This is a genomic window from Streptomyces sp. NPDC102259 (assembly GCF_044766465.1).
In the GTDB taxonomy this organism is placed as follows: domain Bacteria; phylum Actinomycetota; class Actinomycetes; order Streptomycetales; family Streptomycetaceae; genus Streptomyces.
Genome location: NZ_JBIWMA010000029.1, coordinates 55,996 through 106,156, shown reverse-complemented (window position 1 = coordinate 106,156; position 50,161 = coordinate 55,996). Strand labels below are relative to the sequence as shown.

The window sequence follows — 50,161 nt, the reverse complement described above, 5'->3', positions numbered from 1 at the left end:
TCCCTGACCGACCGTGAACGCGAAATCCTCGTGGCCGTCGGCAAGGGCTGGACCAACGGGGAGATCGCCACCCGGTTCGTCCTGTCCGAGTCCACCGTCAAGACGCATGTCGGTCGTGTCCTGGCCAAGATCGGAGCCCGCGACCGCATCCAGGCCGTGATCTTCGCCTACGACCACGGCCTCGCCCGGCCCACCGCGGACTGAACCGACGAGCGGCGGCCCGGCAGCCGGTTCGACCTGCCGCGACACCGGCCGTGCGACAGCCCGCCGGTGCCGGGGACGCCCCGGCAGAGTTCCAGGCCGTATCCGTACCCCCGCGGGGTGGCGATGCGCGGCAGACTGCTGGGGTGGACCGAGGCATCCGCGGCCTGCGCGAGCCGGCGGCGCCGGACGGCCATAGTGACGTCGAGGGGCTTGGTCGAGCCCTGGTCGCGCCGAACCGGTTCTCGTCCCGGACCTCCGCCATCAGGGCTTCCGGGGAGACCGTCTCCCCCGTTCAGATGAGTTCGGGCTGCGGTTCCGGTTGCCGTTCTGGTGCGGTCCTCGATTCCCACAGTGCGGTGGTCCGGACGTAGCCGTAGACCACTGAGGTCATCGCCAGCACGAGAAGGGGTCCGGCCACCCACGGGTGCCTGGCCATCTCCAACGGCAAGAAGCGATAGGACAGCAAGAGCGCGACGAAGACCGTCGCACCGTAGGCGACCAGCCGGATCCCTGATCGATCCCAGCCGCGGTCGAACGAGCGCAGAGCTGCCTCGATCGTATACGTGAACACCACTCCGGCAATGAGATCCACTCCGTAGTGGTAGCCGAATCCCAGCGTTGCGGTGAGCGTGGCAATCAGCCAGAACACGCCCGCGAATCGCAGAATCCTTGGGCCCTTCCGGGAATGAATGAAGATCGCCGTAGCCCACGCCGTATGCAGGCTCGGCATGCAGTTGCGCGGGGTGATCTCGTCGAACGGCATGTGGTGCGGAACATTGATCGGCGACGGCGTGATCGGCCACAGGTCGGCCACCGCCCACTGCTCGCTGGGCGCCATCGTCGGGGACCACAGGCTGACCGACGCCCAGTGCTCGGCGCCGGTGCCGTAGGCGAAGACCGGCCCGACCACCGGGAAGATCATGTAGATGGCCGGACCGAGGAGGCCGATCACCAGAAAGGTGCGCACCAGATGGTGTCGCGGGAAGCGACGCTCGACCGCCACGCTGCGCAGTTGGTACAACGCGACGATGACCGCGGCCACCGCGAGCTGGCCGTAGACGACGTCGAGAAAGTTGAAGCCGATCGAGCCGGTGGCAGTGACGATGCGGCCGACCAGCCACGACGGTTCACCCAGCGCGTGATCGGCGGTCGCCACGTACTGGTCGAGCACCGAGGGGCGGGTCTTCGAGGTGATGACCAGCCAGATGTCGCCGGTCTTGCGGCCGGCCACCAGCAGCAGGCCCAGCCCGACGCCCTTCAGCAGCAGAACGCGCTCTCCGCCGGTACGGCGCGTGACGGCGATGACCGCACAGCCCAGCATGACCCACAACGCACCGTTGCCGAACGGGTGGCCGCCGGTCACCTTGGCGTCGACCGCCCACCGGACCAACGCGAAAGCGGCGTCGATACCGAGCGCGGTCCCCACCGCGATGAAACGTTGCCGCCAGGTGAGGACCACCATCATCAACGTCAAACTGGCGTACAACAGGAAACCCGATTTGGGCGGGAATATCAGCTCCCCCACCTGGTTGCTGATCGGCCCCGGCAGGCCACAGCGCCGCGCCGCGCCCTCCAGAGCGATGAGGAACACGAGGGCTACGACAGCCACCGCGGCCCACAGTATCGCCCGGGGATGACGCCCTACGGAGAGCGCGGTTCTGCCTTTTATTCGCGAAAGCGCCCGCAATGCTACATTTATCAATTGCCTGACCAATTTGCTCGATTTTGACTAACCACGTTACTTATCACGCCAGATGGCATGCTTTTCCGGCGAAGGACGAGTGATGGGGGGCGTTCATCGCGAGGTTCGAACATGTTAACGGAGTGGTGCGGGTGGGTTCCGCCGAAATGTGCATCGCCGAGCAGTGGTGAGACGCCGGTAGGGTGGCCCATCGTGGACGCGGGGGCAGGAAACGAGATGATTGCCGTCCCATCGGGACGGGTGACGCTGTCGGACCGGCGGACGCAGAGCAATTGGACGGTCGAGGTCGCGCCGTTTCAGATGTCGGCGTTCCCGGTCACTCAGTCTTGGTACGCGCTACTCACCGGCCGACGGCCGAGCAGCACCCGAGGCGAGCGGCTGCCGGTTGAGGGCGTTTCGTGGTGGGACGCGGTCCAGTTCTGTAACGCCTGGTCCCGGCGCGAGGGGCTGAAGCCGGCGTATGACCTGTGCGTCGACGACGCCACCGCCGAGTGGGACACCTCCGCGGACGGGTACCGGCTGCCGACCGAGGCCGAATGGGAGCACGCCTGTCGTGCGGGGACCACTGGCGCGCGGTACGGCCGGCTCGACGAGATCGCCTGGTACCAAGGCAACTCTGATGGGCGGATCCATGCCGTCGGGGGCAGGCAGCCCAACGCGTGGGGTCTGCACGACATGCTGGGCAACGTGTGGGACTGGTGCTGGGACGTCTACGACGCCGAGGTGTACGGCACCTATCGGGTGCTCCGCGGAGGTGGATGGGCCGACGAGCACTGGAGCTGCCGGGCGTCGGTGCGGCGGCGCAGCCACCCGACCTTCCGGATCGACGACGTGGGATTCCGCGTCGCGCGCTCCGAAACGGCCCGGCAAGCGGGTGCGACCGGCTCCGACGTCGGGTGACATGCCCTCGTTGAAGCGAATACGCCGCTCCGTCCGTCCGGCGAGGGCAAGACGTGTGCGACCCAGGGGATGACATCCCCTGGGTCCGCCGACTGGCGCCGCGCAGAAGAGGAAGATCGTCGAGCGCACCACCGACCTGTACGCGGAGATCCACGGGGAGCGGGGCCGCGCCAACACCGTCGTGCTGATCGACGAGGTCGCCGACGGCGGCTGGGGCTTCGGCGGCAACGTCCTGACCGCCGCCATGCTCAACGGCGACGCCTGACCTGCACCCTCTGTGTGGGGCCCGGCGCGGTGTAGGTCACGACCGGGCAACAGACACAGCTCGGGCAGGCTAGAACAGCCGGGCAGGGGCACACGGTTTCTGCGGCACCGGTTGGAGCCGCTTCCCTCGAAGAAATGAGAAACCCGTGTACATAGGCCTGGGTACCGTCGTCCTCATCATCGTCATCGTCGCCGTCGTCATGATGCTGCGCCGCGGCTGACTCACAACCGCCGCTCTGCACGGTCAGCGATGAACCCCAGCCCGCCCCGAATTCTCCTTCTCCGGGCGGCCTCAGCACTGCCTTGTCCTGCACCACCGGCTCTGCCCTTTCGCGACTTTCCTCCGGTGTGGTCCGAGGGACCGAAGCCCGCGTGGCCTCGGTCCCTCAGCCGTACGTAGGGCGCAATGCGCAATGACCTGTCGTCCGTCCGACCCAGGCGCGCCGGCGTCCGGCCCGACGGCCAGTGCGTCCTGACCGAACGCCTCCGTGACCTGATCACAAGTACCAGGCGCCGCTTGACCTTACCGCCGGCGGCAGGGTTGAACGATGACCGGCATGGACAGCAACACCGCACCCCAGACCCGCACGATCGTCGCCGTCACCGGGGCCGGCACCGGGATCGGCCGGGCCACCGCCCGCGCCTTCGCCGCAGAGGGCGCCCATGTCCTCGCCGTCGGCCGACGGGCCGAACCGCTGAACGAGACTGCCGCCGGGCACGACCGAATCACCCCGCTGGCCGCCGACATCACCGCCGACGGCCGGCCCGAGCTGATCGTACGGACCGCGTTGGAGATGCACGGCCGACTGGACGTGCTGGTCAACAATGCCGGCATCGTGCACAGCGGTGCCCTCGGCACGCTCACGCCGGAGACAATCGTGCCGCAGATCGCCACCAACCTGATCGGACCCATCCTGCTGGCCCAGGCCGCGCTGCCGTCCTTGGAGGCGTCCCGCGGAGTGATCGTCAACGTGAGTACCTCGGTGGGGCAGCGGGCCTGGCCGGGCAACTCTGTTTACGCGGCGACCAAGAACGCGCTGGAACTGCTGACCCGTAGCTGGGCGGTCGAACTGGCACCTCGCGGGGTCCGGGTGGCGGCGGTCGCGCCCGGTGCGATCGCCACCCCGATCGCCAAGCATCAGGGACTGACACCTGAACGGATGGCCGCGGTACGGGAGTGGCAGTTGGCACACACCCCGCTGGGCCGGATCGGCCGACCGGAGGAGGTTGCCTGGGCGATCACCCAACTTGCCTCACCAGCCGCATCGTTCATCACCGGGGTGGTGCTCCCGGTCGACGGCGGGGCGGTCGTGGCGTGATAGGAATTGCACGGCGTGACAGGAGTTGCACTCGGGAGGGTGGAACGGGTGCGGATCGGTGAACTGGCCAAGGCGACCGGGGCAACCGCCCGTGCCCTGCGGCACTACGAGCAGGCGGGGTTGATCTCCTCGGAGCGGGCCCCCAATCGCTATCGCGTCTATGACGAGCGGATGGTGGTACGGGTCCGCAACATCCGCTACGTCCTGACCGCCGGGCTCACTCTGGACGACGTGCGGGTCTTCCTGCCGTGTCTGGACGGAGACATGACCACGGCGCCGCCGTCCGACAAAGCCATCCGGGTCGCGGCGGAGCGACTGGCGGTCCTCACCGAACGCATCGCCGCCCAGACGGCGGTCCGGGACCGCCTCCAGGCCGCACTGCGCCAGGCAACCAGTGACCGGATCCGGCCAGTGGCCTGACCGCCCGCCTCACTGCGGAAGTTCGTAAGTTCCCAACCGAAAGTGATCACGGGCGTCCTGCAGTGTGAGGGGTACCGTACGCCCCTCATCCGATCAGCGAGGAGCACCGGGCTGTGAACGTCGACATCGACCCGCTTGTACGCGACACCGCCGCCCAGTTGGGGGGTGGTGCTCCCTACGCGCTGAAGGCTCTGGCGGGCCGGCTGGCCGATGACCCCGACATGGGCCGGCCTTCGGGGCTGCCCGGTGTCCTCACCGTGACGGTCGACGGCGACATGTTCGAGGACTGCCCCGACCTGTCCGTCGGCTACATCCGTGAGCCGGACCGGATCGAGATCCGTTTCCTGCGACCGGTCCTCTCCGCCCAACCCCCCACCGGCGCCGAAGATCAGGGCCAGGAGCAGGGCCGGGACCAGGACCGGTCTGCCGATCCTGCCATCGCCGCGGTCACCGTACGGGAGGTCGCCGATGCCTGGCATCGCATCATCCGCCGGCTCCAGGACCACGCTCCCGACTCCTACGCTGCGCTGCACACAGGTGCCGACCCCGCCGCCCTTGCCGCCATGGAAGACGAGTTCGGGATCCGGATACCCATCGAGCTGCGCGTCCTGTGGCTACTGACCGCGGGCGACGACGGGGGCGACGGCTGGGGCTGCCTTCCGGGCAACAGGGCCCTCATGCCCCTGGATGCCGTAGCCGCCACCTACCGGCTGAAGATGGACTCCCAGACCCACCAGGACACCCTCAACGCCGACCGCTCCGAGGAGGAGCGGATCACCACGTGGAAGGCGACCTGGATTCCCGTTGTCGCCGCAGGCCCGGCTGACGGCACTTCGGGCCTGTACCTGGACGCCGCGACCGGCTACCTGGGCCGCTGGTCCCGCTACCACGAGTACCCCGACGAAGAACTCGACACGCTGGTCACCTACTTGGAAGAGGCTGCCGACATGCTCGAAGCCCCGGCTCTGGCCACCCGGGACAAGCCCGGCCTGATCGGTGGGGCGCTGGTGTGGCTCAGCAGTATCGACCCCGCCCAGGAAGACCGGTGGCAGCCTCTGCCCGGCTGAGGAGGATCACGCAGAACCCGTCGTCGCCCAGCAGACGCCACTGGGGTCAGGTCTGCTGCTCCATGCTGATGGCCTGGCGGAGTTCCTCGCTCGCCGCTCCCGGTTCCTGCCGCTGGATCTCCAGCAGTGCGGCGGCGATGGCGTCGAGTTTGCGCTGGATGGCGTGCTCGGCTCGCCGTTCGGAATTCTTGAGCAGTGCCAGGAGCAGCAGCGAGACGGCGGACATCGCCTCGCCCACCATCAGCAGCCACGGCGTGGGCAGCTTCAGGGCGTGCGCGGTGATCGCGGCGGCGACCAGAACGAGGCACACGCCGAAGAAGGCGGGAGAGCTGGTGAAGTTCGAGGCGTGCTCGGCCAGGCGCGTGAACCGGCCCGGCCGGTCGCCGTCCCGGTGCGCGGGGTGCTGAGGTGCCATCAGGTCGCCGGCGGTCTTCACGAGGCCGGCCGGTCGGCTGGAGCCCCCAGCGCCCATCCGGAGACATCGTCCAGCCGTCCACGCCACAGCGGAGCGGTCGCGGTCCCGGGCACGGACAGGAACGTGACGTCGACGAGGTGGATGAACCCGTGCAGTCCGTCGCCCGTGCCCGGCTCCGACGCGGCCTCCTTGAGGGCGGACCGGACGGTGTGCGCCAGATGTGCCATGTGGTCGGCCGCGTCTTCCGCTCCGGTGGCCGTCGACACCTCCCGCTCCCACCGGTCGGCCCACGTGCGAGAGCCGACCAGGTTGCCCGCGACGAACCCACCGGGCGTGGTCAGGCAGATCTTGAGGGCCGCCTCGGGCTGCGCGTCGACCAGCCGCAGCAGGATCTCCAGATGCGCGTCGATCGGCGGGAGCGCGGCACCGCTTTCGCTCACCACAGGTCCTCTCTGGTACGTGCTCGGGCCCTGCGGGCGGGCTTTGCAGCCCCGGGCCACGGGTGTCGGTTCACTGGGTGGTGAGCATGCCCTTGCGCAGGCGCTTCAGGGTGCCGGAGAGCAGGCGGGACACGTGCATCTGCGAGCAGCCGAGCCGTTCGCCGATCTGCGCCTGCGTCAGCTCCTCGACGAACCGCCAGTGGAGGATGTGCCGTTCACGCTCGTCGAGCTGGGCGAGCAGTGGCGCCAGCGTGTGGAAGTCCTCCACCAGTTCCATGGCCTGGTCGTCGGATCCGATGAAGTCGGCCAGGGCTGTCTCGCCGTCGGGGCCGCCGCCGATGGTGGCGTCCAGGGAGGCGGAGTTGTAGCCGTTTGACGCGAGCCGGGCCTCGATGACCTCCTCCTCGGTCAGGTCCATCAGCTCCGCCAGCTCCTTGACCGTGGGAGTGCGGCCCATACGGCTCTGGAGCTCCTCGGTGGCCTTCGCCAGCTGCACGCGCGCCTCTTGCAGGCGGCGCGGCACATGTACGGACCAGGAGGTGTCCCGGAAGAAGCGCTTGATCTCGCCGACGATGTACGGGATGGCGAAGGAGGTGAACTCCACCTCCCGGGATATCTCGAACCGGTCGATGGCCTTGATCAGCCCGATGACGCCGACCTGGACGATGTCCTCCATGCCGTCCGCACCGCCCCGGTTGCGGAACCGGCCGGCCGCGAAGCGGACCAGGGACATGTTCATCTCGATCAGGGTGTTGCGCGCGTACTGGTACTCGGGCGTGCCTTCCTCGAGCACCGCCAGCTTCGCGAAGAACAGCTTCGACAGGGTGCGGGCGTCCTTGGGCGCCATCTTGCTCGGTTCGGGGACCGCAGGCAGTGCCTCTGTCGTCTGCTCCTCGGCCGCTTTCGCGATCGTCGTCGTCATCTGTGATCTCCCCACCCTGGCGGTGCACTGCGTTCGAGCTGCTGTGGCCGCGTCTACCCCGTCACCCGCAGACCATGCACATGCCCGGAGGAGGTGCCTGAGCGGGCGGACGAGCTCGCCGCCGGACTGCGGCCCGAGGGGGTGGGGATAGCCTGGAATCGGGGTGCATTCAGGAGCTTTGTGGGTCTTCACGTGGTGTCGAACCGAATCGTCGCATCGTCGTCCGACCGTCGGCGCACCGCTCCACACCACCTGCCCGCTCGCACCACCTCACCTGCTTCCGCCGGCTCTCCTGCCCGTACCCCCTCTCCTGCTCTCCTTCCAATCCCCCTGTTGTGTTGGGAGTGTGCGATGGGCCTGCTGCCGGTCGAGATCAAGGTCAACATCGAGGGTGACGTGGCGGCCGCGTTCTCGGCCCTCCGCAGGTCACATGCTGCGATGACGGCGCGTCGAATCTGGTTCGCCGAGGACCGGGAGGGCGTCGAACAGGGGCGGGTGATGCTCCTGGACGGCGGCGTGATCGTGCGCTTCAGAAGCGGTGGGGGGGCAGCCGGCCGACCTGACCGTCAAGTTGCGTCCCTGTACCCGACAGCGCCTGGTCGGCCGGTTCTCCGCGCCCTTCGAGGTGGAGCCGCTCACGTACAGGATCGAGGAGGACTGGTCGGGGAACCACCGTTCGCTGGCCGCCTCCCTGGTGCACGCTCACCCGCTGGGGGCGCTGACGGGCGCGGTGGCGCAGGGGGCCGACCCCACCGTGCCGATCGACGCGGTGCAGGACCAGTTCCTGCACGCCTGCGCCCCCGCCGTCCAGCTCGACGGACTGGTCGCGCTGGGGCCGATCGCCTCGACCAAGGCCGACGAGGTTCCGCTCGACGACCTCAGCGTGGACCTGGAGGTGTGGTCGGTCGCCGGTCTGGAGTTCCTGGAGGCGTCGATCCGGGTGAAGCCCAAGGACGAGGACGATGCCGAGGAGTTCGCCGCGCGGGCCGAGCGCAAGCAGCGAAAGCTGGCGGACGCGGTGCGGGAGCGCGGGGTGACGCTCTCCGAGCACCCGGAGAACAAGACCATGCGTGTCCTCACCGCTTTGGCGGGGGCCGAGCAGGGCTGAGGGCGGCGCGGGAGCCGGCCCGTGTGGTCGCGGCTCAGGTGACGGTGACGCGGCCAGAGCGCGCGGCCAGCGGGAGGGCCATGGACACGCGGTCCCGGCCCTCCCGCTGACGCCCGCAGGCACTGACGCCCGAGGTACTGCACGCCCGCAGGCACTGCGTTCCGCGTCATTCCGCGTCAGGTGACGGAGTCGACCGCCGCTGCCGCGTCCACCTTCCCCGCGCCCCAGTCGTCGCTGGGCACGCCGCCGGTGAAGGCATCCAAGCGGGCCGAGCTGGTCAGGAGCAGGACGAGGTTGTCCTGGGTCAGCGTGGGACTCGATTGCAGCATGAGGGCACACACTCCGGTGAGGTGCGGTGCTGCCATGCTCGTGCCGGACATGGGCTGGTACTGGCTCATTCCCGAGGCGCCGACGAGTGCCGAGGTGATGGCCTGGCCCGGGGCGGCGAGTGTCGGCGCGTGGCGGCCGTCGCGCGTGGGGCCCCGGCTGGAGAAGGTGGAGAGGTTTCCCTGCCCCGCGCCCTTGGTGATGTAGGAGGCGGCGGTGACGACCTTCCGACTGGTGCCGGGTACGGAGATGGTCGTCTCGTCATTTCGGTGTGCGCCGATGAACTGGGGCACGGTCTGGCCCCTCTCGATCCAGGCGTGCCAGCGGCCGCTGTCGGCCACGGTCTGGCCGATGAGCGTCAGGCTCCAGGTGCCGGGCCGGATCGCTGTCTGGTTTCCGGGGCTCAGCTGGACGTAGATCCGGTTGTCGCCGTTCTGGGAGTGGTGCACGACGGAGTCGACGAAGGCCTTGTTGCCCCCGGGGAGGTCCAGCGCGTCGATCGTGGTGCCGGGGGCGACTTCGGCGCTCGCCGTGCCCTGAGGGGTGGAGATCCGCAGGGTGAGACGGTCGGCGCCGGAATACCAGATGTCCAGCGTGTCCGGTGTGTCGTCGCCGACGGGCACCAGGAACTGCACGACGTCGCTGCCTCCCTCCGTGAGCCGGCCCGTCGCGTGTACGCCGGCGTTCGCCGCGTTGCCCGCGGACTTCACCAGTGCGCGCCCCGGGGCGTTGAGCAGGTTGTCGATTCCGCGTTCCAGCAGGCTGGAGCCGTCGTGCGGTCCCAGGTTGTCGCCCTGGCTGATGTTGACGACCGCGGGCCGCCCGAGGGTCTCGGCGACCTTGAAGACGTAACCGACGGCCTCGAGCGTGGCCATGGAATCGCCCATGGCTTCCGTCGTCACCCTGTTGGCCACGACGACCAGATCCGCCTCGGGCGCTATGCCGACGAAGGTGAAGGCCGGTTTGCCGTTGCCGGCCGACGACCCGTCACCGGCGGCGATGCCCGCCACGTGGGTGCCATGGCCCACGTCGTCGTCCATGTGACGCACGATGCTCAGCGGGTTCGGAGCGCCCAACGCGCCGTCGATCGCGGAACGTTCGTATTCCACTCCGTGGCCGAACGGCGCCGGTGAGGACTCCCCCGCTTCCGGAGTGAGGTTCTGGTCCCAGATGCGCAGGATGCGGGTCTTGCCGGTGGGGTCCCGGAAGCAGCCGTGGCGCCAGTCGATGCCGCTGTCGACCACCCCCACGATGACACCGGCCCCGCGCAGTCCGGGCGGTCCGGTGTGCACCTTGTCGGCCTTGGTCTCGGGGACGGCGGCGTCCAGTTCCGGCAGGGTCGGGCGGGATGCCTCGACGTAGCTGACGGCCTCCAACTCGTCGAGCTCCGTGAGGCGGTCGATCCCGATCTCGGCGCCCACCACGTCCCCGGCCCGGGTGAGCACCGTCAGCCCCATCTGCTGGGTCAGCTCTCCCAGGTCGTCGAGGCCGTGCCCCTCGGCCATGCGCATCAGTACGCGCACACGGGGTGTCCTCACCCCTTCGGTCGTGAGCGCGAAACGGCCGGTGGACTCGAGGCCCGCCAGCTCCGCCGGGCCTTCCTCGGCCCGGGACGTCAGGAATTTCAGCCGTGAGTCGAGCATGAGCGGTCTTCTCTCTGGCGAGAACGCCGGCCCTTCACCTCGGAGGACGGGCGATCACTGTTTCTGTGGCCAGGCGCCCGTCTCGGGGTGGAGGGGTTCGGACAGCTCCACGTAGGCGACAAAGTCGACTTCCGTCAAGCGCCCGAGGTCGCCGGGGGCGACCGTCGCGGTCAGGACATCGCCCGCGGCCAAGCCCACCCGCGCGCCGGCTTCGGCGATCTGCCGGCGCTGTTCCTCACCGGGTTCCCCCTTCACCCGGATGAGCACCTGAAAGGGAGTGGGGCCGAGTGCCTCGTCGGCATTCGCCAGCGCACGCCGTGCGGCCGAACCGAGCTTGTCAGCGCGCATCTTCCCCACCTGCTCCAGTGAGCGGCCCGCGTCCGTACGAACTCGGTGCGCCGACTTCGTTCGCGGGCCGGCGACCCTTCGTGCCGCATTGCCTCTCATACCACCGTAGGCATCACCGGCATCGCCCGCCATTCCGCCGCCGACCACCTCGGGTGGCCGCCCTCAAGCCCCGAAGCGTAGTGCGGAAGCCTGCCGCACGGCCATGTCCTCTGTATGGAACGGGCGTTGAGAGCCGGGATGTGCCCGCTGACGCTTCCCGTTTGCCACGGACTTCCATCGGACGCATCGTAGGAAGCGGGAAGGACCCGCTGCACGGCTCTTGTTCAGCCGCGTCCGCTGTCCCCTTTCACCCCTACGTGCCGCACGGCCATGTGCGGTGCGACGAGGGAAGGTTCTCACGATGCCTGAAGTGTGGATGCCCCAAGCCCTCCAGATGGATATCGGCGACCATGCGCCCTACGACCCCGGGTTCCCCGCAAGGGCGATCGCGCACATCACCGGGGACCTGGAAGCCACCGCCCAGGCGCCCCTCGATCTGGTCCCCTTCGCCAACCTCAAGGGCTTCTTCACCGGCAGCGGCAGGAGTAAGGCTCCGCACATCCTCTGGGATCCCTTCACCGGGGCGTTCGCCCAGTTCTTCCCTGCCACTTCCCGCAGTAGGGCCGTGTTCGACGCGGACGGTGGTTTCCGTCCGAACCGGTCGGGCAGGGTCGTCCTCCAGGTCGAGGCCCTGTTCTTCCCGCACTGTCGCGTCAACGGACAGGCGTACGTAAGGCTGGTGGAGACTCCCTGCAAGGGCTGGGACGTCCTCAACGCGTGGTTCAGCTCCTGGGGCATACCGAACACCTGGCCCATGGGCCGTCCGACCTCTCTCTCCCGCAACACGTGTCCGGACGAGAAGTGGAAGTCGGAGGGCGGGTGGTACGCCCATGCCCAGGTGCCGGAGAACAAGCATGTCGACCCTGGCACTTGGCCGAAGTTCCCGTCGCAGCCGTCCGAACCACCGCCGGTGGGAACCCAGTTCGAACCGTTCCCCGGCGCGTCGTTCTTCCAGGCGGGACGCAGGTCGCCCATCATCGCCGCAATGCACGGCCGGCTCGTCGCCGAAGACTGCGACCGCTACACGTCCAGCACCGGTATCGACGTGTGGGGGCCGGGCGATGTGCGGTCCTACACCGCCTGGCAGCTGAAGCTGGGCCTCGAGGGCAGCGCTGCCGACGGCATCCCCGGCCGGTTCAGCTGGGACAGGCTGGGTGTTCCCAGAGTCTGAGCTTCAGCGAGTCTGAGCTTCAGCGGGAACGAGCGGCCTGAGCCGCGGAGACCCTGCGTTTCCATGGATTGCCGAGTTTGCGTGCGATTCTCATCAGGCGCATGGTGGAAACAGGGGCGACGGTAACGGTCAGCGGCGCTCGGGTTCATTCCGTCGGCCTTCTGCGCGCGGCGGGCCGTGTGCCCTGACGCTTCTGGCCCTCCTCACGGGCCTGTTGATAGGCGCCTAAGATCGTCTCCGCGGCACCGGACAGCGCTCCCTTGGTCTTGCCGCGGGCGCCGGACTCGGTGATCTTCTCCGTGAGTTCCGTGATCCCGGCCGGTTTACGCGGACCCGCCTCAAGGTCGAGACGGTTGCACGCCTCGGCGAAGCGCAGGTAGGTGTCGACGCTGGCGACGACGATCCGTATGTCGATCTTGAGGATTTCGATGCCGACCAGGGAGACGCGCACGAAGGCGTCGATCACCAGCCCCCGGTCGAGGATGAGTTCGAGGACGTCGTAGAGGCCGCTGGAACCGCCCCCGCCGCCCTGCTGTGTCGCCACGGTCATGACGGCCAACCCCCTTGTCCTGCTGTCCCTCGCCGTGATGCGGCTTACCTGTGCAGGTAGCCGCACAACCCGCGGCCAAACGCGGGTACGAGGCTTCGTCGGGGCGGGCCCTGACGGCGACCGCTCACGTACCGACGGGGGCGACGGCGCCGGGCAGGCCGTGGGAGCAGTTCCCTCCCGCGGCCGCCCTGGGGATGCGCATCCGGCGCAGCAGATCGCGAGTGAGGCGGGTGTCGAGTGTGGTGCGCCAGGTGACGTCGGGGTGCGTGGAGCGCAGGTGCGACAGCGCCCTGGTGCCGAGCCCGCAGCCGCGGAACGGTTCGTCCAGGACGACCTCGGTGATCACGCCCTGGGCGCACTCGTCGCAGGCGCGATAGGTCACCCGTCCGACCACCTTGCGGATGTGCACCATCAGCAGACACTCCTGACCGGCCTCTTCCGGGCAGGAGGACGGCAGCAGCTCGACGTCTCGGTAGGCCAGCAGCCTGCGGTGCCAGCGGCCCCCTCGGCGTCCGATGCGCCGGTGCCTTCCCTCGGCCGGTCGCGGTGAGACGCCGTCCCGTAGTCCAGGTCGGCCGTGCGTGTCGCTCGTGGCATACGTCTGGTTTCCCTGCATTCCATCGCGTGTGCCCGGTCCCACGGGCCTCATGCCCTCACGCCGCGAAAGCGTCATGAGGGCCGACGGCTGCCCTGGGCTCAGGCGCGTGCCTCGAGCGCCTCGAGCCCCTCGTGCCAGCGGGTACGGCGCTCCTCGTCGCGCTGCTCCCACCAGGGGGTGCCACGCTCGCCCAGAGCGACCTTCGCCAGCCGGTGGGCGACGGCATATCGGGGAAGCCACGGGGCGCCGGCCCGGGGCCTACTTCACGGACCCCGCCATGACTCCCTGAACGAAGTGCCGCTGGAAGGCGAAGAACACGGCCACCGGGACGATCAGGGACAGGAACGCCCCCGGCGCGAGCACATCGATGTTGCTGCCGAACTGCCGTATCTGCGACTGGAGTTCCACGGTCAGCGGCTGTGACGAGCTGTCGGCGAACAGCAGGGCCACCAGCATGTCGTTCCACACCCACAGGAACTGGAAGATGGCCAGGCTCGCCAGGGCGGGCCGTCCCACGGGCAGCACGAGCCGGGTGAAGATGCGCCATTCGTCGCCCCCGTCCATACGGGCCGCCTCCAGCATCTCGCGCGGTATCTCGGCGAAGTAGTTCCGCAGCAGGAAGATCGCGAACGGCAGTCCGTACGAGACGTGGAAGAGGACGACGCCGGGAATCGTGCCGAACAGCCCCAGCTGGCCGAAGAGTTTGGCCACGGGCAGCAGGCCGATCTGCACCGGGACCACCAGGAGGGCGACCACGAGCAGGAAGAGGGCGTCACGGCCGGGGAAGTCCAGCCAGGCGAAGGCGTATCCCGCCAGCGCGGCGATCGTCACCACCAGGAACGTCGTCGGCACCGAGATCAGCACGGTGTTCCAGAACGCCTGTGTCATCCCGGCATTGCCCAGCAGCGAGGTGTAGTTGTCGAAGGACAGCTGCCCGGGGCTGGTGATCGCCGTCCACCAGCCGCCCTTGGCCGTGTCCTGCGCCGACCGCAGGGACGACACGAGCAGTCCGGCGAGCGGGGTGAGCCAGAGCAGTCCGATGACCACGAGGACGGCCTGCACCAGGCTGTTGCCGAGCCCGCGCCGAAGCGCACTGAGGTTCATCGCTGACTCCCTCGGAAACGACGGACGTTGAAGACCATGGCGGGGATCACCAGCAGCAGGAGCAGAACACCGAGGGCGCTGCCCAGGCCCTGGTCGTTGCCGCCGCCGAAGGACACCAGCCACATCTGGGTGGCCAGCACGGTGGCGTCCTCCTGCACCGGTCCCGGCGCGATGATGTAGACGAGGTCGAACACCTTCATCACATTGATGACGAGGGTCACGAAGACCACCGTCAGCACGGGCGCCAGCAGCGGCACGGTGATCCGGCGGAACACCTGCCACTCGCTGGCGCCGTCCATCCGCGCCGCCTCGAGCGAGTCGCGCGGCAGCGTGGACAGGCCCGCGCCGATGAGCACCATGGCGAACCCGGTCCAGATCCACAGGTAGGCGCCGATGATCGCCGGGGTGACCAGTGCCGGGCCGAGCCAGGAGACGCCGTCGTAGGGCTGGGCGAAGTTCGAGCCGGGGAGGGTGACGGTGTACGAACCCGCCTTCAGGCCGGGGAAGCGGAAGGAGCCGTCGGCCGCGGTGGTGGTGCTCGCGACGGTCTTCCCGTCGCGCGCCGCCTCGACCTTCATCTTCGGCAGCCCGCTCTCCTGGCGGTCCACCGCGCCCTGTTCCCCTCCCCCGCCGGGGGTGAAGTCCAGGTAGACGACTCCGCGCAGTTCGTCGGGGCCGGCCGTGCGGGCGGCCGCCGTGTAGGCCGGTTCCGCGCCCGCCGGCAGCTCCTTGGGCGCGACGCCGACCAGGCCGAGGGCGACCGTGTCGCCGGGTGACACGGTCGTGCCCGTGCGGTACGAGCCGCCGGCGCCCTGGGTCAGGCCCGCTCCGTCACGGGCGCGGGCGGTCGGGTAGGCGGCGGTGTCCTGGAAGGCGTCGTGGACGCCGACGGCCGCCGCGTTCAGGACGCCCTTGTCGGGGTCCTCGTCGTAGGCGAGCCGGAAGATGATGCCCGCGGCCAGGAAGGAGACGGCCATGGGCATGAAGAGCAGCAGCTTGAACGCCGTGGCCCAGCGGATCTTCTCGACGAGCACGGCGAGGACCAGGCCCAGGCCGGTCAGCAGGGTCGGCGCCACGACCACCCAGACGGCGGTGTTGCGTACGGCTTTGAGGGTGGCCGGGTCGCGGAACATCTCGGTGTAGTTGTCGCCGCCCACGAACCGCGTCCCGGAGGCGTCGAAGAAGCTGCGGCCGACCGAGAACAGCACGGGGTAGACGACGAGGGCGCCGAGCAGGAGCAGCGCGGGGAGGATGAAGAGCAGGGCGACGGTCCTGCCCCGCCGCCGGGCGCGCCGCTTGCGGGCGACGAGCGCGGCGGCGGGTGGTGCGGGCGTCTTCGTGAGCGTGGCGGTCATCGCCGGTCAGCCCTTGTAGGCCTTGGCCGCGGCGGTTTCCAGCTGGGCCGCGGTGGCCTTCGGGTCGGACGGGTCGCGCAGGAAGTCCTGGAGGATCTTCCACTCGCCGGCGCCCTTCGTCCCGCCGAACGCGGCCGGGGCCTGGTCCGACATGTCGAAGCGGACGGAGTCCCCTGCGGCGATGAGCGACTTGGCGGTGGTGCGGGTGACGTCGTCCCCGTAGGAGGCGAGGTCGAGCTTCTTGTTCGGGGAGAGGAAGCCGCCCGTCTCGGCCCATACGGCGGCGGCCTCCGGGGTGGCCAGGTACTCCAGGAGCGCCATGCCGGCCTTGGTGTTCTTGCCGTCCTTGAGGACGACGGCCGCGTCGCCGCCGCTGACCACGGGTGCCGCGCCGCCGCCGACGGGCGGGAACGCGAAGAAGTTCGCGTCCTCGCCGATCTTCCGGCCGAACTGGTCCTTGGCGACGCCTGCGACGAAGTCGCCCTCGTAGACCATGCCCGCCTCGGGCTCGGGCCCGAAGACCTTCTCGACGGAGCCCGGGAAGTCGGTGTTGAGGGCGCCCTTCTGGCCGCCCGCGAGGAGCTGCTTGTCCTGGAAGAGCTTGCCGAGCGTGGTGAGGGCGTCGACCACGCTCTGGTCGGTCCACTTCAGTTCGTGGGCGGCGAGGGCGTCGTACTTCTCGGGGCCGGCCTGGGAGAGGTAGACGTTCTCGAACCAGTCGGTGAGCGTCCAGCCGTCCTGGCCCGCGACGGAGAAGGCGGCGAGGCCCGAGTCGGACACGGTCCGCCCGGCCTTCAGCATCTCGTCGTAGGTCTTCGGCGGCTGGACGCCGGCCTGGTCGAGGGCGGCGGGGCTGTACCAGACGGTCGACTTGTGGGCGGCCTTGAAATAGAGGCCGTAGAGGGTGCCCTTGACGCTGCCGTAGTCCTTCCAGACGGGCGCGTAGTTGGCGGCGACGGACTTCTGGGTGGTGGACGACAGCGGCTTGAGCCAGCCGTTGCCGGCGAACTGCTGGAGCACGCCCACCTGCGGGACCATCACGACGTCGGGGGCGTTGCCGCCTTCGATCTTGCTGCCGACCACGGTGGAGACGTTGTCGCCGGTGGACACGAACTGGGTCTTGGCGCCGGTCTTCTCGGTGAACGCCTCCAGCACCTTCTGGAAGTTCTTCTGCTCGGCGCCGGACCAGACGCCGGCCACGGTGACCGTCTGGCCGTCCAGCGACTTGTCGCCGCCGCCCGCGGAGACGGGGTCGCCGCCTCCGCAGGCGGTCGCGCCGAGTGCCAGCACGAGGGCGGTGCAGCCGGTGAGCAGGGGGGTACGTCGTCGCATCATCGTCGATGTCCGTTCGGAGAAGGGGATTTGACGGGAAGGGCAGGGGGCGTGCTCAGGAGTCGGTGTCGTCACCGATCCACCAGGCGGCCGTGGAGCCGGGGAGCACCCCGGCCCCGCAGGGGCCGCTGGACAGCAGGGGGATGCCGGGAACGGGCGCCGGAGCGGGCGCCGTTCCGAAGTTGACGGCGCAGACCAGGCCGTCGCCGCGGGCGAAGGCGAGGACGCCGGGCTGGGTGTCCAGCCAGCGCAGCGAGCCCTCACCGAGCTGGGGCAGGGTGGCGCGCAGGTGGAGGCCGTCGCGGTACAGATGCCAGAAGGAGCGGGTGTCGGCCAGGGCGCGGTCGGTGGCGTACTCGGCGAAGTACTCGGGCTGCGGCAGCCAGGGTTTGGTGCCGTCGACGCCGGAGGTGAAGCCGAAGGGTGAGGCCTGGCCGGACCACGGCAGCGGTACCCGGCAGCCGTCCCGGATGCGGGCGCGGCTGCCGGTGCGGCGGAAGATCGGGTCGGTGAGCACGTCGTCGGGCAGGTCGACGACCTCGGGCAGACCCAGTTCCTCGCCCTGGTAGATGTAGGCGGCGCCGGGCAGCGCCAGCAACAGCAGGGCGGCGGCGCGGGCGCGGGCGGCGCCGAGGCCGCTGCCCTCGACGGCCGGCTCGCCGTAGCGGGTGACCGTGCGGACCTGGTCGTGGTTGTTGAGGACCCAGGTGACGGTCGACCCCGTTCCCGCGATGTCCTGCATGGCCTCGGTGATGACCTTGCGGAAGGCGTCGGCGTCCCAGGAGGCGCTCAGCAGGTCGAAGAAGAAGGCCTGGTGCAGTTCGTCGGGGCGGACGTAGAGCGCGTGTTCGCGGGCGGTCGGGACCGAGACCTCGCCGACCAGGAGCCGTTCGCGGCCGTCGTGTGCCGTGTACTCCTCGCACACCGCCCGCCAGCGCCGCCACACGTCGTGCACCTCGGGCTGGTTCCAGGCGAGCGGGTTGACGGAGTCGCGGGTGCGGGCGTCGGCCTCGGGGTCCGGCGAGTCGGGCAGCTCGGGGTGCTTGAAGAGGCCGGCGGCGACGTCGATGCGGAAGCCGTCGACGCCCCGGTCCAGCCAGAACCGCAGCGCGCCGTCGAAGGACGCGGCGACCTCGGGGTCGCGCCAGTTCCAGTCGGGCTGTTCGGGCGTGAACATGTGCAGGTACCACTGGCCGGGTCGGCCGTCCGCCTCGGTCACCCGGCTCCAGGCCGGGCCGCCGAACATGGCGTGCCAGTTGTTGGGCGGCTCGGCGCCGTCCGCTCCCCGCCCGTCGGCGAAGTGGAAGCGGGCCCGGGCGGGGCTGCCCGGGGCGGACGCCAGCGCCACCTGGAACCAGGGGTGCTCGCTGGAGCAGTGGTTGGGGACGATGTCGAGCAGCACCTTGACGCCCAGCCGCCGGGCGGCCGCCACCAGTCGGTCGAACTCGGCGAGGTCGCCGAAGAGCGGGTCGACGTCGCAGTAGTCGGCGACGTCGTAGCCGTGGTCGGCCTGCGGGGAGGGGTAGAAGGGGCTCAGCCAGATCCCGTCGACGCCCAGCTTCTTCAGATACGGCAGTCCGGCGCGCACTCCGGCGAGATCGCCGACGCCGTCGCCGGTGCTGTCCAGGAAGCTGCGGACGTACACCTGGTAGATCACTGCATCACGCCACCAGTGGTGCGTGTCGATGTGCTGGGAGCTCACCCGTTGACCTGTCTGTGCGGGCTGACTGTTATGCATGCATGTTAGGTAGGTGTTTCCGGAGGGTGTCAACGAACAGGCAGCAGTCATCTGACAGAGCGGGTCGACATACGCGGACTTACCGGGGCAAATCGCACCCGGCTGATACGTCGGCGTTACCTAACATGTAACTAGGGGAGATCGAGGTCGGCTGAGGGGCGTCAGCCGCGGCGGGAGATGTCCGCCAGCTCCCGGGCCAGCCGTCGCACCGCCGCCTCGGGCGTCGAGTGCCCGGACATCGCGTCGTGCACGACCGCCTGCACCACCATGCTGACCTGGTCGTAGCGGGGGCTCTTGGGGCGCGGTGCGGCCGTCAGGACGCTCGCGCGCAGGGTCGGCAGATACGGGAACCGGCGCACCAGCTCCGGGTCCTCGTACAGATCCGCGCGTACGGGCGGCAGCGCGCCCCGGGTGAGCACCTGGCGCTGGACGCCCTCGCTGGTGAGGTACGCGATCAGACGCGCGGCGGTGTCGGGGTGCTCGGCGTGCGTGTTGACGGCGAGGTTGGAGCCGCCGAGCACGCTCGTCCCGGGCCCGTCGCGCCCCGGCAGCGGTACGGCGCCGACCTTGCCGGCGAGCGGGGACCCCGAGGCGGAGGCGCTGACGTACGCGTAGGGCCAGTTGCGCAGGAAGAGGAGGCGTCCGTCCTGGAAGGCCTGCCGGGACTCCTCCTCGGTGTAGGTCAGGGCCTCCTTCGGCACCCATCCGTCACGGACACCGCGGGCGAGGAATCCGATGCCCTCGCGGGCGGCCGAGTCGACGGTGACGCGGTCGCCCTCGTCGCCGAGGATCGTGCCGCCCGCCGAGTACACGGCCTCGGCCGCGTTGACGGTGAGGCCCTCGTAGGGCAGGAACTGCCCCGCGTAGCCGTCGAGTCCGTGCCGCGGCGCGATGGTCTTCGCGGCCCGCTCCAGTTCGGCCCACGTGCGGGGCGGTGGGACGCCCTCCGCGGCGAGGACGTCCTTGCGGTAGAGGAGCAGCCCGGCGTTGGTGACGTACGGGACGGCGTACAGCCGGCCGTCGTACGTCGCCGTGTCCACGACCGGCCGCAGGAAGCTGCCCAGCGGGAAGCGGTCACGCGGCAGCGGGCGGATCCAGCCGGCGGCGGCGAACTCCGAGGTCCAGGCGACGTCGATGTTGAGGACGTCGAACCGGCTGCGCGCGCCGCCGCGCAGATCGGTGATCATCTGGGCGCGCGACTCGTCCGCGGAGTCCGGCAGCTCGACGAGGGTGACCTTCTCGCCGGGGTGGGCGCGGTTCCAGCCCTGGAGCAACGGGCCGAGGTAGCCGGTGAGGTCGCCGGCGGTGGCGAGGGTGAGCGGTCCGCGCCCCTCCAGCCCGCCGGCCGCCCGGGCGCCGGACGCGCCGTAACCGGCCAGGACGACGGCGAGAACGAGGAGGCCCCTACCGGCGGCGCGTATCCACCGCATAGGTTCCTCCCTGTACACCGGCGCCGGGCACCCTCACCCGGAGTCAGAGGCTATGTATACCCGTTAGGTATGGGCGATACTAGGGCCTGGACCACAATACGAGGCTGCGAGGAGGACAGCACGAGTGCGCCTGCCCCTCCTGGCCCTGCTGGCACGCGGCCCGGCCCACGGCTACGAGCTCAAGCAGGACCTTGAGCGACTCCTGGGCGCCGCGTACCCTCAGCCGAACATCGGCCAGATCTACGTGACTCTGAGCCGCCTCGAGAAGACGGGGCTGATCGAGGGCGAGGAGGTCGAGCAGTCGAGTCGGCCCAACAAGAAGATCTACCACCTCACCGACGCCGGGCAGGAAGCACTGCGCGTCTGGTACGAGGAGACGGCGGACGAACCGCGGTTGCGGGACGAGTTCTACATGAAGCTCGCGCTCGCCCCGCAGACCGGTCTCGCCGACCAGATCGCCCTGATCAACAAGCAACGACGCCACTACCTGAACACCATGCGCACCCTGTCGAAGCTCGTGACGGGCGAGAACCGCGACAACCGGACGGCCCGACTGCTCATCGAGGGCGCCATGCTGCACCTGCAGGCCGACCTCGACTGGTTGGAGCGCTGCCAGGAAGAACTGGAGGAGCCGGAGTGAAGGACGACGACGCCCCTACTCCTGCGCTGCGGGCCGAGGGCCTCGTGAAGACCCACCATGGCGAGGGCGCGCCCGCCCATGCCGTACGGGGGGTGGACCTGTGCGTACGGCAGGGCGAGTTCGTGGCCGTCACCGGTCCCTCCGGCGCCGGGAAGTCGACGCTGCTGCATCTGCTCGGCGGCCTCCAGCGGCCGGACAGCGGCAGCATCTGGCTGGACGGCGCGTGTACGGACGGCTACGGCGAGGCGCAGTGGGCCGTGGCGCGCAGGCGCCGTATCGGCGTCGTCTTCCAGTTCTTCAACCTGGTCTCCAACCTGTCCGTCGCGGACAACGTCGAACTGCCCGCGCTGCTGGCCGGGGTCTCCCCCAAGCGGGCCCGCGCGGAGCGGGAGGAGCTGCTGGCCGAGCTCGGCCTGACGGGCAAGGAGCGGAGCATGCCCGGCGAGCTGTCCGGCGGCGAACAGCAGCGGGTGGCGCTGGCCCGCGCCCTGGTGAACCACCCTCCCCTGCTGCTCGCGGACGAGCCCGCGGGCAGCCTGGACAGCAAGGGCACCCGCGAGGTGACCCGGCTGCTGTCCCGGTTCCACCAGCGCGGTCAGACGATCCTCCTGGTCACCCATGACGCGCGCATGGCGAGCACCGCGGACCGGGTGATCAGCTTCTTCGACGGCCGGATCGCCGACGACGCGGCGCTGGACGGCACGCCGTCCCTCGGCAAGGGGATATCCGCCGTACTGGAACTGAAGGACTGACCCGTGCGAGCCACGCTGCGCTGGGCGCACTCGGACCTGCGGACGCATCGCGGCGAAGCGCTGTTCCTGGTGCTCGCCACCGTCGGAGTCGTCACCTCCCTGCTGCTGGCGGCGGCGCTCTTCGGGTACGCGACGAACCCCTGGGAGCGGGTCTTCACCCAGTCCCGGGGCGCACACGTGTCGATCCACACCGGCCCCTCGGCCGAGGCGGCCAAGCTCGCCGGGCTGGACGGCGTCGAGTCCGTCGCCGGCCCCTACCCCACCACCTCCACCACGGTTGCCTCCCGCGGCGCCCGCGCCTCCGTGGAGCTGCGCGGCACCACCGGACGACCCGCCGTCGGACGCCCTCTGCTCGTCTCGGGCCGCTGGCTCGACCCGGCGGCGCCCGACGGTGTGGTCCTGGAGAGCAGCCTCGCCCGGGCGCTGCTGGCCGAGCCCGGCGATGTGCTCACCCTGCCCGGCGGCGCCGCGCCGCTGACCGTCCTCGGTGTCGCCGACAGCCCCGAGCCGCGCTACCGCCAGGGCGAGCAGCCGGGACTGGCCTGGGCGCTGCCGTCCGCCGTGCCGCGCACCGGCTCCGACCGCGGCCAGGTGATCGGGCTGCGCCTGACGGACCCCGGGGACACCGACTACGCCGTCCAGCGCGCCGTCACCGTGCTCGGCGCGGACGCCGTGCGCGAGGTCTCCACCTGGCAGCAGGCGCGAGCCGAGGCGCAGGGCGACGACCGGCTGCTCGGCCAGATACTGGGCCTGTTCGGACTCGGCGCGCTCGTCGCCGCCGGACTCGCCGTGCACGGGGCCATCGGCACCCGCATCCGGGGTCATCTGCGGGACATCTCGATCCTCAAGGCGATCGGCTTCACGCCGGGCCAGGTCACGCGGGTCTTCCTGCTCCAGCATCTCGCCTACGCGCTGCTCGGCGCCGTGGCCGCCGCCGGGCTCGTACAGGCGCTGGGCAGCCGGCTGCCGGGCCGGCTGGGAGACGCGGTCGGGGTCTGGCAGGGGTTGCCGGGTCACGCGGCGACCCTGGTCGTGGTGCCGGTGGGGGCGGTGCTGTTCATCGGCGCGACCACCGGGCTCGCGGCCTGGCGGGCCGGGCGGGTGCCGCCGGTTCCGGTGCCTCGGGCCGCCGCCCCGGTCGGCGGGCGTCTGTCGGGCGTGGCGCGGCGCGCGCTCGGCCTGCGGCTGCCGCCCGCGTTGGTCCTCGGCTGGCACAAGGCGTTCACGCGTCGCCCGCGCTCACTGGCCACGATCGCCCGCCTCGCGTTGCCGCTGACGTTGATCGTGGTGGCGATGAGCGCGTGGACGACCATGGACCGTTTCCACAGCACACCGGAGGAGATGGGGCTGGCGTCCGCGCTCACCGTCCGCGCCGACGACGGCCTGAGCGACGCCGCGACCCGGCGGCTCCTGGCGCGGCGTCCCGAGGTCGCCGCCGCCTATCCGGGCGTCGAGGTGGCGGCCCTGGTGCCGGGCCAGACGGCGACGATCGCGCTGCGCGGCCTCGGCACCCGTACGGACCCCTACCCCTACACGCTGGCCGAGGGCCGCCCCGCCCGCGGTTCCGACGAGGCGGTGGCCGGGCAGGGACTGCTGGACCTCCTGGACGTCCGGGTCGGCGACTGGGTCCGGATGACCGTGAGCGGCCGGCCCCAGATCCTCCACATCGTGGGCCGCAGCATCGAGCCGGAGAACGCCGGCCGGGTCGTCTCCACGTCGCTCGACACCCTCCGGGAGAACGACCCCACGCTCCGGCCGACGCTGTACCAGGTCCGGCTGCGGGACGGCGCGGATCCGCACCGCGTCGCCACCGAGCTGAGCGCCGCGGCCGGACGTGGACAGCTGGACGTGCACACCGTGACGAACCCCGCCGACGGTCTGTCGCCCCTGCGCAGTGTCGTCGTCGGCCTGCTCGGCGTCCTCGCGCTCATCGGCCTCGTCGATCTGCTGACCGCCATCGGCGGCGCGGTGCGCGAGAGCGAGCGGGATCTGCTCGCTTTCAAGGCGATCGGGCTGACTCCGCGGCAGATCACGGCGATCACCGTCACGGCCACCGGTTGCTCCGTGCTGGCCGCGGTCGCCGTCGCCATGGCCCTGGGCATACCCCTCTCCCACTGGTTGATCGACGCCCAGGGCAGGTCGAGCGGTATCGGGGCCGGTATCGCACAGGCGCCGTCCCCCGTCGCACTGTCCGCGTTCGGCGCGACGGCGTTGCTGGGCGCTCTGGCGCTCGCGGCGCTGCCCGCGACCCGCGCCTCCCGTCGCCGCCTCGCGGACACGCTGAGCGCGGTGGCCTAGCCCGGGGAGCCGGACCACTTCGAGGCGCCCCGGCGCTGGGCACGGGGGCCGGCCCGCCGGACCCCCGAACTGGTCCGACGCTCGCGACTTCGACTGGGCCGGCGACCGGCTAGCCCCGCGCGTCCGGCTTCCAGTCCTGGGCAAGGAGGCCGAGCAGCACCTCGTCGAGGAACTCGCCCATCACCCAGGCCGACGAGCGCAGCACGCCCTCGCGGACGAAACCGTTGCGCTCGGCGGCGCGCAGCATCGCGGCGTTGTCCGACAGCGTCTCGATCTGCAGCCGCTGCAAGCCGCGCACGATGAATCCGTAGTGACACAGCACGGCGACCACGTCGGTGCCGTACCCCTTGCCGCGAGAGGACGGCAGCAGCCCGAGGCCGATGTGCGCGAACCGGTTGTGGTTGTCGATGCCCCACAGCGTCGCGGTGCCGACCAGTGTGCCGCCTTCCAACTCCACGACGGAGAACGGGACATGCCCTTGTTCCTTGTCGTCCACCACGAGCCGCGAGTCCTTGGAGCCTGGCGTGATCGGCCGCCACGGTCGGCCTTCGGCGCGCGAGGCGTTGACCACGTCGTCGTAGAGCTCGGCTCGCAGGACCGGGATGTCGTCCTCGTGCCGGGCCCTGAGCCCGACCTTCTCGCCTCTAAGCATGCGAGCTTCCTATCCGACCGGGTTGTCGGACGGCAAGCGAATAAGTGCGGTGAGGGCGGTGGTCAGTGAGGGCGGCGGGCCGTGACGAGCCAGGCACGAGAGTCGAAGTACACGCCGCCGTCGGTGTTGTGGGCGTCGAGGGTGGTGCGCAGCCGCGTGCGTGCTTGCTCGGCGGCGGCCGCGTCGAGGTCGGCGAGCAGGTCTTTGAATTCCCAGAGGCGGAGCACGGCGTCGAAGGCGGTGGCGCTGTCCGGGCCGTAGTGGACGGGCTCGTGCACGCCGGTGAAGTCGACTTCCGTGAAGCCGGCCGCCGTCAGGATGCCTTGTGTGACGGTCGGGTCGGCGAGTGAGAACGGGTCCGGACCGCGGGGTGTGGCCGGTGCGGCGGTGAGGCTCTGGCGGATCGCGGTGGACCACTCGTTGCGGTCGCGCTCTTGCCAGACCAGCAGCACCAGGCGCGCCGCGGGGCGCAGAGCCCGCCCGATATTGGTGAACGCGGCGACCGGGTCGGCGAAGAACATCGTTCCGAACCTGCTGATGCAGAGGTCGAAGGACGTCGGTGGAAAGCGGTGGACCTGCGCGTCCGCCTGCAGGTAGGTGATGTTGGCCAGTCCCTGGTCGTCGCTGAGTCGGCGGGCCCGTTCGAGCATGGGCGCGGAGAGATCGACGCCCAGCGCGCTTCCGGTGACGGCGGCGCGGGCGGCCTCGCGCGTGGACTGGCCGGTGCCGCAGCCGACGTCGAGCACCTGGTCGCCGGATCCCACGCGGGCAGCGGTGCGGAAGACTTCGTTGTGCAGGCGCAGTTCCGCGTCGTAGTCGAACAGGTCTGACATGACCGTCATCCGATCCTCTCGCTTCAGTGACTCGTCGAGCATCTGGCTCCGCCGCCGATCATCGGGTTCCTCGCCGGTCGCACACGCCGAACACGCCGTGCCGGCCGGCTTCCTCCGCCTCGGCGGCCGGACCTGCGACCACCGCAGGGTCGGCGAGCCGGTCGCAGATCGGCAGCCAGAGCGCCGACCGCAACCGGGTCATGGTCGGTCGCCTCCGGTGTGCTGGAGCAGAGCCGGGACGAACACGTCCCACAGCGGCTTCGGCAGGTCGTGCCCGGCGCCTTCCAGGATCAGCAGCGTCGCGCCGGGAATCGCGTCGCGCACCGCGTGCCCGTGTGGGAGCGGGCAGACCGGGTCGTGGTCGCCGTGCACCACCAGGGTCGGCGCCTTGATGGAGGCGAAATCGCGGGACGACCCGTCGAAGGTCATCGCGTAGTGGTTGACCAGGGTGGCCGCCATGTCGCGCGTGCGGGCCACGTCCCGCTCGACCAGCGCCCGCGTGGCCCTTTCGTCGAAGTAGGGCGAGCCGCCCGAGCACGCTCTCGCCGATGCGACGACGAAGTCCACCACCGCGCCGGAATCGGCGGGGTCCGGGTCGGCGGGGGTGCCGCTGGTGAGTTCGTCCGAAGACGGCGGGAGTCCGTCCTCGCCGGTGGAAGTGGAGACGAAGGTCAGTGACTCCACCCGGTCGGGGTGGTCCACCCCGAGGAGGAGCCCGATTCCGCCGGACATGGACCGGCAGACGATGTGGGCGCGCTCCACGTCCAGGACGTCCAGGATGCCGAGCGCGTCTCCGGCCAGGTCGGTGAACGTGTAGCCCGGCCGCCCCGGCGGGTAGCTGGTGGATCTGCCGGTGTCCCGGTTGTCGTAGCGGATCACGAACCGGTCGCCGCGCGCGATCTGTTCGCACAGCCCGGTCTCCCACCACAGCATCGAGGCGGTCGCACCGTCGATGAGCAGGATCGCCGGGTGCGCGGGGTTTCCGAAGGTCTCGAAGCACAGCTCGACCTCGTCGATCTCGACGAGCTTCTCTCCGTGCGAAAGGGGGTCGGTCATGAGCACCACGCTAGCTCCGGCAGTTCATCGCCAAAAGCGATGGTTTCCGATCAAGCCGCCCGTCGGCATCGGCGCCACCGAAGTGGCGCGGCGTGAGCTGAGCGAGCACGGTGTGGTGGCCGTCGTGCGCGCCGAGGCCGCCGAGCGTCTGGAGGTCGCGGCGCGGTTTGGCCACCCGCGTCACGGAGTCCTGGACGGACGACCGGCGGGCCTGGCCGGCGGCCGTCACGCAGGCCTTCGACCGGGTCGCCACCGGCGGCCGGACGTTCGCCGACTTCCAGACGGACAACATCGCCAGGACGCTGCGCAACCTGAAGCGGGAGCTTGAAGCGGAGTCCGCTTCCTGATCCCGCAGACCCCGCTCATGCCGCCCCGGGGCGGCGCGACCGCGGGGCCGAGCGGGACGCGTACGTGGCGCCGGGCCAGGGGCGGTGGGTGGCCCAGCGGACGAGAGCGAGCGGGACGGCGATCCTCAGCGGCGGGGGCACGAGGGCCATCGTGAGACGTACGACGCGGGCGAATCGGCGCAGGGCGCGTTCCTGCCGGGCACTCCAGGTCAGGTGCAGCCGCTCGCGCAGGACGGGTGGCAGGGTTCCCACGGTGACCAACAGGGCGTAGTGCGAGGCCAGTCGGGCGAAGGGTGACCAGAGCGGACCGGGCAGCCGGCGGAACGGCTTGGCGGGGTCGGCGAGTTCGTCGAGAACGTCCTGGACCGACCGGTTGAACTCCAGACGGTGGGTGACCATGTCGTCGTAGTAGTCGAGGAACGACGGCCAGTCCGGCGGTAGGTGACGCTCCTTCAGACCCCATACGCGGCCCACGTCCCGCATACCGCGGTAGTACTCGTCCAGTTCGTCGGCCGACATTCCCTTGCCGAACAGGCGCTGCGCGTCCACCGGGCCCTTGACCAGGGTCGCGTGCACCCAGTGGTACGCCTCGGGGTCGAGGGCGTGGTAGGGGCGCCCCTGCGAGTCGGTGCCCTTCATCCCGCTGTGTACGTGGAGAAGGCGGCGCGCCTCGGCGGTGGCCGCCTCCTGGCCGCCGTAGACGACCGTGGTGAGGGAGAGCAGGGTCCGGATCAGGCGGGGCCAGGGCTCGGCACGGAAGGTGCTGTGGTCGGCGACGCCTGCCCCGACCACGGGGTGCGAGACCTGGAGAAGCAGCAGCTGGGGTGCCATCAGGGTGGCGCGGACATCGCCGAAGCAGCGCCAGACGACCCCTCCCCTGCGCGGCGCCCGGATCTGCGCGGGTATCGCGATTTCCCTTGCATGCAACCGAGTTGATCGATCTGACATGTGCGGTACGCCGGTCATGACGCCTCCGCTCCTCCGTCGCGTCCGGAGTACGAGGGCGGTGCGACGGTCCACGCACTGCTGCGCGGCTCGAGCCTCGTCGTCGACGGAATCCCGGCATTCACCTCTACAGACAAGGGAAACACAATATAGGGCAGATATGCATATATCGGGCAGGCGATCGAAGGGGCACCCGTGTCCACCGTTCGATGGACACGAGGAGGTACGTACGGTCGTGCCGGAACATTCGGTTCCGGCAGAGTCTGATCGGCATGACGACACACGCGAACGAACTCGTGGTGGACGTACGAGGACTGCGCAAGCGGTACGGCGACGTGACCGCGGTCGACGGCATCGACCTCGGCATCCGCAGAGGTGACGTGTTCGGCCTGCTGGGGCCCAACGGGGCTGGCAAGAGCACCACGGTGGAGATCCTCCAGGGCAACCGCTCCCGGGACGCGGGCCAGGTGTCCGTCCTGGGCACGGACCCGGCGCACGGCACGCGTGCGTGGCGCGCGCGGGTCGGCATCGTCTGGCAGGACGAATCCGCGCCCGCCGAGTTGACGGTCGGCGAGACCGTGCGGCACTTCGCCCGCTACTACCCGAGGCCGAAGGACCCGGAGGAGGTCATCGGCCTGGTGGGTCTGGAGGCGAAGACCAGCAGCCGGATCAAGGCGCTGTCCGGCGGGCAGCGCCGGCGGCTGGATGTGGCCCTCGGGGTGATCGGCGACCCCGAGCTCCTGCTCCTGGACGAGCCGACGACCGGCTTCGACCCGGCGGCCCGGCGCCAGTTCTGGGACCTGATCCGCAAACTGGCCGACGAGGGCACCACCATCCTCCTGACCACGCACTATCTGGAGGAGGCGGAGACACTCGCCGACCGGCTGGCCGTGGTCGCCGGCGGCCGGGTCGTCGCCGAGGGCGAACCGAAGGCCCTGCGGGAGCGGTACGGCACCGGGGCCACCGTGGAGTGGACCGAGCCGGACGGCGCCACGCGCGCGGAGCGCACGGAGACGCCCACCCGGACCGTCGCCGAGCTCATGCGGCGCTTCGACGGCGAGATACCCGGGCTGCGGATCAGCCGCCCCACGCTGGAGGACGTCTATCTCCGGCTGACCGGACAGGAGGACGGCCGATGACCACGAGCGTCGTACGCACCCGCACGAAGGAGCCCGCCGACCGGCTGCCCGGAGCATGGAGCCTGGGTCTGGGGCGTGGCGTCCTGGAGCTCAGGCAGTTCTTCCGGCAGCGCGACCAGGTGCTGTTCACCTTCGCCTTTCCGGTGGTGTTCCTGTTCCTGTTCGCGTCGATCTTCCGGGACGACGTGCGCGGGGCGGGCATCACCGCCTCGCAGCTCTACGTCCCCGCGATGATGGCCGCCGGCATCATGTCGACCAGCTTCCAGTCGCTCGGCATCTCGATCGCCATCGAGCGGGACGAGAAGGTGCTGCGGCGGCTGCGCGGCACGCCGATGCCGCTGGCGGCGTACTTCCTCGGCAAGATCTGGCTGGTCCTCGTCACCGGGCTGCTGGAGACGGCGATCCTGCTGCTCGTCGGCGCGACCCTCTACGACGTGGATCTGCCCACGGACCCGGGCCGCCTGTTCGACTTCGCCTGGATCTTCGTGCTGGGTCTCACCTCGTGCGCGCTGCTCGGCATCGCCGTCAGCTCCGTCCCGAAGTCCGGCAAGAGCGCCACCTCGGTGGTCGTACTCCCGTTCCTGGTGCTGCAGTTCATCTCCGGGGTGTACATCGCGATCGACACCATCCCCGACTGGATGCTCGACATCGGCGCCCTGTTCCCGCTGAAGTGGATGTGCCAGGGACTGCGCGGGGTGTTCCTGCCGGAGTCGGCGCAGGTCCTGGAGCAGACCGGCGGCTGGGAGTTCGGGCGGGTCGCCCTGGTGCTGGGGGCCTGGTGCGTCGGAGGATTGCTGCTGTGTCTGCTGACCTTCCGGTGGAAGAACCGGCGCGACGGATGAACGGGCCGGAACGGGCCGGGGGCGCGTACACCTGGGACCGGTCGTTCCGGATCTGGGACGCGTACTTCGCCTTCGTCTGGCTGGCCACGGTGGTGTTCGTGCTCGGCACGGGGCATCCGGGCCGGCCGGTCAGGCTGGTCGCGGCGGCGCTGCTGGTTCTGCTCATCCCGCTGTTCGTGTGGGTCGGGCGCCCCCTTCTGCGGGAGGATCCGCCGGAACCACGGCGGGCGCTGGGCTACCTGGTGGCGGCGATGGCGCTGTTCCTGCCGTCGGCGGTCCTCGTGGGCGAGACCCGGCTGATGACCTTCGCGCTCGTCCCCCAGTGCTTCATGACGCTGCGCATCCGGTGGGCGCTGGTGGTTGTGGCCGTCATCAACCTCGTGCCCGTGGTCGGCTGGGCACTGGTGTGGTGGCCCGGCGACGAGGCCGTCTTCTTCAACGGGATGTTCGCGGTGGTGACCTTCGTCTTCTCGACGGCCGTCGGCACCTGGATCATCCGCATCATCGAGCAGAGCCAGGAACGGGCCTCGCTGATCGCGGAGCTGGACACGAGCCGCCACGAGATCTCCCGGCTGTCGACCGCGCACGGCGCGCTGGCCGAGCGGGAGCGGATGGCCCGGGAGATCCACGACACCCTCGCCCAGGGGTTCACCAGCCTGCTGATGCTGGTGCAGGCCGTCGAGGCGGAGCTCGACGACGACATCGCGCAGGCCCGACGCCATTTGGCCCTGATGGACGAGACGGCCCGGCAGAACCTCGCCGAGGCGCGCGCCCTGGTCGCCGGAGGCGCGCCCGCCGACCTGCACGGCGCCTCGCTGCCGGACGCCCTGCGCCGGCTGGCCGCACGCCACGGGACGGAACTGCGGATGACCGGCCCCGTACGTCCGCTGCCGGCCGGCCCCGAGGTGGTGGCCCTGCGCGCCTGCCAGGAGGCACTGGCCAACGCCCGTAGACACGCGGGGAGTTCGGTCACCGTGGGCATCGCCCTGACGTACGCCGACGAGGCCCTCACCGTGTCCGTACGGGACGACGGCTGCGGCTTCGACCCGCACACGACGACGGGAGGCTACGGTCTGGCGGGACTGCGTGCCCGGGCCACCGAGGCGGGCGGCACCGCCCTCGTCGACAGCACACCCGGCGACGGCACCACGGTGACCGTCCGCCTGCCCGTACCGCCCCCGAGGAGCTCATCGTGATCCGGATCGTCCTGGCCGACGACCATCCCGTCGTACGGGAGGGGCTGCGGGCCATGCTGAGCGCCGAACCGGACCTGGAGGTGGTCGCCGACGCGTCGAGCGGACCGCAGGCCGAGGCGCTGGCCGCGGAGCTGCGCCCCGACATCGTGCTGATGGACCTGCGGATGCCGGACGGCGGGGGCGTGGACTCGATCGTGCGGATGAGCGCGGCGGGGCTGCCCTGCCGGGTGATCGTCCTGACGACCTACGAGACGGACCGCGACATCCTGCGCGCCGTGGAGGCGGGGGCGGCGGGTTACCTGCTGAAGGACCTGCCACGGAGCGAACTGGCGAACGCGGTACGGGCCGCCGCGCGGGGCGAGACGGTGCTGGCGCCGACGGTGGCGGCCCGACTGGTGGACCAGTTGCGCACCCGACCGGAACGCCCACGGCTGTCCGAGCGGGAGACGGCGGTGCTGCGACTGGTCGCGGAAGGGTGCACGAACGCGGAGATCGGCCGCCGTCTGTTCATCGGCGAGTCGACGGTGAAGACCCATCTGCTGCGGGTCTTCGGCAAGTTGGGCGTCGACGACCGAACCGCGGCGGTGACGAGCGCGATGCGCTACGGCCTGCTCGACTGACGGCGTCGCGTCCGAGGGCGTGCCCCCCTCACGGCATCGTGATCACGATCTTGCCGCGCGCGTGCCCCTGTTCCAGGTGCCGCAGGCCCTCGGCCGTGTCGGCCAGGGGGTAGGTCCGGTCGATCACCGGGGTCAGGCTGCCTGCCTCGATGAGCGCGGTGACGGCGAGCAGGTCCTCCTGGGTCGGTCCGGCCGGGGCCGACGGGAGAATCGTGCGCAGCTGCTGCCGGACGAACCCGTTGACCGCGATCACCCGGAGCATGGAACCCACCGCCCCGAAGACGCGGCCGGGCGAGCCGCCTCCGTTGGCCACGAGCGTCCCTGTCGGGGCGAGGGCCCGGCGCAGCCGACTCAGCGGACGGTTGCCCACGTTGTCCAGGATCACGTCGTAGCGCTCGCGTACGTCCGTGAAGTCCTCCCGGGTGTGGTCGACGACGTGCGTGGCGCCGAGTGAGCGCACCAGATCGACGTTGCGAGTGCCGCACACGCCGGTGACCTCCGCGGCCAGGCCCGCGGCGATCTGCACGGCGAACGTGCCCACTCCGCCTGCGGCTCCGTTGACCAGCACCCGCTGCCCGGCCCGCACCTGGCCCACGGTCCGGATGCCACGCAGGGCGGTCACCGCCGCCATCGGCACAGCCGCGGCCTGCTCGAAGGTCAGGCCGGCGGGTTTGGGCACCAGCAGATCCGCGGTGGTATGCGCGTACTCGGCGAAGGAGCCGTGACAGAAGCCCAGCACTTCGTCACCCGGCCGGAGCCCTCGTACGTCGGCGCCGACCGACTCGACCTGGCCGGCGACGTCGATACCTGCCACCCGGCACTTCGGCCGCGTCAGCCCCACGCCTCCCATCAGCCGCGCCACATGGGGATCGCCGCGCAGCATGTGCCAGTCGTAGGGGTTCAGCGCGGCGGCACGCACCCGCACCGTCACCTGCCCGGCCGATATTTCGGGCCGGTCGGCATCCACCAGCTCAAGGACGTCCGGCGGGCCGAACCGTTCCTGCACGATCGCCTTCATCGGGTCGTCCCCCTCTTCTCGGCATCGACTGCCGGGGCGCCCACAGCTGCCCTCCGACGCCGCGGGTGTACGGCGTACACCTCTGTCAGGCACGGTAGGTGTACGCCGTACACCCGTCAAGGGAGCGGGACGGTCAGATCGCGCCCAGGAGCCGCTCGAGGCCGTCCAGCGTCAGATCCAGAGCGAACTCGAACTCGAACTGGTCGTCGCAGCCGGAGCCGACGACGGACTCCGGGTCATGGGCGACCGCCATGGCCAGTTCGGTGATGTGCGGGTAGCGCGCGGCCATCTCCTCGGGCGGCATCGCGTCCGGATCCGGCTCACGGCCCTCCGCGCTGTCCTCGAACAGCTCCTGGGAGAAGCCCAGCAGGCGGCTCCCCATGACATGCATCGCGTGATGGACCAGGCGGATCGAGAACCCCCCGGCCCGGAAGACGCCGATCATCGAGTCCAGGTACGCCATCACCGCGGGGGTCGGAGTGGCCCGCGCCTTCGTCCGCGACTCGATGACCGCGGGCGCCCACGGGTGGCGCAGCAGCATGCGGCGGGCCGACAGCACTCGCCGGCGCACGGTGGTCTTCCAGTCGGTGTCGTCGGCCGGCGGGTCGATCTCGCCCATGAGGACGTCGATCATGCCGTCCAGCAACTCGTTCTTGTTGGCCACGTGCTTGTACAGCGCCATCGGCACGACGCCGAGCGCCTGGGCGATGTTGCGCATGCTGAGCGCGTCGACTCCGCCTTCGTCGGCCAGGGCGACGGCGGCGCCCAGAACCCGCCCCTTGCTCAGCGGCGGGCGGGACTGCGCCGCGACGCCGACCTTCGTCGTTATCTCCACCATCTCCTCTCCCGTTCGACGACGCCGTCAGTGCGCCGGGCGGGACAACAGCGTATGCGTGAAGGGGGTGACGGGGCGTTCGAGGCGCTCGCCGTCCACGGTGATGTCGACCGCCTCGTTGTAGAAGGCGAGCAGCTCCGCGATGGCGGCCACGGCGGGCAGTGGGGCGGGGTAGCTCCATACGACGTCGGGCGGGACGTCCGCCTCGCCGGCCCAGGACCAGTACGCGGCGGTGCCCTTGTAGGGGCAGCCGGTGTGGTGGTCGGTGGGGGTGAGCAGATCGAGGCGGACGTCTTCGCGGGGGATGTAGTAGCGGGTGGGCAGGCCGGTCTCGAAGAGGAGGACCGGACGGCGGGTGTCGGCGACGACCCTGCCGTCGATCGCGATCCGGACATGTCGGCTGCTGGGCAGCGCATCGACACGTTTGTGCGGATCGCGGGGGTGGATGAAGATCTCCTCCTCTTCCTCGTACCAGTGGTCGAGGCCCCTGCCCGTGCGCCGGAACCACTCGAAGGCGATGTGCCCGGCCAGGTCCTCGGCGGGGAAGGTCCAGGCCGCGTTCGCCAGCAGCTCGCCGCCCACTCGCAGGTCATGGAAGACACGCGAGCCCGTGTGCGTGCCGACCGGCGGGTTCTTCGCCGGTCGCAGCAGGTCCTCGCGCACCTCCTCGCGCGGGAAGGCGTACAGCGGCACCGGCACGCCGGGCTCCCAGACGAGAACGGGATGCCGACTGTCGACGACGGTGAACTCGCCCTTGCGGCCCCGGACCCAGCGCGGACTGGGCTCCCAGAGGAGACCTTCCGGGGTGGTACGTACGGAGTCGGCGGTGCTGAGTCTGCTCATGTCCGTTTCCTCCCTGGATTGCTCCGCTCACCCTCCACGTTCCCCCGCCCGCGGAACGCTGTCACCGCAGGTGAGTCCGACCATCCTGCTCGTCTCCCCCGTGGCGGCGGCTTCGCCCAGGACCGCGTGTGCCGCGCCGATCCGGGCGACGGCACGCACGCGGCAGGGGCGGGCGCGGCGCCCGGATCGCTCAGACGGCCACGTCGACCCCGGTCATCGCGTCCTCGGTCTCGGGATCCCGCAGCGCAGGGATGAACAGGGAGAGCACCAGGGCCAGGAGGGTGACGAGGGCGCCGAGCCAGAAGACCCAGGCGTAACCGGCGTCCTGGTAGAAGGCGGTGCCGTCGACCACAGTGCTGTGCGCGCCGAGGAGGGCGTAGGCACCGGCGGTGACGATGGCGCCGAACAGACTGATCAGCATGTTGAGCATGCCGCTGCCCAGTCCCTGCTCGTCGCGCGAGACGACGCCGACCACGAGCGCCGGCGCTCCCGCCACCACGACACCGGAGCCGATGTTGGCGACGCAGGACGTCAGGGCGAGCTCCAGCTCGTTGCCGTGGAAGAAGCCGACGAGGGTGTAGCCGACGGCCATCACCGCCAGTCCGGCGATCCAGACCTTGCGGGGGTCCAGGCTGCGCAGGAAGCGGCTGACGAGGATGCCGGTCCCGAACATCACCAGGTTCCAGCTCACGCTGACCCAGGCGTTGTGCTGCGCCGTCCATCCCAGGCCGGCCGAGACGCCGGGGATGTGCGGGAAGAGGGCGAGCAGGATGGCCAGCCCCGGCATGGTGAACGCGACCGTCTGGGCGAGTCCGCCGGCGGTGAGAGCCAGAGCCACGGGGCGGCGGCGGAGCACCGTCAGGTCGAGGATGGGGTGGGCGCTGGCCCGCTCCACGAACAGGAACGCGATCAGGGCGGCGGCGCCGGCACCGAGCCAGCCGAGCGTGCGGACGTCCGTCCAGCCCCAGCTCTGGCCCTGGCCGACGGCGTAGATCACGGCGGTGAGACCGCCGCCGAGGACCAGTCCGCCCAGCCAGTCGAACCCCGAGTCGAAAGCGTGCCTCGGCGTCTCCGGCACCAGCAGGGCGACCATCAGGAGCGCGACGGCGGTGGCGGCGGCGAGGAACCACAGAGCGCCGCGGTAGCCCCAGTTGTCGACGAGCCAGCCCGCGAGGAACGGGGTGCCCAGGGCGACCAGTCCGACGCTGCTGCCGATCATTCCACTGGCCGACTTGACCAGCCGGCGCGGGAAGATGTCGCGCACCGCGGCGAAGGAGAGGGCGCCGAACGGGCCGTAGAACCCGGCGATCGCCCTGCCGACCAGGACCAGCCAGAAGTCTCCGGCCAGGGCGGCCAGCGCTTCGCCGCCCGCTCCCAGCGCCATCATGGCGAGCATGACGCGCTTCCTGCCGTACAGGTCGCCCAGCTTGATGACGAACGGCGTCAGCAGGATGGTCGCCAGGGTGAGCGTGAGCCCGAACCACGCCACCTGGGTGGTGTGGAAGCTCTGCGCGACGCTCGCGGTGGCGTTGGCGCCGAGGATGCCGCCCGCGGCCAGCAGCTGGGTGGGCCAGGCGAGCGCGATCAGCACCGCGACCAGGCGGCGGTTCCAACGTCCGCCGGCCTCGGCGGAGGGCGCGATGTCGAGTGAGGGGCTTGGCGACGTCGGTGTCATGCCAGCCCTCCTTTCACGGAGGTGCCGAAGGGAATGAGGAGATGTGGGGGTGCGCGGAGGACCGAGCCCGACGTGACACGTCGCTTACCGGCAGGTGACAGCGTGGCAATCCGTCGTCGCGTGACGTTGATGATGACCCGAACACCTAGTGCTCGCTAGGTGTTCAAGGTGTGACCCATGCCACACACGAACCGCCGTCCACCGCCCGCCCCGGACGCCCGACAGCGCCCGGGTACCGTTCTTCCATGGCGACACCCAGGGGACCGCGCGGCGGCTACACGGCAGGCCGGGCACGGCGCACCCAGATCCTCGAGGCGGCACTCCTGCGCTTCGGGCAGGACGGTTACCGCAAGACCTCCCTCGCCCGCATCGCCCGGGACGCCGAGATCACCGACGCCGGGCTGCTGCACCACTTCCGCGACAAGCAGCAGCTTCTGCTGGCCGTGGTCGAGCACTGGCACGACCGCATGGACACCCAGTGGCAGCGGGTGTCGGAGTCGGTGCGGGACGCGTTCCGCTGCCACCTGGAGGACACCGCCGAGACGCTCACCATGCCGGGCATGGTGGAGCTCGCGGTCGTGGTCTCCGCCGAGGCGACCGCGCCGGACCACCCGGCCCACGACTTCTTCGCGCAGTGGCAGGAGAAGGGCGTGAAGGAGCTCACGGAGCGCCTGCGCACCGGAAGCCACAACGGCGAACTCCTGCCCGACCTGGACCACGACGGCATCGCGCGCGAATGCGCGGCCCTCGACGCCGGCCTGCGGCAGCAGTGGCTCGCCTCCGGCCGCTCCTTCGATCTCATTCCGGTGATGCACGGCCACCTGGACCGCCTGATGCGCTGCATCTCCGCCGACGGCCAGGGGCTGTAGGGCGACACCGGGACCCTACCGACGCCTCACCTGCCACCAGCCACTTGCCGCCAGTCGTCTGCCGTCAGTCGACTGTCATGCACATGCCCATGCGGGTTCATGTGATTCACGTCGCACAGGTCAACACCTAGCATTCACTAGGTATTGGTGCGCATGATCGAGCCTGCCCATCTCCGCCTCACGGACCCCACTCACCTGACACCACCGCTCACGGCGCCGAGGACTCGACATGCCCCACCCCTGGACCGCCCGCGTCATCTCCCCCTCCCGACCGGCGCGGCCGTCCGCCGTCGCGGTCCGGCCGGCCGTTCTGTTGCGCGGCGAGTTCACCGTGCGGTCAGCGGTCACCGCGGCCCGGCTCTCCGTCACCGCGCTCGGCGTGTACGAGCTGGAACTCAACGGCGCCGTGGTGGGCGACCACGTCCTCTCCCCCGGCTGGACGAGCTACAGGCACCGCCACCGCTACCAGGTCTTCGACGTGACGGACCGGGTCCGCGAGGGCGCCAACGCCTGGGGCGCACACCTGGCGGACGGCTGGTACCGGGGGCTCCTCGGCTTCAACGGCGGCACCCGGGACGTCTACGGCGAGGACACGGGCCTGCTCGCCGAGCTGCGGATCGAGTACGCCGACGGCTCCGCGCAGACCGTCACCACGGGCGGGGACTGGCACTGGAGCCCCGGGCCCGTGACCGCGGCGGGTCTGTACGAGGGCGAGGAGTACGACGCGCGCCGCGAGCAGGCCGGCTGGAGCGAGCCCGGCTTCGACGACTCGGCATGGGAGCCGGTCCGGATCCTGCCGTTCGACACCTCCGTACTCTTCGAGGCCGACAGCCCGCCGGTGCGCCGTATCGAGTCCGTCGCCCCCGTCGCCGTCACCACCTCCCCCACCGGCCGCGCCCTCGTCGACTTCGGCCAGAACCTGGTCGGACGGCTGCGCGTCCGTGTCCGGGGCGAGGCGGGCCGGACCGTCACCCTGCGGCACGCGGAGGTCCTGGAGGACGGCGAGCTGTGCACCCGTCCGCTACGGCACGCCACGGCCACCGACCGCTACACCCTGCGCGGCGACGCGGACGGCGAGGTGTGGGAGCCGCGCTTCACCTTCCACGGCTTCCGCTACGCCGAGGTCGACGCCTGGCCCGGCGAGCTGGACCCGGCCGACGTCACCGCCGTGGTCCTGCACAGCGATCTGCGCCCCACCGGCTGGTTCTCCTGCTCCGACGGCTCGCTGAACCGGCTGCACGAGAACGTGGTGTGGGGGATGCGCGGCAACTTCCTCGACGTGCCCACCGACTGTCCGCAGCGCGACGAGCGGCTCGGCTGGACCGGTGACGTGCAGGTCTTCGCCCCCACCGCGGCCTTCCTGTACGACGTCCGCGCCTTCCTGCGCTCCTGGCTGCGCGACCTGGCCGCCGACCAGCGCGACGACGAGCGGGGCGTCCCCCCGGTGTTCAGCCCCGACATCCCGGTGATCACCCCCGTCCCGATCCCGCCGGGCAATCCGCCGATGGCCGGATGGTGCGACGCGGCCGTGATCGTCCCCTGGGTGCTGTACGAGCGCTACGGCGACAGCGACGTGCTCCGTGCCCAGTACGCCTCCATGCGCGGCTGGGTCGACGCGGTCGAGCGCCTCGCCGGAGAGGGCCGGATCTGGGGCGAGGGCTTCCAGTTCGGCGACTGGCTGGACCCGGCCGCACCCGCCGACGACCCCGGGCGGTCGACGACCTCCTCCAGCCTGGTCGCCACCGCGTACTTCGCGCACTCCGCCCGGCTGCTGGCCCGCACCGCCCACGTACTGGAGGAGAAGGACGACGCCGAGCACTACGACACCCTGGCCGACTCGGTCCGCGACGCCTTCCGGGGCAGTTTCCACACCGGGGGCGGGCGGCTGACCCAGGAGACCCAGACCGCGTACGCCCTGGCCCTGTGCTTCCGGCTGCTGGAGGACGACGCCGAGCGCGCCGAGGCCGGACGCCGGCTGGCCGACCTCGTGGCCGCGGGAGGGCACCGCATCGGCACCGGGTTCCTCGGCACCCCGCTGGTGTGCGACGCGCTGACCGACACCGGGCACGTGGACACCGCCTTCGAGCTGCTGACGCAGCGCTCCTGCCCGTCCTGGCTCTACCAGGTCGACATGGGCGCCACGACCGTCTGGGAGCGCTGGGACAGCATGCTTCCCGACGGCAGCGTCAATCCCGGCGAGATGACCTCCTTCAACCACTACGCGCTCGGAGCGGTCGCCGACTGGATCCACCGCACCGTCGCCGGTCTCGCGCCCGCCGAGCCCGGCTACCGCCGGATCCTGGTCCGCCCTCGCCCGGGTGGCGGCCTCACCTGGGCCCGCGCCGCGCACGAGACGCCGTACGGCCGTGCCGAGGCCGGCTGGCGCGTCGAGGGCACCCTGCTGCTGGTGGATCTGCTCGTGCCGCCGAACACCTCCGCCCTCGTCGATCTGCCCGGCGCCGAACCCGTGACCGCAGGACCCGGCCGGCACACCTTCCACACCCCTCTTCCACCGTCACGGAAGTGACGCACGGCGCCAGAGGCACGAAGACCGCCGGTGGCGCGCCCGCCTGGCACGGCCCTCCTTCCCCGTACACGCCCGTGCGCGCCTGCGCCCGCCCGTGCTTCTGCGTCCGGCTTGGACCTGGGCTTATTGGGCACACGAGACAGGCACCCGGCTGGTCGGCCCAAGGAGAGAGAATGGCGAAGGACTCACCGTTGAAAGCTGTGGGATGGGCGCGCTCGCTGCCGGTGAACAGCGGGGTGAAGGTCGCCAGGGAGTGGACGCGTACGCATGTCGCCACGCTCGGCTGGACGCAGACCGCACCGGAGCTGGTGGACTCGATCCTGCTGGCTGTGTCCGAGCTGGTCACCAACGCGCACGTGCACGCCCGTAGTGCGGCGCAGCTGATCCTCACCTGGGACGAGGAGTGCCTGCACGTCACCGTGCATGACGCCTCGCCGCACCTGCCCGAGCCGCGTGACCCGGGCGACAGCGCCCCAGGGGGGCGCGGTCTGCTGCTGGTCGATGCCCTCGCCGACAGTTGGGAGGCCTATCGCTGCCCCCGCGGCAAGAACGTCACCGCCTGCTTCCAAGCCCCCACGTCCCCCGCGCCCGAAGCGATGAGCTCGGGCTGAGAGGCCCGGTCACCGAGCGGAGGCTCACCCATGACATCCGACGAGGACGAGCGGCTCGAACGCGCCATCCTCGACCTCCTGGGCCGGCGGCGGCCGGACGCGTCGGTCTGCCCGTCCGAGGTCGCCCGGTCGGTCCACCACGGTGCGGACGACGGGTGGCGGCGGCTGATGGAGCCCACGCGTGCCGCGGCGCAACGGCTGTACCGGGCGGGTCTGGTGGAGATCACTCAGGGCGGAGAGCTCGTCGACCCGGCGACGGTCCGCGGTCCGATCCGGATCCGCCGGACCCGCTGACGGCCTTCGCGGACGGCACCGGTCGACGTCACCCCGACCTGGTCGCCGTCACTGCGGCGGGTTGCCGTGCTTGCGCGAGGGCAGGTCGGCGTGTTTGGTGCGCAGCATCGCCAGAGCGCGGATGAGCGTCTCACGGGTGCCGGCGGGGTCGATCACGTCGTCCACCAGACCGCGTTCGGCCGCGTAGTACGGGTGCATCAGCTCCGCCCGGTACTCCTTGACCATCCGCTCGCGCATCGCCTCGGGCTCGTCCGCCTCCGCGATCTGCCGCCGGAAGATGACGTTCGCGGCGCCCTCCGCGCCCATCACCGCGATCTCGTTCGTCGGCCAGGCATAGGTGACGTCCGCGCCGATGGACTGCGAGTCCATGACGATGTAGGCGCCGCCGTACGCCTTGCGCAGGATCAGGGAGATGCGCGGCACGGTCGCGTTGCAGTACGCGTACAGAAGCTTCGCCCCGTGCCGGATGACGCCGCCGTGCTCCTGGTCCACCCCCGGCAGAAACCCCGGCACATCGACCAGTGTCACCAGCGGAATATTGAAGGCGTCGCACATCTGAACGAACCTGGCGCCCTTTTCGCTCGCCTCGATGTCCAGGACACCCGCCAGGACCCGCGGCTGACTCGCCACGATTCCCACGACCTCGCCGTCCAGTCGCGCCAGCGCGCACACGAGGTTGCGGGCCCAGCTCTCATGAACCTCCAGGAACTCTCCGTCGTCCACGAGGTGACCGATCACCTCGGTCATGTCGTAGGGCTGGCTGCCGTCCGCCGGCACGAGATCCACCAGCGCCTCCGACCGCCGCTCCGGCGGATCCGTCACCGGCCCCCGCCGCGAGCACTCCCGGTTGTTCTGCGGCAGCAACGACAGCAGATACCGCACCTCCGCGATGCACGTCTCCTCGTCGTCGTAGGCGAAATGGCACACCCCGGAGGTCTCCGCGTGCACATCCGCCCCACCCAGACCGTCACGGGTCACCTCCTCACCCGTCACCGTCCTCACCACGTCCGGGCCCGTCAGGAACATCTGTGACGTCCCGCGCACCATGAACACGAAGTCCGTCAGCGCCGGACTGTAGGCGGCGCCTCCCGCACACGGCCCCAGCACCACCGAGATCTGGGGAATGACCCCCGACGCCCGCACATTGCGACGGAAGATGCCGCCGTAACCCGCCAGCGCCACCACACCTTCCTGAATGCGTGCCCCCGCGCCGTCGTTCAAGGACACCAGCGGCGCACCCGCCGCCAGAGCCATGTCCATCACCTTGTGGATCTTCTCCGCGTGCGCCTCACCCAACGCACCCCCGAACACACGGAAGTCATGCGCGTACACGAAGACCTGCCGGCCCTCCACCGTGCCCCACCCGGTCACCACACCATCCGTGTAAGGGCGCCGCGCCTCCAACCCGAAGCCACTCGCCCGGTGCCGCCGCAACAGCCCCACCTCGACGAACGACCCCTCGTCCAACAGCAGGGCGACCCGTTCCCGCGCCGACAACCTCCTACCGCCGCCCGCCCCACCGCTCGGCCCCTCCACCGCCTCCGCGCGCACCTCATGCAACTCCGCCACCGCCACGCGACTACCAGACACGTTGGAAAACTCTTCTACACCGCTCACGGCATATCCCTCCCTCGTAACGAACACGGCACCCCCGAAACCCCCACCACGACGAACCGCCCACGCGGTTCACACGGCAGGGGAAACAAACGCCAGGTCCGACACTCCGACACCAAGACCCACCAACCGACCCGCAACCACGACCCACGCCCTACAACTCACCACCCACCACCCACCACTCACCACTCACCACAAGGCCTACCGCCAACTGCGCGGCGAGCGGTAGCCGGAACCCCCGCCCAGGCCACGCCACTCCGGCACGTCTCTGACCGGCCCCTCATCCACGTCGGCACTCCGGGCAGCCAGCAGGGACGCCACCACCGCCACCACGGCGGCGACCTCCGCCTCCGTCACTCCGCCGCTCCGCACCCGCACCACCGCATCCCGAACGACCTCGCTGCCCATGTCCCCACCTCCCTACGGCCGTTGGCGCTCCCTCTGTCCCCCCACCCTCCACCACCCCGCTCAAAACCAACCGGGGCCCCGCTCGAAACCCACTCACCCCTCGCCCACGAGCACCGCGCCGGACTCTCGCCGAACTCATCTGAAACATTTGCCCCGGCCCACCGCGTCTGTGAGGTGTAGGCCGACGGAAAGGCACCCAGGGGTGGGAATGAGAAGGTCCCGGACATCGTCCCGGACAGATGAGTTCATGGAGTTCGCCACCGGACGGGCCGGGCATCTGCACCGCTCCGCGTGCCTGCTCACCAGCGGAGACACTCACCTCGCCGAGGATCTGGTGCAGGAGACGCTCAGCCGGATGTACACCATGTGGGGTCGGATGTCCCGGATCGACAACCCTGCGGCGTACGCCCAGACGGTTCTCGTCCGTACCTTCCTGACCCATCGACGGCGGTACTCCGCGGCCGAGCGCCCTCTGGCAGACCTGCCGGACACGCCGGCGCCCCGGAGCACGGACGACCCGGCCCTGCGGCTGGCACTGCTCCAGGCCCTGCGGGAACTGCCGCCCAAGGACCGGGCGGTGGTGGTGCTGCGGTACTGGGAGGACCGAAGCGTGGAGGACACGGCGGACGCCATGCACGTGAGTTCCGCGGCCGTACGCACGCGCTCGACCCGGGCGCTGGCCAAACTCCGCGAACGGCTCGGGGGCAGCCTCGCCGAACTGATCACCCCGGCCTGACCACTCGGCCCGCCCCACCGGCCCGACCCACCGGCCTGGCCCCGGTCCGGCCTCCTGCCGTTCGTCTCTTTCCCCACTGCCGCGAACTGCCGGGCCGACGACGGTCCGTCCCGTTCATCGCTCCGCACTCCCGTCCGCACCAACACAGGAACTGGTGGTTCCACATGCCTTTCGAAGACGAGCTCGGGAAGGTACTCCGCGACACAGCGGGCACGTTCACCGCCGACCGGCATTCCCTGGCGGAAGGCAGCCTGCTGCGCGGCCGCCGCAGGCTGGCCCGCCGCCGCCGTGCCTCCGCCGTGGCCGGGAGTGCGCTGGCCGTCGTTCTCGTGGCGACGGCCGGTGTCCGACTCAGCGGCGGGCACGACGGTGACGGCAAGGTCGGCGGCCTGGCCTCGACACCGCCACCGGGGGGTGGCTACGGACACTTCGCCGTCACCGCCAAGGACATGGAGAACATCCTCCAGAACGGCATGGACCGCTCCGGGATCGCCGTCGGGCACCCGAAGCTCCAGGCCACGGGCAGTTCGAAGGCGAGCCGGTCCGCGACGGCGTCGATCGACTTCGAGGACGGCTTCGGCGCGGCGAGGGTCACGCTCTCGGTGCGCCGCGTCGACCCGGCCGAGCAGGACCTGAGGAAGCTGATCACCTGCCCGCCCGAAGACGGTTCCCTGTACGAGGAGTGCACGACACAGCCCGACAACCGGGCCGTGAAGGGGTACACCGAGGCGGGCAAGGCGGGCGGGATCAAGAAATGGGCGGTCACGATGGTCTCGCCCAGCGGGTACGTCATCGAGCTCGCCACCAACAACGTGCCGTCGACGATCAACCCTGACCCGGAACCCGTGACCCGCAACCCCCGAATGAACCCGGGCAAGCTGCGCTACCTGGCGATGTTCGTCGACGGATCGTTCACCGCCGACGGGGAGCCCAACTCCCTGGGGACATTCGAGCCCGACACCCGGGCCGAGCCGGGCGACATCCTGCCCGTCCTCAAGGAGCTGTTGCCCAAGCGCCTCCACGTCTACTCGGAGGGTGGCACCGGAGCCGCCGGCCACGTCGTGGTCGTCGACTCCGACAGCGGCAAGCGGACCTACATCGAGGCCACGCGAATCGCCGGCGACAAGGAATCATGGACCGAAACCCTGTCCGACGGCACGAAGGTGGGCACCCGGCAACTGCCCGGCCAGCAGCCGGGAGTCGTACAGCTCCGGGTCGACGCACTCCGGGTGAACGGTCTGTGGATGTCTCTCTCCGCCTACAACGCCCCGAGTCCGACGTCCAAGAAGAGCGGCACCGCCCCCTTGATCACGAGCGAGGAACTCAGGACCATCGCCATCAGCCGGTCCTGGCTGCTCGCCCGATAGCGCCCGCACCGCGACGACAGGCAGACCTCGGCCGCCGGTGCCGTGTCGGCCGCAGCGACGTCGTGGCGGCCGTCAACCAACGCGTCGAGCAGGGCTCCGTCGACCGGGCGCCGACGCGTCGCGGTGACGGCCTGCCGGACCGCTCACCCCCGCCCCGGCTCGGCGCCACCGGCCACACTCAGCGCGCCGAAGGGGGTGTGCCGGCCCCCGGAACCCCCGGAGCCACGCCACGACACGACTCAGGGCGTCTTCGTCGCGGGCGACTTCGCGCTGCTGCTCCTACTGGCGCCCGTACTGCTCCGAACGGGTTTGGCGGCCGCCTTCTTCCGACTCGCGGCGGTCCCCTTCGCGCCCGCGACCGCCCGCGGTGCCGCTGCCCGGGTCCGTGCGGTCGGCCACTTGAACTCGAGCTCCAGCTCGATCTCCCCGTCACCGACCTCGACCTCGATCTCGGTGCGCAGATCGTCGGGGATCCGCAGACTCAGCGTCCCAGGACCGAACTCCAGTTCCACGTCCCCGCCCTCCCGCAGCGCGGCAGCGAGCGCCGTGAGCTGGTCAGCCGCCTCCAGACGTGACAGCGAGCGCTTCTGCTCAAACTTGAGGTCCTTCATGAACGCCTCCGATCCGGCACGAACAACACATAACGCACATTGTGCGGTCATGCACGGAATCGGACATCCGGTGCGATCGCACCCGCACGGCGTCAGTCGACCGGGTGCCCCGGTTCGATGGCGAGGGCATCCGCGAGCCTCAGCAGCCGACGGTCGTCGGGCTTGCCCTGCGCGCCGGACCGCACCGGGTCCAGAACGAAACCGACGTGGTCCCCCGCATCGATCCGCCGCTCGATCCTGCCGACGAACCACGCGTCCGCGTCCTGGAGCACGGGGGCCCCGCCGTGCCCCTCCGTCCACCGCGTCCGTGCGAACTTGTCCACCCGGTCGCCGGTCTCGCCCCCGAACAGGGCAGCCAGGCCGAACTGTTCCGGCGTCAGCAGATGCACGGCGAGGAACTCCGCGGCGCAGGCCACCCCATAGGTCCGGTTCACCTTCGACAGCCACACCACGAACCGCACCGGCCGCATGGAGCACTGCGAGGCGAAGCCCACGAGGCATCCCGCCCGCTCGCCGTCCGCCTCTGCCGTCACGACACACATGTCGGGGTTCAGCCGGTCGATGAACGCGTCCATGTCCGTCATGCGCATACCCCTCCGCCGGCCATCCGGTGTCCGGCCTCGCGCCGGGCGAGAACCTGGTTCCCGTCGGCCGTCCGTTCACACGAACAGCACCACACGCCGCGTCGGCCGCCCCGAAGCTCTGGAGAGACTGAAGAGACCGGAGAGACCGGAGAGAGGGACCTGGCCCCCGTGCCCGACCGTACGCCCGGCTACGTGCCGCTGTCCGGTACCGGCGACACGGCTTCGCCCGTGTCGGCGACCGCGAGGGACTCGTCCGCGTCACGCCCCCCGGCCAGCCGCAGTGTCACAAAGGCCGCCAGTCCCGCCAGGACGCCGAAGGTGAGAGCGGCCGGGACGCCGTTGCCCAGTGTGGAGAACAGGTGCACGGGCCCCCACACGTCCACCGTGTCGTCGATCGCCATGTGCAGCACCTGGCTCGCCAGCAGTCCCCACACGGTCGCGCAGACCGCGCCCACCGCCATGGCCGGCGCCGTGATCCGGGTCAGCAGGCCGGGCAGCAGCCGCAGCGACCACCACACCACGGCCAGTATGAGCGCGTCGGCGGCTCGGTACAGCAGCCAGTCGCCGAGCGACCCGTTCGCCGGGCCCGCCCATGCGCCGAGCAGCAGCCACTGACGCAACAGGTCGCCGGGCTCGGACAGCAGGCCCCCGCCGCCGAACGAGGTCTGGATCCAGGCCGCCACCGACTGGTACGAAAGGAGGACCACCGACAGCGCGACCACCGCTGTCCCGGCGCTCGCGGCCAGGCGAGCGGCGCGTGGCGACACACTCCGCGGGGGCAGCGGGTCCGCCCCCTTGGCCGTGAGATGCGCGACGAGCGCCGTGAGCAGGGCGGTCAACAGCCCCGCGAACACCGCGACCGGCCCGCTCGACGCGATCACCCCCGCCAGCTGCGGCAGGACCCGGTAACTTCCGCGGCCCCGGGAGGCGATCAGCCATGGTGCGGAGACCGTCACCGCCAGCGTCGCGGCCACGGGGCCCCAGGCCCACAGCGCGAGCAGCGTGGCCGGCGTGCGGCCCCGCGTCGGCGGAATCCTGCGGATCAGCAGCAGCGCGCCGGCCAGGAAGAACACGAAGACCGCCACGAACCTGATCTGCATCGCGGTGCTGTACAGATCGGTGTACGGGGAACCTCCGGTCGAGGCCGCGTCCCCGCCCGCGGTCCCGTCCGACAGCGACCCCGTCGGAGGGTCGTACGACCAGGGTGCGAGCCATCGCCGGAGTTCGCTCACGGACTGGATGTCGAACACGCCGGTGGTGCCGCGCAGTCGCAGTGCCTGCTCGCTCGCCCCCGCCCACCACAACAACAGCGTGATCAGCAGGCCTCCGGCCAGTGCCGGTATCACCGCGTGCCGATATCTCATGATGCCTTCCCCCGTCTTGAACCCGCGTCAGCGAGTGTGGCGATCAGCCGAAGAGTAGAGGTTGATGATCGCTCGCGGCCGGTACCGGCCGGACGGAGCCTGTCCCCGGGCCGCGTGTCGCGCCGGTGGCCCGTTGATCGTCATCCATAACGGGTAGACGGATCAGCATGGCTGAAGTGGTACTGGCTGGACTGTGGGGGTTGGTGGCGGGCTCGGCGCTGCTGGTCGGCGCCGCGCTGGGATACGGGCTTCGGATTCCGCAGAAGGTGATCGCGACGGTGATGGCCTTCGGGGCCGGGGTGCTGCTCTCGGCGGTGTCCTTCGAGCTGGTCGGGGAGGCCTACGACGAGGCGGGACTGACTCCCGCGGTCATCGGCACCCTCATCGGCGCCCTGGCCTACACCGGGGGCAACGTGTGGCTGGCGCGCCGCGGCGCCCGCCACCGCAAGCGTTCCGGTCACGCGCAGGCGCAGCCTTCGGAGGCCGAGCAGGGCGGGTCCGGGACGGCGCTCGCGCTCGGCGCCCTGCTCGACGGGGTGCCGGAGTCGGCGGTGATCGGCGTCAGCCTCCTCGACGGCGGCGCGGTCAGTCTGGTGACGGTGGCCGCGGTGTTCATCAGCAACGTTCCCGAGGGGCTGTCCAGTTCGGCGGGGATGAGGAAGGCCGGCCGTGCCAAGGGGTACGTCTTCGGCGTGTGGGCGGCGATCGCCGCGGCCGGCACGGTGTCGGCCGTCCTCGGGTACACGGTCGTCGGCTCCTTCTCCCCCGCCGTGATCGCCGCGGTGACCGCGGTGGCGGCCGGGGCGATCCTCGCCATGATCGCCGACACCATGATCCCGGAGGCGTTCGAGGACGCCCACCTGGCCATCGGACTGATCACCGTCAGCGGCTTCCTCGTCTCCTTCGCCCTCTCCCACGCCTGACCGCCGGGTCGGGCGTGGAGGGATGGGCGACAGGGGACTTCAGCGACGTCCACCCCTGCGCGGACCCCACCGGGGAAACGTTCCTCATCGTGCTGACACAACACGCGTGCGGAGCGGACTCTCCCGAGGCTGCGATGCCCTGAACGGCGAACGGCCCGCGCCCCTCAGGGGGTGCGGGCCGCCGCTGTCAGTGGCCGGATCCGTGCCGGCCGCCCAGTTGGTCGCGGTGGCGCGGGTCGCCCAGGTAGGTGTCCGCGTCGAAGACGGGGGCCGACTTGGCCTGTGCCTTGGTCCGGGACAGCTGCACGATGCGGGCGTCGTGGTCGATGCCCAGGACGGCGCTCGACGGGATCACCACGTCCTTGCCGAGAACCCACAGGCCGGTGTGCACCACCAGGAACCGCGGACCGAGGTCCCTCGAGTACTTGCTGACCTTGCCGACGTGACCGTCCGTGGCGTCGACCTGGTATCCGGTCAGGTCGTCGTCCGGGGTGTGGCCGGCGGTCGGCACGTGGTGTGCGCGGTATTGGCTCACGATGTCCTCCCTGTCGTCCTGTTCCTGCGTGTGCCCGCTCAGGCGTGCGGCAGACGTGCGGGAAACATCACGACGCACGACGCGGGGCTACGCCGTCCACACCCGTTCCGCGTAGTCGACGAAGTTGCGTCCCATGATCTTCTCGATGCGGCCGGAGGAGTAGCCGCGCTGTTCCAGCAGCCGTATCAGCTCCCGGAACTGGTCCACGCCCCGCAGGTCGACCACGAACGGGTAGGTGTCCGCCCGTTCGCCGGCCGCGGAGACGCCGGCCTCCTGGCGCTGCGCGACGTGCTCGGCCAGCCGGTCCCGGTAGGCGTCGAGGTCGTCGATCGCGGTGACGGGGCCGTCGGTGCCGATGCCGACGTGGTCCTCGCCGCAGACGTCCACGGCGTGCGCGAGGTGCTCGACCACGTCGGCGGCGCGCGCGTGCCCGGTGGGGCTGAGGAACGGCATGAAGTAGATGCCGACGAAGCCGCCGCGGGAGGCCACCAGGCGCAGTTCCTCGTCGGTCTTGTTGCGGGGCAGGTCGGTCAGCGCGCGGCACCCCGTGTGATTGATGGACACGGGGACGCGGGAGTGCGTGGCCGCGTCCAGGCAGGTCCGCTCGCCGCTGTGCGACAGGTCGACCATGAGGTGGAGCTCGTTGAGGGCGTCGACGACCTCGCGTCCGAACGCGGTGAGTGCGGTGCCGGCCGGCGCCATCGAGCCGCCGCCGAGGTGGTTGGCCTGGTTGTAGGTCAACTGGACGACGCGCACGCCGCGTTCGGCGAAAGTGGCGACCCGGCCTGCGTCGTCCCCGACGGCCACCGCGTTCTGGAACCCGTAGATGACGCCGACGCGTCCGTCGCGGGCGGCGGTGCGGATGTCCGCGGCGGTGGTGACCTTCAGCAGGTCGTCCGGGTGGCGGTCGATGATGCCGTCCCAGATGTCGATCTCGTGCAGGGTGTGCTCGTAGGGCGGCAGGTCACCCATGACATAGCCCAGGGTGATGTTGACGGCGGTCAGGCCGGAGGCTCTCGCGTCGGCCAGCGTCCGGGCGTCGACGGTGTACTGCTCGCTGGTCGGGTTGAGGTCGCCGGCCGCGTCCATCGACTGCGGGGCGTTGGGGTTGTCGAGCTGTCCCAGCGCGTTGACGATCAGGGGCGTGCCGGTCAACGGGTCTCCCGGGGTGGGGTGGCGGCGTAGGCGGCGCGCGGGAAGCGGCGGCCCCGCTTGACGGTCAGGGTGATGGTGCGCAGGTGGTCGATGTCGGCCAGCGGGTCCTGCGCGAAGACCGCGAAGTCGGCCAGCTTGCCCGGCTCGACGCTGCCCGTCAGGTGTGCGGTGCCGGCGCTGCGGGCGCCGACGAGGGTCGCCGAGCGGAGCACGTCCGGGGTCGGGATGCCGCACCGCTTCACCAGGAAGGCGAGTTCTTCGTAGAGGGCGGGGAACGGCTCGCCGGGTGCGGTCTCGTAGTCGGTGCCGGTGGCCAGCGCCACGCCCGCCCGGTGCGCCTGTGCCGTGAGCGCGATGGCCAACTCGGTCTGCCGGCGGGCGCGTTCGGTGCTCTCCGGGTCGTCGCCGGCGAGTTC

At 70.6% G+C, this 50,161-nt stretch carries 52 protein-coding genes and 1 pseudogene (1 of these 53 cut by a window edge); 23 read left to right on the top strand and 30 right to left on the bottom strand.

Going from position 1 to position 50,161, the window contains the following annotated elements:
- Nucleotides 1-204: response regulator transcription factor (locus tag ACIRPU_RS39165; protein ID WP_403876370.1), on the top strand; the 204-nt coding region annotated here is incomplete at its 5' end.
- Between the two features lie 292 nt (nucleotides 205-496).
- Here the strand turns inward: ACIRPU_RS39165 and ACIRPU_RS39160 are convergent.
- Entirely contained in the window at nucleotides 497-1,828 is a 1,332-nt protein-coding gene (locus ACIRPU_RS39160; RefSeq protein WP_403876383.1) for a phosphatase PAP2 family protein, read from the bottom strand.
- Between the two features lie 294 nt (nucleotides 1,829-2,122).
- Here ACIRPU_RS39160 and ACIRPU_RS39155 point away from each other — a divergent pair, with 294 nt between their 5' ends.
- The 5 genes from ACIRPU_RS39155 (at nucleotide 2,123) to ACIRPU_RS39135 (ending at nucleotide 5,876) form a co-directional block, all read left to right on the top strand.
- A complete protein-coding gene (locus tag ACIRPU_RS39155; RefSeq protein ID WP_403876367.1) occupies nucleotides 2,123-2,806 on the top strand; it encodes a formylglycine-generating enzyme family protein in 684 nt (227 codons plus the stop codon).
- A 79-nt stretch (nucleotides 2,807-2,885) separates the two neighbouring features.
- Nucleotides 2,886-3,071: a tautomerase family protein gene (locus ACIRPU_RS39150; protein ID WP_403876380.1), complete on the top strand. Its 186-nt coding sequence runs from the start codon at nucleotides 2,886-2,888 to the stop codon at nucleotides 3,069-3,071.
- Nucleotides 3,072-3,618: 547 nt separating this feature from the next.
- On the top strand, nucleotides 3,619-4,389 hold the full coding sequence (locus ACIRPU_RS39145) for an SDR family NAD(P)-dependent oxidoreductase (RefSeq protein WP_403876365.1): 771 nt from the start codon (nucleotides 3,619-3,621) through the stop codon (nucleotides 4,387-4,389).
- A 48-nt stretch (nucleotides 4,390-4,437) separates the two neighbouring features.
- Nucleotides 4,438-4,809 carry a MerR family transcriptional regulator gene (locus tag ACIRPU_RS39140; RefSeq protein WP_403876377.1) on the top strand — a complete coding sequence of 124 codons (372 nt, stop codon included), beginning with the start codon at nucleotides 4,438-4,440 and terminating at the stop codon, nucleotides 4,807-4,809.
- Nucleotides 4,810-4,922: 113 nt separating this feature from the next.
- On the top strand, nucleotides 4,923-5,876 hold the full coding sequence (locus ACIRPU_RS39135; RefSeq protein WP_403876362.1) for a hypothetical protein: 954 nt from the start codon (nucleotides 4,923-4,925) through the stop codon (nucleotides 5,874-5,876).
- A 46-nt stretch (nucleotides 5,877-5,922) separates the two neighbouring features.
- On the opposite strand, the gene ACIRPU_RS39130 is transcribed toward ACIRPU_RS39135, so the two are convergent.
- The 3 genes from ACIRPU_RS39130 to ACIRPU_RS39120 all read right to left on the bottom strand — a co-directional run bounded on the left by ACIRPU_RS39130 (nucleotide 5,923) and on the right by ACIRPU_RS39120 (nucleotide 7,653).
- A complete protein-coding gene (locus ACIRPU_RS39130) occupies nucleotides 5,923-6,291 on the bottom strand; it encodes a low affinity iron permease family protein (protein ID WP_384113660.1) in 369 nt (122 codons plus the stop codon).
- A gap of 17 nt (nucleotides 6,292-6,308) precedes the next feature.
- Nucleotides 6,309-6,731, bottom strand: coding sequence for a hypothetical protein (locus ACIRPU_RS39125; protein WP_403876359.1), 423 nt, complete (start codon nucleotides 6,729-6,731; stop codon nucleotides 6,309-6,311).
- 70 nt (nucleotides 6,732-6,801) lie between these two features.
- Complete coding sequence (locus tag ACIRPU_RS39120; RefSeq protein WP_385567291.1) at nucleotides 6,802-7,653, bottom strand: RNA polymerase sigma factor SigF; 852 nt, start codon at nucleotides 7,651-7,653, stop codon at nucleotides 6,802-6,804.
- A 538-nt stretch (nucleotides 7,654-8,191) separates the two neighbouring features.
- Here ACIRPU_RS39120 and ACIRPU_RS39115 point away from each other — a divergent pair.
- On the top strand, nucleotides 8,192-8,761 hold the full coding sequence (locus tag ACIRPU_RS39115; RefSeq protein WP_403876356.1) for a hypothetical protein: 570 nt from the start codon (nucleotides 8,192-8,194) through the stop codon (nucleotides 8,759-8,761).
- A gap of 176 nt (nucleotides 8,762-8,937) precedes the next feature.
- On the opposite strand, the gene ACIRPU_RS39110 is transcribed toward ACIRPU_RS39115, so the two are convergent.
- A complete protein-coding gene (locus tag ACIRPU_RS39110; protein WP_403876353.1) occupies nucleotides 8,938-10,731 on the bottom strand; it encodes a S8 family peptidase in 1,794 nt (597 codons plus the stop codon).
- Nucleotides 10,732-10,785: 54 nt separating this feature from the next.
- Entirely contained in the window at nucleotides 10,786-11,079 is a 294-nt protein-coding gene (locus ACIRPU_RS39105; protein WP_403876350.1) for a hypothetical protein, read from the bottom strand.
- A 400-nt stretch (nucleotides 11,080-11,479) separates the two neighbouring features.
- Here ACIRPU_RS39105 and ACIRPU_RS39100 point away from each other — a divergent pair, with 400 nt between their 5' ends.
- Nucleotides 11,480-12,349 (top strand): peptidoglycan-binding protein, encoded by an 870-nt coding sequence (locus ACIRPU_RS39100; RefSeq protein WP_403876347.1) that lies wholly within the window; start codon nucleotides 11,480-11,482, stop codon nucleotides 12,347-12,349.
- Nucleotides 12,350-12,494: 145 nt separating this feature from the next.
- Here ACIRPU_RS39100 and ACIRPU_RS39095 read toward each other — a convergent pair whose 3' ends face one another.
- From ACIRPU_RS39095 to ACIRPU_RS39065, 7 genes are all read right to left on the bottom strand, one after another.
- Complete coding sequence (locus ACIRPU_RS39095; RefSeq protein ID WP_355706373.1) at nucleotides 12,495-12,899, bottom strand: gas vesicle structural protein GvpA; 405 nt, start codon at nucleotides 12,897-12,899, stop codon at nucleotides 12,495-12,497.
- Between the two features lie 124 nt (nucleotides 12,900-13,023).
- Nucleotides 13,024-13,515 carry a GNAT family N-acetyltransferase gene (locus ACIRPU_RS39090; RefSeq protein WP_403876344.1) on the bottom strand — a complete coding sequence of 164 codons (492 nt, stop codon included), beginning with the start codon at nucleotides 13,513-13,515 and terminating at the stop codon, nucleotides 13,024-13,026.
- A gap of 240 nt (nucleotides 13,516-13,755) precedes the next feature.
- On the bottom strand, nucleotides 13,756-14,601 hold the full coding sequence (locus ACIRPU_RS39085) for a carbohydrate ABC transporter permease (RefSeq protein WP_403876340.1): 846 nt from the start codon (nucleotides 14,599-14,601) through the stop codon (nucleotides 13,756-13,758).
- Nucleotides 14,598-15,956, bottom strand: coding sequence for an ABC transporter permease subunit (locus tag ACIRPU_RS39080; RefSeq protein WP_403876337.1), 1,359 nt, complete (start codon nucleotides 15,954-15,956; stop codon nucleotides 14,598-14,600). Before ACIRPU_RS39080 ends, ACIRPU_RS39085 begins: the two co-directional genes overlap by 4 nt.
- A gap of 6 nt (nucleotides 15,957-15,962) precedes the next feature.
- Nucleotides 15,963-17,291 carry an ABC transporter substrate-binding protein gene (locus tag ACIRPU_RS39075; RefSeq protein WP_385567275.1) on the bottom strand — a complete coding sequence of 443 codons (1,329 nt, stop codon included), beginning with the start codon at nucleotides 17,289-17,291 and terminating at the stop codon, nucleotides 15,963-15,965.
- Nucleotides 17,292-17,343: 52 nt separating this feature from the next.
- Complete coding sequence (locus ACIRPU_RS39070) at nucleotides 17,344-19,026, bottom strand: glycoside hydrolase family 13 protein (RefSeq protein ID WP_403876334.1); 1,683 nt, start codon at nucleotides 19,024-19,026, stop codon at nucleotides 17,344-17,346.
- Between the two features lie 161 nt (nucleotides 19,027-19,187).
- Nucleotides 19,188-20,456 (bottom strand): ABC transporter substrate-binding protein, encoded by a 1,269-nt coding sequence (locus ACIRPU_RS39065; RefSeq protein ID WP_403876331.1) that lies wholly within the window; start codon nucleotides 20,454-20,456, stop codon nucleotides 19,188-19,190.
- A gap of 124 nt (nucleotides 20,457-20,580) precedes the next feature.
- On the opposite strand from ACIRPU_RS39065, the gene ACIRPU_RS39060 reads away from it, so the two are divergent.
- Genes ACIRPU_RS39060 through ACIRPU_RS39050 form a run of 3 tightly spaced genes read left to right on the top strand, consistent with a single transcriptional unit; the run spans nucleotide 20,581 to nucleotide 24,146 of the window.
- Complete coding sequence (locus ACIRPU_RS39060; protein WP_355706365.1) at nucleotides 20,581-21,096, top strand: PadR family transcriptional regulator; 516 nt, start codon at nucleotides 20,581-20,583, stop codon at nucleotides 21,094-21,096.
- On the top strand, nucleotides 21,093-21,848 hold the full coding sequence (locus tag ACIRPU_RS39055; protein ID WP_403876326.1) for an ABC transporter ATP-binding protein: 756 nt from the start codon (nucleotides 21,093-21,095) through the stop codon (nucleotides 21,846-21,848). The genes ACIRPU_RS39060 and ACIRPU_RS39055 overlap by 4 nt, the downstream gene beginning before the upstream one ends.
- 3 nt (nucleotides 21,849-21,851) lie before the next feature.
- Nucleotides 21,852-24,146 carry an ABC transporter permease gene (locus tag ACIRPU_RS39050; protein WP_403876323.1) on the top strand — a complete coding sequence of 765 codons (2,295 nt, stop codon included), beginning with the start codon at nucleotides 21,852-21,854 and terminating at the stop codon, nucleotides 24,144-24,146.
- Nucleotides 24,147-24,255: 109 nt separating this feature from the next.
- On the opposite strand, the gene ACIRPU_RS39045 is transcribed toward ACIRPU_RS39050, so the two are convergent.
- The 4 genes from ACIRPU_RS39045 to ACIRPU_RS39030 form a co-directional block, all read right to left on the bottom strand.
- Complete coding sequence (locus ACIRPU_RS39045; RefSeq protein WP_403876320.1) at nucleotides 24,256-24,798, bottom strand: GNAT family N-acetyltransferase; 543 nt, start codon at nucleotides 24,796-24,798, stop codon at nucleotides 24,256-24,258.
- Between the two features lie 62 nt (nucleotides 24,799-24,860).
- Entirely contained in the window at nucleotides 24,861-25,640 is a 780-nt protein-coding gene (locus ACIRPU_RS39040; RefSeq protein WP_403876317.1) for a class I SAM-dependent methyltransferase, read from the bottom strand.
- A 49-nt stretch (nucleotides 25,641-25,689) separates the two neighbouring features.
- Nucleotides 25,690-25,833, bottom strand: coding sequence for a hypothetical protein (locus ACIRPU_RS39035; protein WP_403876314.1), 144 nt, complete (start codon nucleotides 25,831-25,833; stop codon nucleotides 25,690-25,692).
- Nucleotides 25,830-26,687, bottom strand: coding sequence for an alpha/beta fold hydrolase (locus ACIRPU_RS39030; RefSeq protein ID WP_403876311.1), 858 nt, complete (start codon nucleotides 26,685-26,687; stop codon nucleotides 25,830-25,832). Before ACIRPU_RS39030 ends, ACIRPU_RS39035 begins: the two co-directional genes overlap by 4 nt.
- A 170-nt stretch (nucleotides 26,688-26,857) precedes the next feature.
- Here ACIRPU_RS39030 and ACIRPU_RS39025 point away from each other — a divergent pair.
- Nucleotides 26,858-27,034, top strand: a pseudogene (locus ACIRPU_RS39025) (SRPBCC family protein); the annotation flags it as partial.
- A 15-nt stretch (nucleotides 27,035-27,049) separates the two neighbouring features.
- Here the strand turns inward: ACIRPU_RS39025 and ACIRPU_RS39020 are convergent.
- Entirely contained in the window at nucleotides 27,050-27,961 is a 912-nt protein-coding gene (locus ACIRPU_RS39020) for an oxygenase MpaB family protein (RefSeq protein ID WP_403876308.1), read from the bottom strand.
- Between the two features lie 290 nt (nucleotides 27,962-28,251).
- Between ACIRPU_RS39020 and ACIRPU_RS39015 the strand changes: the two genes are divergently transcribed.
- The 4 genes from ACIRPU_RS39015 to ACIRPU_RS39000 are packed head-to-tail and all read left to right on the top strand — an operon-like array spanning nucleotide 28,252 to nucleotide 31,776.
- Nucleotides 28,252-29,118 carry an ABC transporter ATP-binding protein gene (locus ACIRPU_RS39015; RefSeq protein WP_403876305.1) on the top strand — a complete coding sequence of 289 codons (867 nt, stop codon included), beginning with the start codon at nucleotides 28,252-28,254 and terminating at the stop codon, nucleotides 29,116-29,118.
- Complete coding sequence (locus tag ACIRPU_RS39010; protein WP_403876302.1) at nucleotides 29,115-29,960, top strand: ABC transporter permease; 846 nt, start codon at nucleotides 29,115-29,117, stop codon at nucleotides 29,958-29,960. The genes ACIRPU_RS39015 and ACIRPU_RS39010 overlap by 4 nt, the downstream gene beginning before the upstream one ends.
- Complete coding sequence (locus ACIRPU_RS39005) at nucleotides 29,957-31,156, top strand: sensor histidine kinase (RefSeq protein WP_403876299.1); 1,200 nt, start codon at nucleotides 29,957-29,959, stop codon at nucleotides 31,154-31,156. The genes ACIRPU_RS39010 and ACIRPU_RS39005 overlap by 4 nt, the downstream gene beginning before the upstream one ends.
- Nucleotides 31,153-31,776 carry a response regulator gene (locus ACIRPU_RS39000; RefSeq protein WP_384113587.1) on the top strand — a complete coding sequence of 208 codons (624 nt, stop codon included), beginning with the start codon at nucleotides 31,153-31,155 and terminating at the stop codon, nucleotides 31,774-31,776. The genes ACIRPU_RS39005 and ACIRPU_RS39000 overlap by 4 nt, the downstream gene beginning before the upstream one ends.
- Before the next feature lie 28 nt (nucleotides 31,777-31,804).
- On the opposite strand, the gene ACIRPU_RS38995 is transcribed toward ACIRPU_RS39000, so the two are convergent.
- The 4 genes from ACIRPU_RS38995 to ACIRPU_RS38980 all read right to left on the bottom strand — a co-directional run bounded on the left by ACIRPU_RS38995 (nucleotide 31,805) and on the right by ACIRPU_RS38980 (nucleotide 36,147).
- Nucleotides 31,805-32,794, bottom strand: coding sequence for an NAD(P)-dependent alcohol dehydrogenase (locus tag ACIRPU_RS38995; protein WP_403876295.1), 990 nt, complete (start codon nucleotides 32,792-32,794; stop codon nucleotides 31,805-31,807).
- Between the two features lie 133 nt (nucleotides 32,795-32,927).
- Nucleotides 32,928-33,632: a TetR/AcrR family transcriptional regulator C-terminal domain-containing protein gene (locus ACIRPU_RS38990; RefSeq protein ID WP_403876292.1), complete on the bottom strand. Its 705-nt coding sequence runs from the start codon at nucleotides 33,630-33,632 to the stop codon at nucleotides 32,928-32,930.
- Between the two features lie 24 nt (nucleotides 33,633-33,656).
- Complete coding sequence (locus ACIRPU_RS38985; protein ID WP_403876289.1) at nucleotides 33,657-34,472, bottom strand: DUF427 domain-containing protein; 816 nt, start codon at nucleotides 34,470-34,472, stop codon at nucleotides 33,657-33,659.
- Between the two features lie 190 nt (nucleotides 34,473-34,662).
- Complete coding sequence (locus ACIRPU_RS38980; RefSeq protein ID WP_403876286.1) at nucleotides 34,663-36,147, bottom strand: MFS transporter; 1,485 nt, start codon at nucleotides 36,145-36,147, stop codon at nucleotides 34,663-34,665.
- Between the two features lie 245 nt (nucleotides 36,148-36,392).
- On the opposite strand from ACIRPU_RS38980, the gene ACIRPU_RS38975 reads away from it, so the two are divergent.
- From ACIRPU_RS38975 to ACIRPU_RS38960, 4 genes are all read left to right on the top strand, one after another.
- On the top strand, nucleotides 36,393-37,016 hold the full coding sequence (locus ACIRPU_RS38975) for a TetR/AcrR family transcriptional regulator (RefSeq protein ID WP_403876283.1): 624 nt from the start codon (nucleotides 36,393-36,395) through the stop codon (nucleotides 37,014-37,016).
- 229 nt (nucleotides 37,017-37,245) lie between these two features.
- Entirely contained in the window at nucleotides 37,246-39,543 is a 2,298-nt protein-coding gene (locus ACIRPU_RS38970) for a family 78 glycoside hydrolase catalytic domain (protein ID WP_403876280.1), read from the top strand.
- A 173-nt stretch (nucleotides 39,544-39,716) separates the two neighbouring features.
- On the top strand, nucleotides 39,717-40,154 hold the full coding sequence (locus ACIRPU_RS38965) for an ATP-binding protein (RefSeq protein WP_403876277.1): 438 nt from the start codon (nucleotides 39,717-39,719) through the stop codon (nucleotides 40,152-40,154).
- A 30-nt stretch (nucleotides 40,155-40,184) separates the two neighbouring features.
- The gene (locus ACIRPU_RS38960; protein WP_403876275.1) at nucleotides 40,185-40,448 is read left to right on the top strand and encodes a DUF3253 domain-containing protein; all 264 of its coding nucleotides are present in this window, start codon (nucleotides 40,185-40,187) and stop codon (nucleotides 40,446-40,448) included.
- Between the two features lie 48 nt (nucleotides 40,449-40,496).
- Here the strand turns inward: ACIRPU_RS38960 and ACIRPU_RS38955 are convergent, their stop codons facing one another.
- A complete protein-coding gene (locus ACIRPU_RS38955; RefSeq protein ID WP_403876272.1) occupies nucleotides 40,497-42,038 on the bottom strand; it encodes an acyl-CoA carboxylase subunit beta in 1,542 nt (513 codons plus the stop codon).
- A gap of 225 nt (nucleotides 42,039-42,263) precedes the next feature.
- Nucleotides 42,264-42,470: an acyl-CoA carboxylase epsilon subunit gene (locus ACIRPU_RS38950; protein WP_403876269.1), complete on the bottom strand. Its 207-nt coding sequence runs from the start codon at nucleotides 42,468-42,470 to the stop codon at nucleotides 42,264-42,266.
- Nucleotides 42,471-42,678: 208 nt separating this feature from the next.
- Between ACIRPU_RS38950 and ACIRPU_RS38945 the strand changes: the two genes are divergently transcribed.
- Nucleotides 42,679-43,206 (top strand): SigE family RNA polymerase sigma factor, encoded by a 528-nt coding sequence (locus ACIRPU_RS38945; protein ID WP_403876267.1) that lies wholly within the window; start codon nucleotides 42,679-42,681, stop codon nucleotides 43,204-43,206.
- A 164-nt stretch (nucleotides 43,207-43,370) separates the two neighbouring features.
- Complete coding sequence (locus ACIRPU_RS38940) at nucleotides 43,371-44,573, top strand: hypothetical protein (RefSeq protein WP_403876264.1); 1,203 nt, start codon at nucleotides 43,371-43,373, stop codon at nucleotides 44,571-44,573.
- A gap of 239 nt (nucleotides 44,574-44,812) precedes the next feature.
- Here ACIRPU_RS38940 and ACIRPU_RS38935 read toward each other — a convergent pair whose 3' ends face one another.
- From ACIRPU_RS38935 to ACIRPU_RS38925, 3 genes are all read right to left on the bottom strand, one after another.
- Nucleotides 44,813-45,184: an amphi-Trp domain-containing protein gene (locus tag ACIRPU_RS38935; RefSeq protein ID WP_403876261.1), complete on the bottom strand. Its 372-nt coding sequence runs from the start codon at nucleotides 45,182-45,184 to the stop codon at nucleotides 44,813-44,815.
- A 92-nt stretch (nucleotides 45,185-45,276) separates the two neighbouring features.
- On the bottom strand, nucleotides 45,277-45,768 hold the full coding sequence (locus ACIRPU_RS38930; protein ID WP_403876258.1) for a flavin reductase family protein: 492 nt from the start codon (nucleotides 45,766-45,768) through the stop codon (nucleotides 45,277-45,279).
- 188 nt (nucleotides 45,769-45,956) lie between these two features.
- On the bottom strand, nucleotides 45,957-47,132 hold the full coding sequence (locus tag ACIRPU_RS38925; protein ID WP_403876255.1) for a hypothetical protein: 1,176 nt from the start codon (nucleotides 47,130-47,132) through the stop codon (nucleotides 45,957-45,959).
- 167 nt (nucleotides 47,133-47,299) lie between these two features.
- Between ACIRPU_RS38925 and ACIRPU_RS38920 the strand changes: the two genes are divergently transcribed.
- Entirely contained in the window at nucleotides 47,300-48,055 is a 756-nt protein-coding gene (locus tag ACIRPU_RS38920) for a ZIP family metal transporter (RefSeq protein ID WP_403876252.1), read from the top strand.
- Nucleotides 48,056-48,242: 187 nt separating this feature from the next.
- Here the strand turns inward: ACIRPU_RS38920 and ACIRPU_RS38915 are convergent, their stop codons facing one another.
- From ACIRPU_RS38915 to ACIRPU_RS38905, 3 genes are all read right to left on the bottom strand, one after another.
- A complete protein-coding gene (locus tag ACIRPU_RS38915; protein ID WP_403876249.1) occupies nucleotides 48,243-48,590 on the bottom strand; it encodes a PRC-barrel domain containing protein in 348 nt (115 codons plus the stop codon).
- An 87-nt stretch (nucleotides 48,591-48,677) separates the two neighbouring features.
- Complete coding sequence (locus ACIRPU_RS38910; protein WP_403876247.1) at nucleotides 48,678-49,745, bottom strand: dipeptidase; 1,068 nt, start codon at nucleotides 49,743-49,745, stop codon at nucleotides 48,678-48,680.
- Nucleotides 49,742-50,161: the 3' portion of an amidohydrolase family protein gene (locus tag ACIRPU_RS38905; protein ID WP_403876373.1), read on the bottom strand. It continues 957 nt past the right edge of the window; only the last 420 of its 1,377 coding nucleotides appear in the window; its start codon lies beyond the right edge, outside the window; its stop codon occupies nucleotides 49,742-49,744. Before ACIRPU_RS38905 ends, ACIRPU_RS38910 begins: the two co-directional genes overlap by 4 nt.

Bases quoted from the DNA above. Each gene is read 5' to 3' on its own strand.
- ACIRPU_RS38960 (WP_403876275.1), top strand. From the start codon at position 40,185: ATGACATCCGACGAGGACGAGCGGCTCGAACGCGCCATCCTCGACCTC.
- ACIRPU_RS39045 (WP_403876320.1), bottom strand. From the start codon at position 24,798: ATGCTTAGAGGCGAGAAGGTCGGGCTCAGGGCCCGGCACGAGGACGAC.
- ACIRPU_RS39105 (WP_403876350.1), bottom strand. From the start codon at position 11,079: ATGCGCGCTGACAAGCTCGGTTCGGCCGCACGGCGTGCGCTGGCGAAT.
- ACIRPU_RS39040 (WP_403876317.1), bottom strand. From the start codon at position 25,640: ATGACGGTCATGTCAGACCTGTTCGACTACGACGCGGAACTGCGCCTG.
- ACIRPU_RS38925 (WP_403876255.1), bottom strand. From the start codon at position 47,132: ATGAGATATCGGCACGCGGTGATACCGGCACTGGCCGGAGGCCTGCTG.
- ACIRPU_RS38945 (WP_403876267.1), top strand. From the start codon at position 42,679: ATGAGAAGGTCCCGGACATCGTCCCGGACAGATGAGTTCATGGAGTTC.
- ACIRPU_RS38940 (WP_403876264.1), top strand. From the start codon at position 43,371: ATGCCTTTCGAAGACGAGCTCGGGAAGGTACTCCGCGACACAGCGGGC.
- ACIRPU_RS39120 (WP_385567291.1), bottom strand. From the start codon at position 7,653: ATGACGACGACGATCGCGAAAGCGGCCGAGGAGCAGACGACAGAGGCA.
- ACIRPU_RS38985 (WP_403876289.1), bottom strand. From the start codon at position 34,472: ATGAGCAGACTCAGCACCGCCGACTCCGTACGTACCACCCCGGAAGGT.
- ACIRPU_RS39005 (WP_403876299.1), top strand. From the start codon at position 29,957: ATGAACGGGCCGGAACGGGCCGGGGGCGCGTACACCTGGGACCGGTCG.
- ACIRPU_RS39065 (WP_403876331.1), bottom strand. From the start codon at position 20,456: ATGCGGTGGATACGCGCCGCCGGTAGGGGCCTCCTCGTTCTCGCCGTC.
- ACIRPU_RS39130 (WP_384113660.1), bottom strand. From the start codon at position 6,291: ATGGCACCTCAGCACCCCGCGCACCGGGACGGCGACCGGCCGGGCCGG.
- ACIRPU_RS39080 (WP_403876337.1), bottom strand. From the start codon at position 15,956: ATGACCGCCACGCTCACGAAGACGCCCGCACCACCCGCCGCCGCGCTC.
- ACIRPU_RS39015 (WP_403876305.1), top strand. From the start codon at position 28,252: ATGACGACACACGCGAACGAACTCGTGGTGGACGTACGAGGACTGCGC.
- ACIRPU_RS39035 (WP_403876314.1), bottom strand. From the start codon at position 25,833: ATGACCCGGTTGCGGTCGGCGCTCTGGCTGCCGATCTGCGACCGGCTC.
- ACIRPU_RS38970 (WP_403876280.1), top strand. From the start codon at position 37,246: ATGCCCCACCCCTGGACCGCCCGCGTCATCTCCCCCTCCCGACCGGCG.
- ACIRPU_RS38980 (WP_403876286.1), bottom strand. From the start codon at position 36,147: ATGACACCGACGTCGCCAAGCCCCTCACTCGACATCGCGCCCTCCGCC.
- ACIRPU_RS38965 (WP_403876277.1), top strand. From the start codon at position 39,717: ATGGCGAAGGACTCACCGTTGAAAGCTGTGGGATGGGCGCGCTCGCTG.
- ACIRPU_RS38920 (WP_403876252.1), top strand. From the start codon at position 47,300: ATGGCTGAAGTGGTACTGGCTGGACTGTGGGGGTTGGTGGCGGGCTCG.
- ACIRPU_RS39010 (WP_403876302.1), top strand. From the start codon at position 29,115: ATGACCACGAGCGTCGTACGCACCCGCACGAAGGAGCCCGCCGACCGG.
- ACIRPU_RS39070 (WP_403876334.1), bottom strand. From the start codon at position 19,026: ATGCATAACAGTCAGCCCGCACAGACAGGTCAACGGGTGAGCTCCCAG.
- ACIRPU_RS39095 (WP_355706373.1), bottom strand. From the start codon at position 12,899: ATGACCGTGGCGACACAGCAGGGCGGCGGGGGCGGTTCCAGCGGCCTC.
- ACIRPU_RS38975 (WP_403876283.1), top strand. From the start codon at position 36,393: ATGGCGACACCCAGGGGACCGCGCGGCGGCTACACGGCAGGCCGGGCA.
- ACIRPU_RS39090 (WP_403876344.1), bottom strand. From the start codon at position 13,515: ATGCAGGGAAACCAGACGTATGCCACGAGCGACACGCACGGCCGACCT.
- ACIRPU_RS39075 (WP_385567275.1), bottom strand. From the start codon at position 17,291: ATGATGCGACGACGTACCCCCCTGCTCACCGGCTGCACCGCCCTCGTG.
- ACIRPU_RS39085 (WP_403876340.1), bottom strand. From the start codon at position 14,601: ATGAACCTCAGTGCGCTTCGGCGCGGGCTCGGCAACAGCCTGGTGCAG.
- ACIRPU_RS39030 (WP_403876311.1), bottom strand. From the start codon at position 26,687: ATGACCGACCCCCTTTCGCACGGAGAGAAGCTCGTCGAGATCGACGAG.
- ACIRPU_RS38995 (WP_403876295.1), bottom strand. From the start codon at position 32,794: ATGAAGGCGATCGTGCAGGAACGGTTCGGCCCGCCGGACGTCCTTGAG.
- ACIRPU_RS38930 (WP_403876258.1), bottom strand. From the start codon at position 45,768: ATGACGGACATGGACGCGTTCATCGACCGGCTGAACCCCGACATGTGT.
- ACIRPU_RS38950 (WP_403876269.1), bottom strand. From the start codon at position 42,470: ATGGGCAGCGAGGTCGTTCGGGATGCGGTGGTGCGGGTGCGGAGCGGC.
- ACIRPU_RS39145 (WP_403876365.1), top strand. From the start codon at position 3,619: ATGACCGGCATGGACAGCAACACCGCACCCCAGACCCGCACGATCGTC.
- ACIRPU_RS39110 (WP_403876353.1), bottom strand. From the start codon at position 10,731: ATGCTCGACTCACGGCTGAAATTCCTGACGTCCCGGGCCGAGGAAGGC.
- ACIRPU_RS39100 (WP_403876347.1), top strand. From the start codon at position 11,480: ATGCCTGAAGTGTGGATGCCCCAAGCCCTCCAGATGGATATCGGCGAC.
- ACIRPU_RS38935 (WP_403876261.1), bottom strand. From the start codon at position 45,184: ATGAAGGACCTCAAGTTTGAGCAGAAGCGCTCGCTGTCACGTCTGGAG.
- ACIRPU_RS39155 (WP_403876367.1), top strand. From the start codon at position 2,123: ATGATTGCCGTCCCATCGGGACGGGTGACGCTGTCGGACCGGCGGACG.
- ACIRPU_RS38990 (WP_403876292.1), bottom strand. From the start codon at position 33,632: ATGGTGGAGATAACGACGAAGGTCGGCGTCGCGGCGCAGTCCCGCCCG.